Source organism: Novosphingobium sp., assembly GCF_036820275.1.
Classification (GTDB): domain Bacteria; phylum Pseudomonadota; class Alphaproteobacteria; order Sphingomonadales; family Sphingomonadaceae; genus Novosphingobium.
Genome location: NZ_DAISLT010000047.1, coordinates 4,852 through 47,111 on the forward strand (window position 1 = coordinate 4,852; position 42,260 = coordinate 47,111).

40 protein-coding genes are annotated in these 42,260 nt (G+C 66.3%); 27 read left to right on the forward strand and 13 right to left on the reverse strand.

Features of this window, described 5'->3' with window-relative positions:
• Positions 1-1,276: aromatic ring-hydroxylating oxygenase subunit alpha (locus V7066_RS24725; protein WP_334185622.1), on the reverse strand; the 1,276-nt coding region annotated here is incomplete at its 3' end.
• Between the two features lie 149 nt (positions 1,277-1,425).
• On the opposite strand from V7066_RS24725, the gene V7066_RS24730 reads away from it, so the two are divergent.
• Genes V7066_RS24730 through V7066_RS24755 form a run of 6 tightly spaced genes read left to right on the forward strand, consistent with a single transcriptional unit; the run spans position 1,426 to position 6,438 of the window.
• Entirely contained in the window at positions 1,426-2,205 is a 780-nt protein-coding gene (locus tag V7066_RS24730; protein ID WP_334185623.1) for an SDR family NAD(P)-dependent oxidoreductase, read from the forward strand.
• The gene (locus V7066_RS24735; protein ID WP_334185624.1) at positions 2,202-3,020 is read left to right on the forward strand and encodes an SDR family NAD(P)-dependent oxidoreductase; all 819 of its coding nucleotides are present in this window, start codon (positions 2,202-2,204) and stop codon (positions 3,018-3,020) included. Before V7066_RS24730 ends, V7066_RS24735 begins: the two co-directional genes overlap by 4 nt.
• 37 nt (positions 3,021-3,057) lie before the next feature.
• Entirely contained in the window at positions 3,058-3,849 is a 792-nt protein-coding gene (locus tag V7066_RS24740) for an SDR family oxidoreductase (protein WP_334185625.1), read from the forward strand.
• A gap of 39 nt (positions 3,850-3,888) precedes the next feature.
• The gene (locus tag V7066_RS24745) at positions 3,889-5,550 is read left to right on the forward strand and encodes an FAD-dependent oxidoreductase (protein ID WP_334185626.1); all 1,662 of its coding nucleotides are present in this window, start codon (positions 3,889-3,891) and stop codon (positions 5,548-5,550) included.
• Positions 5,547-6,068: a VOC family protein gene (locus V7066_RS24750; RefSeq protein WP_334185627.1), complete on the forward strand. Its 522-nt coding sequence runs from the start codon at positions 5,547-5,549 to the stop codon at positions 6,066-6,068. Before V7066_RS24745 ends, V7066_RS24750 begins: the two co-directional genes overlap by 4 nt.
• A gap of 13 nt (positions 6,069-6,081) precedes the next feature.
• The gene (locus tag V7066_RS24755) at positions 6,082-6,438 is read left to right on the forward strand and encodes a putative quinol monooxygenase (protein WP_334185628.1); all 357 of its coding nucleotides are present in this window, start codon (positions 6,082-6,084) and stop codon (positions 6,436-6,438) included.
• 9 nt (positions 6,439-6,447) lie between these two features.
• Here V7066_RS24755 and V7066_RS24760 read toward each other — a convergent pair whose 3' ends face one another.
• The 3 genes from V7066_RS24760 to V7066_RS24770 are packed head-to-tail and all read right to left on the reverse strand — an operon-like array spanning position 6,448 to position 8,719.
• A complete protein-coding gene (locus tag V7066_RS24760) occupies positions 6,448-6,867 on the reverse strand; it encodes a nuclear transport factor 2 family protein (protein WP_334185629.1) in 420 nt (139 codons plus the stop codon).
• Entirely contained in the window at positions 6,864-8,180 is a 1,317-nt protein-coding gene (locus tag V7066_RS24765) for an aromatic ring-hydroxylating oxygenase subunit alpha (RefSeq protein ID WP_334185630.1), read from the reverse strand. The genes V7066_RS24760 and V7066_RS24765 overlap by 4 nt, the downstream gene beginning before the upstream one ends.
• A complete protein-coding gene (locus V7066_RS24770; RefSeq protein WP_334185631.1) occupies positions 8,177-8,719 on the reverse strand; it encodes a nuclear transport factor 2 family protein in 543 nt (180 codons plus the stop codon). The genes V7066_RS24765 and V7066_RS24770 overlap by 4 nt, the downstream gene beginning before the upstream one ends.
• 213 nt (positions 8,720-8,932) lie before the next feature.
• On the opposite strand from V7066_RS24770, the gene V7066_RS24775 reads away from it, so the two are divergent.
• Both V7066_RS24775 and V7066_RS24780 read left to right on the forward strand, forming a co-directional pair.
• Positions 8,933-10,354 (forward strand): DUF4139 domain-containing protein, encoded by a 1,422-nt coding sequence (locus tag V7066_RS24775; protein WP_334185632.1) that lies wholly within the window; start codon positions 8,933-8,935, stop codon positions 10,352-10,354.
• Positions 10,354-11,883 (forward strand): DUF4139 domain-containing protein, encoded by a 1,530-nt coding sequence (locus V7066_RS24780; RefSeq protein ID WP_334185633.1) that lies wholly within the window; start codon positions 10,354-10,356, stop codon positions 11,881-11,883. Before V7066_RS24775 ends, V7066_RS24780 begins: the two co-directional genes overlap by 1 nt.
• A 13-nt stretch (positions 11,884-11,896) precedes the next feature.
• On the opposite strand, the gene V7066_RS24785 is transcribed toward V7066_RS24780, so the two are convergent.
• The gene (locus V7066_RS24785; protein WP_334185634.1) at positions 11,897-12,220 is read right to left on the reverse strand and encodes a cupin domain-containing protein; all 324 of its coding nucleotides are present in this window, start codon (positions 12,218-12,220) and stop codon (positions 11,897-11,899) included.
• Positions 12,221-12,386: 166 nt separating this feature from the next.
• On the opposite strand from V7066_RS24785, the gene V7066_RS24790 reads away from it, so the two are divergent.
• From V7066_RS24790 to V7066_RS24820, 7 genes are all read left to right on the forward strand, one after another.
• Positions 12,387-12,806 (forward strand): cupredoxin domain-containing protein, encoded by a 420-nt coding sequence (locus tag V7066_RS24790; protein WP_334185635.1) that lies wholly within the window; start codon positions 12,387-12,389, stop codon positions 12,804-12,806.
• A gap of 20 nt (positions 12,807-12,826) precedes the next feature.
• Positions 12,827-13,063, forward strand: a complete 237-nt coding sequence (locus V7066_RS24795; RefSeq protein WP_334185636.1) for an acyl carrier protein — start codon at positions 12,827-12,829, stop codon at positions 13,061-13,063.
• Entirely contained in the window at positions 13,060-14,292 is a 1,233-nt protein-coding gene (locus tag V7066_RS24800) for a beta-ketoacyl-[acyl-carrier-protein] synthase family protein (RefSeq protein WP_334185637.1), read from the forward strand. Before V7066_RS24795 ends, V7066_RS24800 begins: the two co-directional genes overlap by 4 nt.
• A complete protein-coding gene (locus tag V7066_RS24805; RefSeq protein ID WP_334185638.1) occupies positions 14,289-15,380 on the forward strand; it encodes a type III polyketide synthase in 1,092 nt (363 codons plus the stop codon). Before V7066_RS24800 ends, V7066_RS24805 begins: the two co-directional genes overlap by 4 nt.
• Before the next feature lie 5 nt (positions 15,381-15,385).
• Positions 15,386-16,096: a methyltransferase domain-containing protein gene (locus V7066_RS24810; RefSeq protein WP_334185639.1), complete on the forward strand. Its 711-nt coding sequence runs from the start codon at positions 15,386-15,388 to the stop codon at positions 16,094-16,096.
• Positions 16,090-17,181 carry an NAD(P)/FAD-dependent oxidoreductase gene (locus V7066_RS24815; protein ID WP_334185640.1) on the forward strand — a complete coding sequence of 364 codons (1,092 nt, stop codon included), beginning with the start codon at positions 16,090-16,092 and terminating at the stop codon, positions 17,179-17,181. Before V7066_RS24810 ends, V7066_RS24815 begins: the two co-directional genes overlap by 7 nt.
• A gap of 105 nt (positions 17,182-17,286) precedes the next feature.
• A complete protein-coding gene (locus V7066_RS24820; RefSeq protein WP_334185641.1) occupies positions 17,287-17,973 on the forward strand; it encodes an SDR family oxidoreductase in 687 nt (228 codons plus the stop codon).
• A 7-nt stretch (positions 17,974-17,980) separates the two neighbouring features.
• On the opposite strand, the gene V7066_RS24825 is transcribed toward V7066_RS24820, so the two are convergent.
• A complete protein-coding gene (locus tag V7066_RS24825) occupies positions 17,981-18,775 on the reverse strand; it encodes a sugar phosphate isomerase/epimerase family protein (RefSeq protein ID WP_334185642.1) in 795 nt (264 codons plus the stop codon).
• 15 nt (positions 18,776-18,790) lie between these two features.
• Entirely contained in the window at positions 18,791-19,969 is a 1,179-nt protein-coding gene (locus V7066_RS24830) for an aromatic ring-hydroxylating oxygenase subunit alpha (protein ID WP_334185643.1), read from the reverse strand.
• A 143-nt stretch (positions 19,970-20,112) separates the two neighbouring features.
• Between V7066_RS24830 and V7066_RS24835 the strand changes: the two genes are divergently transcribed.
• On the forward strand, positions 20,113-21,735 hold the full coding sequence (locus V7066_RS24835; protein ID WP_334185644.1) for an AMP-binding protein: 1,623 nt from the start codon (positions 20,113-20,115) through the stop codon (positions 21,733-21,735).
• A gap of 34 nt (positions 21,736-21,769) precedes the next feature.
• On the opposite strand, the gene V7066_RS24840 is transcribed toward V7066_RS24835, so the two are convergent.
• On the reverse strand, positions 21,770-22,573 hold the full coding sequence (locus V7066_RS24840) for an SDR family NAD(P)-dependent oxidoreductase (protein ID WP_334185645.1): 804 nt from the start codon (positions 22,571-22,573) through the stop codon (positions 21,770-21,772).
• A gap of 140 nt (positions 22,574-22,713) precedes the next feature.
• Between V7066_RS24840 and V7066_RS24845 the strand changes: the two genes are divergently transcribed.
• The 3 genes from V7066_RS24845 (at position 22,714) to V7066_RS24855 (ending at position 26,748) form a co-directional block, all read left to right on the forward strand.
• A complete protein-coding gene (locus V7066_RS24845; protein ID WP_334185646.1) occupies positions 22,714-23,472 on the forward strand; it encodes an SDR family NAD(P)-dependent oxidoreductase in 759 nt (252 codons plus the stop codon).
• A 202-nt stretch (positions 23,473-23,674) separates the two neighbouring features.
• A complete protein-coding gene (locus tag V7066_RS24850; protein WP_334185647.1) occupies positions 23,675-25,963 on the forward strand; it encodes a TonB-dependent receptor in 2,289 nt (762 codons plus the stop codon).
• Positions 25,964-25,983: 20 nt separating this feature from the next.
• Positions 25,984-26,748, forward strand: a complete 765-nt coding sequence (locus tag V7066_RS24855; protein ID WP_334185648.1) for an SDR family NAD(P)-dependent oxidoreductase — start codon at positions 25,984-25,986, stop codon at positions 26,746-26,748.
• Positions 26,749-26,794: 46 nt separating this feature from the next.
• Here V7066_RS24855 and V7066_RS24860 read toward each other — a convergent pair whose 3' ends face one another.
• Positions 26,795-27,805 (reverse strand): NADP-dependent oxidoreductase, encoded by a 1,011-nt coding sequence (locus V7066_RS24860; protein WP_334185649.1) that lies wholly within the window; start codon positions 27,803-27,805, stop codon positions 26,795-26,797.
• Positions 27,806-27,955: 150 nt separating this feature from the next.
• On the opposite strand from V7066_RS24860, the gene V7066_RS24865 reads away from it, so the two are divergent.
• Positions 27,956-30,454: a TonB-dependent receptor gene (locus V7066_RS24865; protein WP_334185650.1), complete on the forward strand. Its 2,499-nt coding sequence runs from the start codon at positions 27,956-27,958 to the stop codon at positions 30,452-30,454.
• Positions 30,455-30,593: 139 nt separating this feature from the next.
• Here V7066_RS24865 and V7066_RS24870 read toward each other — a convergent pair whose 3' ends face one another.
• From V7066_RS24870 to V7066_RS24880, 3 genes are read right to left on the reverse strand one after another with little or no spacing between them, the layout of a single operon-like run.
• Entirely contained in the window at positions 30,594-31,022 is a 429-nt protein-coding gene (locus V7066_RS24870) for a nuclear transport factor 2 family protein (RefSeq protein ID WP_334185651.1), read from the reverse strand.
• A 10-nt stretch (positions 31,023-31,032) separates the two neighbouring features.
• Positions 31,033-31,401, reverse strand: coding sequence for a Rieske (2Fe-2S) protein (locus tag V7066_RS24875; RefSeq protein ID WP_334185652.1), 369 nt, complete (start codon positions 31,399-31,401; stop codon positions 31,033-31,035).
• On the reverse strand, positions 31,388-32,395 hold the full coding sequence (locus V7066_RS24880) for an NADP-dependent oxidoreductase (RefSeq protein ID WP_334185653.1): 1,008 nt from the start codon (positions 32,393-32,395) through the stop codon (positions 31,388-31,390). The genes V7066_RS24875 and V7066_RS24880 overlap by 14 nt, the downstream gene beginning before the upstream one ends.
• Before the next feature lie 107 nt (positions 32,396-32,502).
• On the opposite strand from V7066_RS24880, the gene V7066_RS24885 reads away from it, so the two are divergent.
• Positions 32,503-32,913: a nuclear transport factor 2 family protein gene (locus V7066_RS24885; protein ID WP_334185654.1), complete on the forward strand. Its 411-nt coding sequence runs from the start codon at positions 32,503-32,505 to the stop codon at positions 32,911-32,913.
• 227 nt (positions 32,914-33,140) lie between these two features.
• On the forward strand, positions 33,141-33,449 hold the full coding sequence (locus V7066_RS24890; RefSeq protein ID WP_334185655.1) for a hypothetical protein: 309 nt from the start codon (positions 33,141-33,143) through the stop codon (positions 33,447-33,449).
• Positions 33,450-33,451: 2 nt separating this feature from the next.
• Here the strand turns inward: V7066_RS24890 and V7066_RS24895 are convergent, their stop codons facing one another.
• The gene (locus V7066_RS24895; RefSeq protein ID WP_334185656.1) at positions 33,452-34,177 is read right to left on the reverse strand and encodes a murein L,D-transpeptidase catalytic domain family protein; all 726 of its coding nucleotides are present in this window, start codon (positions 34,175-34,177) and stop codon (positions 33,452-33,454) included.
• Between the two features lie 107 nt (positions 34,178-34,284).
• On the opposite strand from V7066_RS24895, the gene V7066_RS24900 reads away from it, so the two are divergent.
• The 5 genes from V7066_RS24900 to V7066_RS24920 all read left to right on the forward strand — a co-directional run.
• The gene (locus tag V7066_RS24900; RefSeq protein WP_334185657.1) at positions 34,285-34,743 is read left to right on the forward strand and encodes an XRE family transcriptional regulator; all 459 of its coding nucleotides are present in this window, start codon (positions 34,285-34,287) and stop codon (positions 34,741-34,743) included.
• Between the two features lie 303 nt (positions 34,744-35,046).
• Entirely contained in the window at positions 35,047-37,839 is a 2,793-nt protein-coding gene (locus V7066_RS24905) for a TonB-dependent receptor (RefSeq protein ID WP_334185658.1), read from the forward strand.
• Positions 37,836-38,549: a DUF6250 domain-containing protein gene (locus V7066_RS24910; protein ID WP_334185659.1), complete on the forward strand. Its 714-nt coding sequence runs from the start codon at positions 37,836-37,838 to the stop codon at positions 38,547-38,549. Before V7066_RS24905 ends, V7066_RS24910 begins: the two co-directional genes overlap by 4 nt.
• Positions 38,550-38,563: 14 nt before the next feature.
• On the forward strand, positions 38,564-41,269 hold the full coding sequence (locus V7066_RS24915) for an exo-rhamnogalacturonan lyase family protein (RefSeq protein WP_334185660.1): 2,706 nt from the start codon (positions 38,564-38,566) through the stop codon (positions 41,267-41,269).
• A 204-nt stretch (positions 41,270-41,473) separates the two neighbouring features.
• Positions 41,474-42,260, forward strand: a 787-nt coding sequence (locus V7066_RS24920) for an MCP four helix bundle domain-containing protein (protein ID WP_334185661.1), incomplete at its 3' end; no start/stop codon positions are given.

Here is a 42,260-nt window from a genome sequence, read left to right on the forward strand (position 1 = left end):
GTTCGAACACGTCGCCCAGAATGCCCAGTTCCGGCGCCTCGGTCCATTTCTGGTCCAGCCGCAGCATCTTCAGCGGCGCCCCGCGCGGGATCGGCTGGCCCTTGGGAATGCGCGCCAGCACGCGCACTTCCATCACGCAAGTGTCCGGCGTCTTTCCGGGCAGCCAGTTGTAGACGATGTTCGGCATGTAGCCGCCCCAGGGCGCGAAGTTGGGGAAGACGTTGTAGACCAGCGCGTCCAGCAGTTCAGCATCGGTCGCTTCGGCATGGTCGTAGCCGGTGCTCTCGGTATAGGCCGCGCGCATCGCCGCACCCAATGCGGCACGGGCGGTGACGCCTTCGGGAACCCGGATCGCCATCGGATTGGCCGAAGCCTCGCCCTCGTAATTGTCGCCGGAGCGGCCGTTGTACTTGATGAACTCGTCGACGATCCACTGCTCTCCCTGACCCTGCTCGATATGCGGGCTCATCACGCCGAAGGGGACGAGGTTGACGTTCACGTTGTCGCCCCAGGTCCAGTAGGCGGCGTTGGAATCGCCGGTGAAGGGCAGCAGCTGCGGGTGGGTGACGATGGTGTGCCAGGCCTCCATGAAAGCCTCCATCACCACTTTCCAGTTGGCCGGCACTTCCTTAGCCACGCGCATGACGCTGGCGCATTCCTCGTGCCGCCAGCGCTTGAAGTGCTCGGGCAGCGGCGCCAGGAATTCCTCAAGGCTGGGACCGCCCTTCTCCTCGCGGATGAAGACGTAGCCTGCCCAGCGGTCCACTTCGGCCTCGGGCAGATCGAGGTTCTGTTCGGCCAGATGCGGGAAGTCCCACTGGCAGGGCATGGAATCGAAGCTGCCGTCCTTCTTCCAGGCAAAGCCGTGGAACGGGCAGACGAACTTGTCCGCATGGCCTTCCTCGGTCCGCAGCTTGCGCCCGCGATGGAGGCAGACGTTGTGCATGGCGCGGATCGAGCCATCGTCCTGACGACTGACGAGATAGGATCGCCCAGCGTTCTCATAGACGATGAAGTCGCCCGGATCGGGCAGGTCTTCCTCCCGCGCGACGAACTGCCAGACGTAGGGCCACATCCGCTCCCGCTCCAGCTTCGCGAATTCGGCGCTGGTGTAGCGGGTGGCGGGGATCGGGTCGGACCCGCGATAGGTGTAGCTCTCCTGCGTCAGGATCGCGGGGGGAGTGCGCGAATCCCGCGCCATGAGTTCGGCCCAGCTGATGCCCTCGCTGCGGTCTTCTCCCAGCGCAGAGCCCAATTCGGGGTCACGTTCGGCCATTGCTCCAAGGTCTCCCAACCTGTTTCGTTTTTCCCTGTTTGGGGCATGTCTGGACCGATGGGAAGGTGAAGTCACCTTGCTCAAATCATAGGTTGCCCCCCGGCGAAGATCGGCCATGTTCGAAGCAACGAATAAGACGGGAGAATGCCGTGAAGCGGCTTGAAGGCAAGGTGGCGCTGGTCACCGGAGGCACGTCCGGCATCGGCGCGGGTGCGGTGCGGCGGCTCTGCGCGGAAGGCGCGCACGTCGTGTTCACCGGCTCCAACCGCGGTGCCGCGGACGAAGTATGCGCCGCCACCGGTGCCGCATTCGTCAGCCACAACGTCCGCGACGGTGCCGCATGGGATGCGCTTTCCGCCCGGATCGCCGCCGACTACGGCCGGCTGGACTTCGCCTTCGCCAATGCCGGGACCGAGCACGGCGACGGCAGCGTGGAGGATATCACGCTGGACGGCTGGGAAAACGTCATCGGCGTCAACCAGACCGGCGCGATGCTCACCGTGCAGCACGCAATGCGGCTGATGGCCCGCAACCCGGACGGGGCGGCGGGGTCGATCCTCGTCAACTCCTCCATGAACGCGCACCGGGCGATGGGCAATTTCGTGGCCTATTCGGTGTCCAAGGCGGCCGTCGTCGCGCTGGTGAAATCGGCGGCCGTGCATGCGGGCAATCGCAAGTACCGCATTCGCGTCAATGCGATCCTGCCCGGCGTGGTGGAGACCGCGCTGATCCGCAACCTGATCGAGACTTCGGGCGATCCTGCGGCCACGCGCGCCGCCTACGAAGGCCTGTCGCCGTTCGGCCGCATGGCGCGCGTGGAGGAGATCGCCGGGCTGGTGGCGTGGTTCGCCTCGGACGAATCGCAGTTCGTCTCGGGCAGCGAATACGTGATCGACGGGGCAACCACGGCAGGGATGATGGGCGTATGAGCGACCTGGGTTCGCAGCGACTGAAGGGCCGCGTGGCGCTGGTTTCGGGCGGCCTGCGCGGCATCGGCCTGGCCTGCGTGGAGCGCTTTCTGGCCGAAGGCGCGGAAGTGGTGCTGACCGACCTCGAGGCGGAGGACAGCCCACTGGTGGGCGATACGCTGGGGCGACTGGGACAGGCGGCCAGCTATGTGCGCGCCAATGTCACCAATGAAGACGATTGGGCGGCTACGCTCGATGCCGTAACCAGGCGGCACGGCAAACTGCACATCCTCGTCAACAACGCCGGGATCGATCTGACCGGTCCGGTCGCCGAAACTTCGCTGGAAGGCTGGAGGCGGATCATGAGCATCAACGTGGACGGCGTGTTCCTGGGCGTGCGGACGTTCGTACCGCTGATGGCGGCGAGCGGGGCGGACGTGACGGGCGGCGCCTCGATCATCAATGTCAGTTCGATCATGGGCCTCGTCGGCATGAGCGAGGTTTCCGGTTACAACGCCAGCAAGGGCGCGGTGCGGCTGTTCACCAAGTCGATCGCGCTGGAATTCGCCGAGAAGAAGATGCCGATCCGCGCCAATTCGCTGCATCCGGGCTTCGTGATGACGCCGCTGCTGAAGGACGGCTTCCAGCGCTGGGTCGACAAGGGCGTCGCCGAAAAGCCGCAAGACTTGGTGGACCTGATGTCGAGCAGGACGCCGATCGGCCGCCTTGCCGATCCGTCCGAACTGGCGAGCGCGGTGTTCTTCCTTGCCTCAAGCGACAGTTCCTACATGACCGGTGCGGAACTGGTCGTGGACGGCGGCTGGACTGCCCAGTGACTTTCCCAGTGACCTTCAAGACCGGAGAAGCATAGCCATGACCGCCCCCTCGCCCGGCGCCCTTCCCGACACCATCGCCGTCGTCACCGGCGCCGCAGGCGGCATCGGGCGCGAGATCGTGAAGGCCATGAAGGCCGCCGGTGCCACCGTGATCGCCACCGACCTCAAGGACACAGCACAAGTCGAAGGCGCCGATCACTATCTGAAGCACGACGTCACCAGCGAGGCCGACTGGCGCGCGGTGGAGGCGCTGGTTCGGGAAAGCTACGGCAGGCTCGACGTGCTGGTGAACAACGCCGGTTTCTCGATCGTCACCAAGTTCGAGGATACGCCGCTTTCCGAATTCCACCGGGTCAACGCCATCAACCTCGATTCCGCCATCATCGGCACGCAAGTCCTGCTGGACTTGCTCAAGGCCGGGGGCAAGGCGCGCAAGGGCGGGGCTTCGGTGATCAACTTCTCCAGCGTCGGCGGTCTGCGCGGGGCGGCGTTCAACGCAGCCTATTGCGTCAGCAAGGCGGCGATCAAGATGCTGTCCAAGTGCCTCGGCGCCGAATTCGCGGCGCTGAAGTACAATATCCGGGTCAATTCGGTGCATCCCGGCGGGATCGAGACGCCGATGCTGGCCTCGATCATGGACCGCTACGTCGAACTCGGCGCCTCGCCCTCGCGAGAGGCTTCGCTGGCGGCGATGAACACCACGCACCCGATCGGCCGGCTCGGCCAGCCGGAGGAAATGGCAGGCGGCGTGGTGTTCCTTGCCAGCGAGGCATCCAGTTTCATGACCTGCGACGAACTCGTGATGGACGGAGGGTTCAGCCAGGTCTGATGTTTAGACGGCCCTGAAGAGGCCATCGGGAGAGAGACAATGACCAATACGGCATACGATCTCGTCGTGCTCGGTTCGGGCGCGGCGGGGCTGACGGCTGCGCTGACGGCGGCCGAGCATGGCGCGAAAGTTCTCGTGGTGGAAAAGGGCACGAAGCTGGGCGGCACTTCGGCCTGGTCCGGCGGGCAGATCTGGATTCCCTGCAACCCGCACCAGAAGGCTTTCGGCAAGGAAGACAGCCGCGACAAGGCGCTGACCTACCTCGCGTCCATGTCCAACGGGCTGATCGAGCCGCAGATGGCGGAGGCCTATATCGACGGCGGCGTCGAGATGGTGGCCTTCCTGGAAGACCGCACGCCGGTGAAGTTCATGGTCGTGCCCGATTTTCCCGACTACCACCCCGAACAGCCCGGCGCGGCATCGCGCGGGGGTCGCACGCTGGAATGCGCGGTCTATCCTTATGGCGAGCTGGGCGAATGGCGCGACCGGGTGGAAGTCTCCCCCTATTACTGGCCGCACGTCTACTTCACCGTAGGCGAAACCTCGCTGGCGCAGGCCGTGCCCGATCCGCTGGACCCGGCCGAAGCGAAGCGCCGCGCCGACAATGACGAGCGCGGACTGGGCCATGCCCTCGTCGGCCGCCTGCTGCGCGGCTGTCTGGACCGGGGCGTGGAATTCCTGCTGGGCACCGGCGGCAAGGACCTGCGGATCGAACAGGGCATCACCCAGGGCGTGGAACTGGACGACGGCACCGTGATCGACGCGCCCAACGTGGTGCTGGCGACCGGCGGCTTCGAACACAACGAAGCCTTCAAGACCGCCTTCCTGCGCGGCCCCCTGACCTCCCCCGTCTCGATCCGCACCAATACCGGCGACGGCCTGCGCATGGCGATGAAGGCCGGGGCCATGCTCTCCTCCATGCGGGAGGCGTGGTGGATGCCGGTGGTAGAAGCGCCGCTCAACGAGATGGGCCGGATGCTCTTCACCGGCGAGCGAACGCTGCCCGGCACGATCATGGTCAACCGCACGGGCAAGCGCTTCACCAACGAGGCTGCCAACTACAACGCCTTCGGCGCTGCATTCCATGTGCAGGACCTCAATTCCTGCTCCTGGGCCAATCTTCCGGCCTGGTGCCTGTTCAACCAGGCCTTCTACGACAAGTGGGGCTTCCTCGACACGCAGCTGATCGGCGTCGGCGACGGCGCGCATAAACGCGAACCCGCTGACTGGATCGCGCGCGGCGATACCCTCGCCGAACTCGCCGACAAGCTGGGCATCCCGGAAGGTGCGCTGGAAGCGACGGTCGAGCGCTGGAACGCCATGGTAGATGCAGGCAAGGACGAGGACTTCGGCCGGGGCGACAGCTACTACGACCTCTACTGGGGCGATCCCGACAACAAGGGCCGCAAGGAAGCCACCCTCGGCAAGATCGAGGGCGGGCCGTACTACGCCGCCGAGGTCAAGTCCGGCGCGCTGGGCACCAAGGGCGGCCCGAAGACCGACACGCTGGGCCGCGTGCTCGATGTGGACCTGAGGCCGATCGAGGGCCTCTATGCGGCGGGCAACGCCATGGGTTCGATGATGGGCATGACCTACGGCGGCGGCGGCGGCACGCTGGGGCCGGGCATGGTCTTCGGCTACCTCGCGGGCAGGCACGCAGCGCAGCGCAATGTCGGCGCGGAAAGCACGGTAGCGGCATGAGCGAGCCGCGTCCCGAAATTCTGCCCGGCATCCTCGGCGTCCATCACATCGGCGTCTCGGTGCCCGATCTGGCCAAGGCGCGGCACTTCTACCTAGATATCCTGGGCGCCGTGGAAGAAGTGGAGCCGCTGCAATGGGCAGACAATCCCTTCATCGACGAGATCGTCGGCCTGGAAGGCAGCGCGGCGGAGCAATTCTTCTGCCGCCTGGGCAACGTGCAGATCGAATGCTTCGAGTACTCTGCCCCGAAGCAGAAGCAGCCGCAGGACCCGCGCCGGGGCGTCAACGAATACGGCTACACGCATATCGCCCTGCAAGTGCAGGACCTCGCCGCCGTTCACGAACGCATCGTCGCCGCGGGCCTGCCCGTCCACGCCCCGCCCGAACTCGCTACGATCACCACCGACGCCGACGGCAGCAAGCACGGCTATGCGGGCACGTATTGCCGGGACTATTTCGGCAACGTCTTCGAAATTCTGGAAATCCACGAGACGCCGCTGATCCGGCCGATCACCTGAAAGGACCTCACCGATGCGCATCATCGTGGCGGGAACGCTCCGCTTTGCCGGAGACGATGCCCTTTGCTCCGAAATCATCCGGGGCGGGAGCGAACACATCGCCTCCAGCCGCGAGGAACAGGGCTGCACCGCCTATAACTGGGCGGTCGATCCGCTCGATCCCGGTGTGATCCATGTCTACGAGGAGTGGGACAGCGAACGCGATCTGCTCAGCCACTTCGCGCATTCCTCCTATGCGGCGATGCGCGATCATCTCGGCCGCTACGAACTGACCGGCTTTGCCGTGCAGGTCTATTCCGTCGCCGGGATCGAGCCGGTCTATGACGAGCAGGGTCAGGCGCGGGAGGAGATTTTCGGGGTGACGCTGTAGGTCGCCCCCTCACCCTTCCGGCGGAATGAGAAAGTCCATGGTGTAGTGCGCGGCCTTCCAGCCCGCCGCCGTCCGCACGACATCGAAGTAATAGCGCCCGTGGACCGTCACCCCGCCGCCCGCCTTGTACCGGGCCATCCCTGTCACATAAGCGCGGATCGAGGCCCGGTCCCCGGCATAGGCGGTAATCGCGAAGTTGCTCAGGTAATGCGCCTGCGCCGCCATCGCCGCGAACGTATCCTCGAAGAAGCGGCGGATCGCGGCATGGCCCTCCAGCTTCGAGAAGCCGATGCCCGAAAGGTCGAACACAGCATCCTCGACGAAAAGCGCGAGCAGCCCGTCGACGTCGTGGAGACCATCCAGCCCGTGGGCATAGGCCACGAGCAGGTCCTGGATCGCCAGCCGATCCTCGACGGGGCAGGAATTCACCCCTGCACCATGTCGTTCAGCAGTTCATGGAATCGTTGCACGCGCTTTTCCTGACCCGGCAGGATGCAGCCCTTGAACCCGCGCGAATTGAGGCCCTGCTGCTGGCTCGTCCCGATCGACAGGTCCTGGTCCGCCACGAAACCCACCGAAACACCGTCTCCATAGACCGAATGCCGGGCAACGGCATCGTGGCGCAGCGGCACCGTACCAAGCGGCGTCTCCACCTCGCGCATCCCCGCGATCGGCGGATAGAGGCACCAGTGCTGGAACACGCACTTCTCGGGATCGGTGGGGTGCGGCTCGGTGCGCAGGACCTGCAACTGCTCCGGGCTCATGGTGAGTGTGAGGTTGGGGAACAGCGTGCAGTGGAAATAGTCCACCAGCTGCTGGTCGCTCATCTCCGCGTAGTTGGCGAAGCCCCGCTCCGGCCCGAGGCGGCGCTTCGCCTCGATCACCGCTGCGCGAAGGTCCCCGGTATGGCCCGCATACTCGGCCGGATCGATGCCCCAGGCGCGCGCGATCTGGTCGAGCGGAGCGGGGACCTCGGTGGTGTGATAGTCGGCGCGGGTGGTGGCCTGGTGCCCTTTCATCCACATCGAGTTGTGGCCCGAGGGATACATCTCGAACAAGGTGTCCGGCAGTCCATCGTTGATGAAAGTCGCCAGTTCCGGATGGATCGTCGGCAGGTGGTAGCTCTCGTTGAAATTGTCGCGGATGATCTTCCAGTTGAACTCGCAATCCGCCGAGAGATTGAGCACGCGCACCCAGTTGTCGATGCCGTAACCGGCCAGACGCTCCGGGAACGGCGAGAGCCATTCGTGCAGCGGGGCGACGTCATCGTCCATGCACCAGAACACGAACGGTCCCCAGGTCTCGCAGCGCAGTTCGGACAGGTGGACTTTGCCGCAGGGACTGCCACCCTCGAAATCGTCCGGGTCCTGCACCTTGATGAGGGTGCCGCCCAAGTCGTAAGTCCAGTTGTGATAGCCGCAGGTGATGCGCGGCACGCTGGTGACATCGGCCAGGATCAGCCGGTTTCCGCGATGCGGGCAGGAATTGTAGAAGGCGCGGATGGAATCGTCCTCCTGCCGCACCATGATCACCGATTCCTTGGCGAAATTGTGCCGGATCACGTCGCCCGGCTCCTCCAGGTCGGCCAGCACCCCGCCGAGATGCCAGACCTTGGGCCAGAGGTTCTTCATCTCGCCTGCCATCCACTCCTTCGAGATGTAGCGGTCGGCCGTGATCGGATCGCCGCGCACCGGCGGGTCGAATTCCTGCGAGTAGCGGGAAACCTTGCTCTGGAGGTTCATGAACGTGCTCCTATCTGGCTGGGATCCGCACCAAGTCGACCGCCGCGCACGACGCCGGGATTGGCGGCAAAGAAATCGAGCGAGCCGGGATCGTCCTTGACCCAGTCGGTCACAAGCAGGCGCGAGGTGATGCGCCACTCGCCGTCCCGGCAGGCATATTCGTCGAGATAGCGCCCGGCGACGAACAGGTCCCGCACCCCGCCCGCCTCGTCGGTCACGCCGTGCCAGGCCTGGAAATAGGCTTCGCCCCGCGCGGTATCTCCGGAAATCTCGATGCGGTGCTGGCCGAGCAGGTGATGGCTCGCCGTCATCGTGCCGAGGAAGTCCTGACAGAAGGCGACGAATTCGTCTGCCGTGCCCTTCATCAGCCCGCAATCCACCACGGCATCGTCGTGGAACGCCTGACGCTGAAGCGCCGCGTCGAGCCTGTCCAGCCCACGCATGTAGCGATGGGCGGCCTCGGCAATGTCGCGCCGCGCGGCAAGATCGCGCAGTTCGGCCGCGATATCGAAATCTGTCGCCGCTTGCGGCTCGCCCATGTCCTGCCTCTCCGCCGCCGATCCTCGAACACCGGCGTGCTGTTATCGGCCTCTTTATGGAACGCCCCCGCCCGCGATCTCACCTGCGACTAAGGCTAGGACGGAAGATCCGGGCGCCAAAAGCGCCGCTTTCGTAGAATCTTACAGCAAGTGTACGTTGATCGACCGCGCTGCGACGGGCATGAAGGCAGGACTCTGGCAAAGGGGAATGCGATGCGGAAGATTCTCGTGGGCTGTCTGGCTCTTGCAGTTCCCTTTGGCGTGATGCCCATTGCCGCGAATGCGCAGGAAGCGCCGATCTCGCCCACCGCGCCGAGCGCACAGGGCGATCTCTCCGTCACGATCTACAACGGCGACGTCGCGCTGGTGCAGGATGTCCGGCAACTCGACCTAGGGAATGGCCGGGTGCGCCAGAACTTCCCGGACGTCAGCGCCCAGATCCGGCCGGAAACGGTGTCGCTCACCGTCCCCGATGCCGCCATCGTGGAGCAGAATTTCGACTTCGACCTGCTCAGCCCCTCCAGCCTGATGGAAAAGGCCGTGGGAGAAACGATCACGCTGATCCGCACCAATCCCGCCACCGGCGCGGAAACCCGCGAGCGTGCGAAAGTGCTGGCGGTGAACGGCGGCGTCGTGCTGGATATCGGCGGCCGCATCGAAGTGCTCCGCGACGACGGCCTGCCGGTCCGCGCGGTGTTCGACAAAGTGCCGGAATCGCTGCGTGCCCGCCCGACCCTCTCGGTCACTCTGGCCAGCACCCGCGCGGGCACGCGCCCGGCGACGCTTTCCTACCTCAGCAGCGGCCTCGGCTGGAGCGCGGACTATGTCGCCCTGTTCGACGACAAGAGCGACAAGCTGGACGTGCAGGGCTGGATCACGCTGACCAATACCAGCGGCACGACCTTCACCAATGCCCGGACCTTGCTCGTCGCCGGGGACGTGGGCAGCAACGACGACGGCAATTCCTATATGCCGCGCCCGCGTCGCGCCACGCGCATGCAGCCGGGCACCGAAACCGCGGGCCGCGAACAGCTTGGCGACTTCTATCTCTACCCGCTCGCCGAACGCACCACGATCGCCGACAAGCAGACCAAGCAGGTCAGCTTCCTCGATGCCAAGGGCGTGGCGGCCAGCGCCGGTTATCGCTTCGAGAACGGCTGGCTCGGCAGCGCGGACCAGAGCCGCAGTGCCCAGAGCGTGCTGCGCTTCGCCAATTCCGGCGCCGCCGGGCTGGGCGACGCGCTTCCGGCGGGCACCGTGCGCGTCTATATCCGCGACGCGCGCGGCCAGCCGCAGTTCACCGGCGAGAACCGGATCGAGCATACCCCGCAAGGTTCGGGAATCGCCCTGCCGACCGGCGATGCCTTCGACGTGAAAGTGCAGCCCACCGTGGTCGCCCGCACGAAGCTGAGCGACCAGCGCTGGCGCACCCAGATGCGCTACCGCCTGACCAATGCGCGCGGCCGCGCCGTCACCGTCGAACTGGTGCAGAGCGGTCTCGACTGGACCGATACCCGCGTGACCGAGGAAAACCGCAAGAGCGAGCGGCAAAGCGCCGGCTCTGCGGTCTGGCAGGTGCCGGTCCCGGCCAATGGAGAGGCGGTCGTCACCGCCACTTTCGACACGCGCTACTGATGCTTCGGCGGCTCTGCCTGGCGGCGCTCTTGGCGGCGCTCCTCCCCGGCCCCGTCGGTGCCGCCGGAGAAGAGCGCCTCGTCACCTCCCCGTCGCCGGACAAAGTGGCGCTCACCGTCTACCGCGCGCCTTATGGCCGGGGGCCGCTGAACCTGCGCTATCTCGGCGGCTTCGCGATGGTGACGGAAACCCGCAAGATCCGCCTGCCGCGCGGCCGTGCGGTGCTGCGCTTCGAAGGCGTGGCGGAGGGGATCATCCCCGTCAGCGCCGTGATCGAGGGCCTGCCCGGCGGCACGATCGAGAAGAACCGAGACGCCCGCCTGCTCTCGCCCGCCTCGCTTGTCGACGGCACGCTGGGACGGCAGGTCACGGTAACGCGGACCGACAAGGCCACCGGCCGCACGGTCAGCGAAGAGGCGACCGTGGTGGCCGGACCATCCCCGGGCGTCGTGCTCCAGACGCAGGCGGGGATCGAGACCCTGCGCTGCTCCGGCCTGCCCGAGAAAATCACCTACCACGGCGTACCTGCGGGGCTTTCCAGCAAGCCGGTGCTCAGTGTCGTCACCGAAAGCCCAGCGTCGCGCACCGTCACCGTGCGCCTGAGCTATATCGCCTCGGGCTTCGACTGGCGCGCGAGCTATGTCGCCACCCAATCCGCCGATGGCCGCTCGCTCGATCTCTTCGCCTGGCTGACGCTGGCGAACAACAATCCGCAGGCTTTCGCCGACGCCGAAGTGAATGCCGTGGCGGGGCGGCTCAACCGGATCGACACGCCTGCCCTGCGCACGGCGGTCTCGCAGCTTCGTCTCGTTTGCTATCCGCTGGGCACGACCACCTCGGATTTACGCGTGCAGGAAATGGCCCAAGCCGCCGGGGAAATCACGCTGACGGCCAACAGAAGTTTCCGTGCACCTCCGCCATTGGCCATAGCGCCCGCACCTGCAGCACCTCCACCCCCACCTCCCCCGCCGCCCGAAAACCTCGGTGATCTCAAGCTCTACCGCGTGCCGGAGCGCGTGACGGTAAGTCCGCGTGGCCAGAAGCAGGTCGCCCTGCTCGCCCGCAGCACAGTGCCGTTCGAGCGGCGCTATCGCCGCGCGGTCTATCCCGGCCAGCAACTCGACAATGCCCCCAGCGCTATCGTGCTCGTCCTGCGCAACAAGAGTGACGCCGGTCTGGGCCTCGCGCTTCCCGCCGGCAGCACCGCGCTCTATGCGGAGGGAACGGGTAAGAGCCGCCAGTTGCTGGGTCTCGGTTCCCTTACCGACCGTGCCGAGGGCGAAAACTTCCGCCTTGCGGCCGGAACCAGCACCCAGGTGCTCGTCTCGCAGCGGATGCTGTCGCAAAAAGAGGCCGCGCTGAGCGTGACCAACGCCAACCCCTTCGCCGTCGCCATCGACGTGCCGATCGGTTCCGCCGGTCAGGAAATCAACGCGGACGACCGGATGCTGGAGCGCGTGGACGGCGTGGCTACCTGGTCCGTGACATTGCCGCCGGGCGGCACCGCCGAACTGCGCTATCGATTCTGATCCCTCGGCAAGCTCAGGCCTCGCCGAGATGGATCGCCAGCCATACCGTCGGGTCGGCGGTATAAGTCACCCGGTGCGCCATGCCCGCCGGGATCAGCAGCGCCTCGCCGGTCCCGAGCCGGCGCAGGCCCACGCCGTCCAGATCCAGTTCCGCCTCGCCCGCCAGCACCAGGACCCACTCGTCCCAGTCCTGCACATAAGGCCGGTCCGGCGGCGTCGTGTGGCCATGCGACTCGATCCGCTCGATCCGCACGCCCGGACGAAGCAGCAGATCGTCGAAGCGCTCGCCGTCGAGCGGGCCGGAAAGGAGCGGCAGGAGGCTGAGTACGTCGGTCATGTCCGGCGAGAGGTCTAGCGCGCTCCCCCACGCCTGACAACGCGCGCAACGCGTTGCAGCCATTCCGGATGATCCGCCCTCCAGACCGCGCAATTCCATGTACGCCGTTGATGCGGCGTGATATCGTCGGTTCCTGCCGACCATTCGGCCATGGTGGAGGATCGTCATGAAGGCATTGCTTGCCCTGGCTTCGATCACGCTTCTGTCCGCCTGCGCCGCGACCCACCCGATAGAGACGCATCTGGCTTCGACCGCCACGGATTTCGCGGATGCGCAGACCGTCACCGTGACATTGTCCAACTTCCGCTTCACGCCGCAGGATATCGCGCTCGTCGCCGGAAAACCGGTCATTCTGGTGCTGGACGATACCGCCACCGGCGGCCACGACTTCACCGCGCCGGAATTCTTCGCCGCCGCCACGATCGCGCCGCAGGACGCCGCCCTCGTGGCCGGAGGACAGATCGCGCTTGCCGGCGGGCAACAGGTCTCGCTCCATCTCGTTCCGGCCGCGGGCAACTACAAGCTGGTCTGCACCCATTTCGGCCATGCCGCACTGGGTATGACCGGCAGCATCAAGGTTCACTGAAACAGGGGGAAATGCACGGCATGACGGTCTCCACGGATGCGATACTGGACGTGATAGCGGAGGAATCCGGCCTCGATACCGCCGCCCTGCGCCCGGATGCGACCTTCGAACAGCTCGACATCGGCTCGCTCGACGTGGCGAGCACGCTCTTCGCCATAGAAGACAAGTTCGGCGTGGCGATCGATCCCGATCAGCTGAACCCCGCCTCGACGATCGCCGAATTCGTGAACCTCGTGCGGCAACTGGCGCCTTCATGAGCCGAAAGGTCGTCCTGACCGGCTTCGGTTGCGTCAGCGGCCTGGGGATCGGCCTTGCGGAAACATGGCGGAAGATGGCGCAGGGCGAGGGCGCGATACGCCCGTTGTTGCGTGAGGCGCCGCCAGACCACCCCGCACGGCGCATCGACGGCCCCGCCGCCTGGGTCGACGCAGAGGCCTGCCGGGCTGCACTCGCCGCCGAGGACCTGCGCCCGATGGGGCAGCTCGATCCGCTCTCCCTCTATGCGCTGACGGCAGGCCTGGAAGCGGTCGAGGCGGCCGGGTTGCGCGGCCACGCGTCGCTGGAGCGCCGCACCGCGATCCTCGTCGGCTGCGGCAGCGGCGGCAATGCGACGATCGACCAGGCTTTCGAGCGGCTCTACGCCCGCGAACTGGCGAAAGTTCACCCTCAGACGATCCCTTCCTCGATGATTTCCGCCCCGGCCAGCCACCTCGCGCTGCTGCTCGGCTGCCACGGCCCGACGTTCGTGATCTCCAGCGCCTGCGCCTCCTCCGCCCATGCCCTGGGCGAGGCGATGCACATGATCCGTTCCGGACGGGTGGACGTGGCGCTGGCGGGCGGCAGTGAAGCCTGCCTGACGCTGGGGTCGTGGGTCGCCTGGAACTCGGTCGGCGTCATGGCCGAGGACACCTGCCGTCCCTTCTCGCAGGGGCGCAAGGGGATGGTGCTGGGCGAAGGCGCGGCGATGGTCGTGCTGGAAAGCGAGGAACACGCGAGGGCACGCGGAGCGAAAGTGCTCGGCGAACTGGCGGGATACGGCTGCAGCAGCGATGCCGCCGACATGACCGCTCCCGATCTGCACGGCATCACCGCCGCCATCCGCACGGCCCATGAGGATGCGGGCGTCGCGCCCGAGGAACCGGCGCTGATCTCCACCCACGGCACCGGCACCCGGATCAACGATCCGGTCGAGGCCGCCGCGCTGCAAGCGGTCTATGGCCCCGCCTTGCCCGGTCATACGGTGATCGCCACCAAGTCCGCCCACGGCCACCTGATCGGCGCGACTGCCGCCATGGAGTTCGTCATCGGCATGGAAGCCCTCGCGCGCGGCGTGGCACCGCCGGTGCTGAACCATCTCGGCGTCGATCCGGCGTGCGACTTGCCCCTTGCGCTCCGGCCCGAGCCGATCGACCACCGGGTGCTCGTCTCCAACAGCTTCGCTTTCGGGGGCCTCAACGCCGTGCTCGTCGGCAGGATCGCGCCATGACCGCAACCGCACACATCAACGCCATCGGCACGGCGGTGCCGCCGCATCAGGTCCACGACGCCTTCGTCGCCTTCGTCCGCGCCGGTCTGCAAGACCCCGCCCATGCGCGCCTGTTCGACCGCATGGTGGCGCGCTCCGGGATCGAGCGACGCTTCTCGTTCATCGAACCAGAAGTGCTGCCGGACGGCCGCATCACCGATCGCGACCGTTTCTATGGGCTGGGCGACTGGCCTTCGACCGCCGAGCGCATGGCCCGCTACGAGCGCGATGCTCCGGCGCTGGCGCTGCAAGCGGTCCGCGCGCTCAGCCCCGACATCGCCGCCGAGGGCGTGACTCACCTCGTCCTTGCCTCCTGCACCGGCTTCGTCGCGCCGGGGCTGGACCAGATTCTGGTGGCCGAGGCGGGTCTCGATCCCGGCGTCGAGCGGACCGTCGTAGGCTTCATGGGCTGCTATGCGGCGGTCAATGCCCTGCGCCTCGCCCACCACATGGTCCGCTCCGAACCGGCCGCGCGGGTGCTGGTGGTCAATCTCGAACTCTGCACGATCCACTTCCAGCGCACGCAGGACCTGGAGAAGCTGCTGTCGATGCTGCTGTTCGGAGACGGCGCCGCCGCTGCGCTCGTCACTGCCGAACCAAGGGGCATCGCGCTCTCCGATTTCCGCGCCGCCGCCATTCCCGGCTCGGGCGAGGCGATCACGTGGCGGATCGGCGACCAGGGCTTCGACATGCATCTCGACGGTCAGGTGCCGAGCCTCATCGCCCATGCCCTGCGGGCCGAGAGCAGCCGTAACGACGACCGGGGGATCTTTCGCGGCCTGTCTCCGGCGGACTACGATCTCTGGGCGGTCCATGCCGGAGGGCGCACGATCCTCGACGCGGTGGACCGCGCGCTGGAGCTGTCCACCGACGCGCTGCATCCCTCGCGAGAGGTACTGCGCCGCTTCGGCAACATGTCCTCGGCCACGCTGATGTTCGTGCTGGCAGCGATGATGGAGGAGCATGCGGGGGTAAAGGGCCGGAACGGCATGGCCATGGCTTTCGGCCCCGGCCTCGCGGCGGAAACCTTCCGCTTCAGGCTGGTCTAGGCGCCATGCCCGACTTTCGCCGCCGCTCCCACGAACCGGAATGGATGGACGACGACGCGGTGACCGCGCAGGAATTCGCCGCCTGCATCGAGGATCTCGCGAAAGTGAACACCCTCACGCTGGCGAGACCGCCCACGCTGGCCTTTCTGGACCGGGCTTTCGCCGCGACCCCGCCGGAGCGAAGGCTCACGGTTGTCGATGTCGGCTTCGGCGCGGGCGACATGCTGCGTGCGCTCGCCCACCGGGCGCGGAAACGGGGCCGCGCGGTGCGGCTCATCGGCTTCGACATCAATCCGCGCAGCGCCCCCGTCGCCCGCCGCCTGACACCGCCGGAACTGGAGATCGACTATCGCACCGGCGACGCCTTCGCGATGGCGCCGGACGAGCCGGTAGATCTCGTGGTGAGTTCGCTGGTCACGCATCACATGTCCGATGCCGGGATCGTGGAATTCCTGCAATGGATGGAGCGCAAGGCCGCGCTCGGCTGGTTCGTCAACGACCTGCACCGCCACCGCTTCGCCTACCACGGCTTTACACTGCTCTCGGCGGCGATGCGCTGGCACCCTTTCGTGCGCCACGACGGCCCACTCTCCATCGCCCGTGCCTTTCGCCGCGACGACTGGGACGTCCTGCTCGCCCGCGCCGACCTGCTCGATATCGCCCAGGTCCACTGGCGCTTCCCGTTCCGCTACTGCGTGGAGCGGACGAAGTGGTAGCCCCGGTGGCGATACTGGGCGGCGGCCTTGCCGGGGCTTCCGCCGCACTCCGGCTGGCCCGCGCCGGGATCGCCGCAACCCTGTTCGAACGGCAGGCCGCCGCCCACCACAAGGTCTGCGGCGAATTCCTCTCGGTAGAGGCCCAGCGCGATCTTCGCGACATGGCCTTCGAGCCGCTGCGCCTGGGGGCCGTGCCGATCGACCGGGTGCGGATCGTCAGCGGGCGAAAGAGCGCGGAATCCGCCCTTCCCTTCACCGCGCTGGGGATCAGCCGGGACGTGCTGGACGAGGCCCTGCTCGATGCCGCCGCCGCTGCCGGAGCCACGATCCGGCGCGGCGTGCGGGTCACGGCCATCGAGGATCACGGCATCCGGACCGGCGAAGGCGGCTTCCCGGCCGAAACCCTGTTCCTCGCCACCGGCAAGCACGACTTGCGCGGCGTCGCCCGGCCGGATGCACGGGAACGGGGGGCGCATCTCGGCTTCAAGATGCATTGGCGCATTTCGGCCAGGCAGGACGAGGAACTTGGTTCCGCCGTCGAACTCGTGCTGTTCGACGGCGGCTATCTGGGAATCCAGCGCGTGGCGGCGCGGGTCATGAACTTTTGCGTGCTGGTCCGGCGAGACCGTTTCTGCGGCTCCTGGACCGGCCTGCTGGAAGACCTCGCGCGCGACGATCATGTCGCGCGGCGGCTGGACGGCGCGCACGAACTGCTGGCCCGCCCCGCCTCCATTGCCGGTCTCCCCTATGGCTATGTCCATCGCCCTAGGGACGACCGCAAGGGCCTGTTCCGCCTCGGCGACCAGGCCGCGCTCACCGCGCCGCTCACCGGAGACGGCATGGCCATAGCCTTGCGTAGCGCAGCGCTGGCGGTCGATTGCTTTCGCTCCGGCCTTGCTCCGGCCGACTATACCCGCCTGCTCCACCGCGAGATCGGCGGGCAAGTGCGCAAGGCCATGCTGCTTCACCGCTGCGTCGGCCTCCCGGTCCTGCCCATGGCACTCGGCCTGCTCGGAACATGGCCGTCACTGCTGGGACGTCTGGCGGCGGCGACACGGCTGCCGCGAACCGAAGAGGCAGCCTGACCGAATGAGCAGGTCAGGCGATACCACGCCTCTGCTAGGCTTGCTGGCCAAGGGCTTGCGCGATCTGTAGACCCATAACCCGCAAAGCATGAAAAAGGAACAGCGATGGCGAACGTGGCAATCACCGGAGCGGGGCGCGGCATCGCGCTCGAACTCGTCAAGCTGCATCTGGCCAAGGGAGACCGCGTCTTCGCCCTCCTGCGCAGCCCAGACGGCGCCGAGGCGCTGAAGCGTCTTGCCGACGGCTCGGGCGGGCTGGTGACGCTCCACGCCATGGACGTCGCCGACGATGCCTCGGTCAAGGCGGGCGCTGCGGACACCGGCACGGCGGCGATCGACGTGCTCTACAATGTCGCGGGCGTTTCCGGCAACACGGGCTCTGAACTGGAAAGCGCCGACTTCGCGGACTGGCTCGATGTGTTCAACATCAACGTCAACGGCCCGATGCGCGTGTTCCAGGCCTTCCTACCGCGCCTGAAGCCCGGCGCGAAAGTCGTCAGCTTCGGCAGCCAGGTGGGCGCCTCGACATGGCCCTACGCGGGCTACGAAGTCTATTCGGCCTCGAAGGCGGCCCTGCACCGGCTCATGCTTTCCGTCGCGCTCGGCACGAAGGACCGTGGTATCATCGCGATCAGCGTGCATCCGGGCTGGGTCCAGACCGACATGGGCGGGGCGCAGGCCGATCTCACGCCGCAGGAAAGCGCCGAGGGCATCGCCGCGCTGACGAGCAGGCTGACGCCGGAAATGTCAGGCGGGTTCTACAAGTGGAACGGCGAACCCCACGCCTGGTAGCGAAAGGTCACGCCAGCGTGTCCAGCCAGCCGCGCGTGGCATCGAGCACCGCCTTGGCGCGCAGCACCGGGTGGCTGAACGCCTCGCGCAGCGCGGCGGAGCGCAGCTCGATGGACAGCGGCACCTCCGGCGGCAGGGCTTCCAGCAGTGCCGCAAGCGGCAGCGCGCCTGCCCCGCACTGCTCGCGCAAGTCCACGGCATCGGCAATCACCGCAGCAAAATCGGCCGGGTCGGGCCGCAAGGCCCGGGCGTCACAGAACTGGGCGTAGGGCAGCAAGGCGGGATCGATTGCCGACACTTCGGCCACCGTAGTGCCGGACCGGTCGACATGGATCGGATCGATCAGCAATGCCGCCAGCGGATGGTCAACCTGCCCGATCACGGCCAGCGCCTGCTTCAGGTTCCGCACTTCGGTGAAAATGCCGAACTCCAGCGCCACGCGCATCCCCGAACCTTCGGCATGGCGGCAGAGCGCGGAAAGCCTGTCGGCCGTGACGCCGTGATCGGGGTGGGAGGAAACGCACAGCACATTCGCCGCGCCCAGTTCCGCGCCCACGTCGATCACCTTGCGATGATCGTCCAGCGCGGAATCGGGCTTGATCCAGACCACCTCAACATCCAGCACCGGTATTCCGGTGCGGGCCAGCGCCGCGCGGGTATCGCGGGTGTGCTGAGCGGTCCATTCCGCCGGATCGATCCAGAGGCCGACCGCGTCGAACCCCGTCGCCGCACCGGTCTCCACCACGTCCACCGCGCCGAATTCGGGCAACACGCCCGAGGCGAGCGAGAGCTTGCGCGCCATCCCCTTACAATCCCCTTACATCTGCGGTTCGGGCAGCGAGGCATCGTCCTGCAGATACCAGTTCAGCCATTCGTGGAAGTACTGGTTGCCCCTTTCGTTGCGACCGAAAGTCAGCTCGTCATGCGCCCCGGATTCGAGGCCTTTCTGGATCTCCAGCCCGATGACGTAATCCTCCTGATAGGTCACGTCGCGGAAGAAGTTCATCGCCGCTTCCGCCTTCTCGCGGTCAGCCTCGTCCCGCACCGGATCGCGGCGCAGGTAGTTCAGCACGGTGCGGTTGCGATCCGGTGTCGGCCCCGGGAAAAGCTGCGCGACCTGGGTGATTTCCGGCGCGATGAAGATCGAGACGTTGGGGAAGAAGATGCGCACGAAATCGTAGCCGTAGTTCTCCTTGAGCCCCCATTCCTCGCGCGGCACTTCCTTCAGTTGATCGGCGATCGAGTGCTGCGGAAAGCCGATGCGGATGTTCGGACCGAAACCCTCGTAATGGGTGCAGTTGGACGGCGTGCGCGGAAAGATCGTCTCCGGGTGGAGCGACTGGAAGTGATAGCCTTCCAGATAGCCGTCGAAGGCGATCTTCCAGTTCGCCCCCTCGATCGTGCGGTTGCCGAGGTAGGTCCAGTCCGCGAAGTCCAGCGCGTCGAAATCCTCCAGGAAGCCGCGGAAATGGTTGTCGAGGTCCATTGGCGCATTGGGCGTCAGGCAGACGAAGATCATGCCGCTGCGCTCTTCGCAGGGAAGCTGGCGCAGGCCCATCTCGGCCTTGTCCACCTGCCCGAAGGTGCTCGCCTCCGAAATGCCGAGCAGGCGGCCGTCCGTCGCATAGGTCCAGGCGTGATACTTGCAGGTGAAGCGCGCGCAATTGCCATGTCCCTCCGCCGCGACAGGCGCGCCGCGGTGAGAACATACGTTGAGGAAAGCGCGGACCTGCCCCTGCTTGTCGCGGGTGATCAGCACCGGCAGCCCGACGGCTTCCATCGCCTTGTAATCGCCGGGATTGGGCATTTCCGCGGTGAAGGCCAGCATCAGCGGCACGCGCTTGAACACCAGCTCCATCTCGGCGTTGAACTGGTCCTTGTCGGTATAGCTCGCGGTGGGGACCTTGAACGTCCGGTCCGTCTGGAAAGTCTTCTTGTTCTCGACGTAATCGAGCATGATCTCGGCGACGTCGCCAATCTGCTTTACGCGGTCCACTCGGTCCTCTCCCGCATCGTTATCGCCAACGATCCTGTGCTCCTGCGCGAGTGGCGGCAACCTGCGCAAGGTGATAGGTCAGCGCAAAAGGCTTGGCACTTTGGCCAGTTGGCCGCGATCTTCGGCAAGGGCAGTCATCGGCGATGATGGAGAGGAAAGACAGCCCCTGGGCATGGCTTGAAACGCCCCCGCCGCATCTCGCCGCCTATGCCGGAACCGGCGCGTGGGACGAACGCACGATCGCGCGGCAGGCAGAGGCTCTGGCCGAGGCCGATCCCGATTTCGTGGCGCTGATCGACGGCGATGTTTCCGTCACCCGCGCCCAGGCGCTGGTCGATGCGGAAGCGCTGTCGGCGGCGCTGTACGCGCGGGGACTGCGGCCGGGCGACGTGCTGGCGTTTCAGGTGCCGAACTGGCGTGAAGCGATGGTCATCAACCTGGCCGCCGCGATGTCCGGCCTTGTCGTCAATCCGATCGTGCCGATCTACCGCGACCACGAAGTCACCCAAATGCTCGCCGATTGCCGCGCCGCCGCGCTGTTCGTCCCCGCCGCGTTCCGCAAATTCGACTATGCCGCGATGGCCGCACGCATAGCCGCCGACCTGCCGAGCCTGCGCCACGTCTTCACCGTGCGCGGAAACGGCGCCGACGACTATGCCGCGCTGGTCGCGGAAGGGCGCGGCACCCACTTCGCCCGGCCCATGGTCGACCCGCTGGGCGTGAAGATGGTGCTCTACACCTCCGGCACGACGGGCAGGCCCAAGGGCGTGCTGCACAGCCATGTCTCCATCGCGCGCATCCTGCGGGAAAGCGCTGCGCACTGGGGCCTTGCCCCCGGAGAGGCAACGCTGATGCCCTCCCCGGTCACCCATGTCTCCGGCTATGCCAACGGGCTGGAGGCGCCGTTCATCTGCGGCACGCGCACGGTGTTGATGGAAAGCTGGAACGCCGACGAAGCGCTGGCGCTGATCGACCGGCACGCGCTGGTCGGCACGGTGGCAGCGACGCCGTTTCTGGTCGAACTGGCGGCGGCGGCCCGCGCGGCGGGCAATCCGCTGCCCTCGTTCCGCTTCTTCGCCTGCGGCGGCGCGGCGGTTCCGGCCGACCTCATTCCCGCCGCCAACGCCGCCTTCGCCCGGTGCCGCGCCTTCCGCGTGTTCGGGGCATCCGAAGTGCCGCTCGTCACTTTCGGTTGGCCGCGGGATGAGACGCTTGCCGCCGCCACCGACGGCGAGGTGGTCGATTACGAGGTGCGGATCGTCGACGGCGAGGACCGCGATCTGCCGGACGGCCAGGAAGGCGAAATCCTCGCACGCGGCCCCGGCATGTTGCTGGGCTACGCCGACGCCGCCCAGACGCGCGAAGCGATCACGGCGGACGGATTCTTCCGCACCGGCGACCTTGGCGTGCGCTCCGCCGAAGGGGCGATAACGGTGACCGGCCGCAAGAAGGACCTGATCATCCGGGGCGGCGAGAACATCTCCGCCAAGGAGATCGAGGACGTGCTCCACGGCCACCCCCTCGTGCGCGAGGCAGCGGTGGTCGCCATGCCCCATGCGCGGCTGGGCGAAGGTGTCTGCGCCTATGTCATTGCGATCGGGCCGGTTTCGGGCGAAGACCTTTGCGCGCACGTCGCCGCAAGCGGGCTGGCGCGCCAGAAGATCCCGGAACGCTTCGAATTCCGCGACGAGTTTCCGCGCACCGCCTCCGGGAAGGTGCGCAAGGACCTGCTGCGGGAGGACGTGAAAGGGCTGCTCGTTCCGTGAGGGACGGGAGAGCGCTTCGACGGCGTAACGCCGCTTACTTCCCCATCGCCGCCATGACCGCCGCGTCGATTTCGCTCTTCATCGGATTGCGCCGCAAGGTCAGCCCGCCATTCACCTGCAGGTTCTCGCCGGTCATGAAGCATTCGTCGCTGGCCAGCCAGGCGGCAGCGGCAGCGATGTCGTCCGACGTGCCGATGCGGCCCAGCGGGTAGCCGGCCATGAACGCGTCGAACAGCCCCGGCACCTGCCTGGCATCCGCCGTCATCGGCGTATCGGTCAATCCCGGCGAGATCGAATTGGCGCGTACCCCCTCGCGCCCGAACTCGTTGGCGATACAGCGGATCACGTGATCGGTGCCCGCCTTCGTGCCCATGTAGGCAGCGTGATCGTCCAGCATGATCGTCGCCGTGGCGGAGCTGATCTGGATGATCGAGCCGCCCTGTCCGCCCCGGCTGCGCGCCATGCGGCGCAGCATCGACTGGAAGAAGTGGAACGGCCCGACATACTGCAACATCGTCATCGCCATCACGTCCGCGTGCGTGGTATCCAGGAACGGCTTCAACAGCCCCCAACCGGTGGCGTTGAGGGCAATATCGATGCCGCCCAGCTTTGCGGCAGCCGCTTCGGCCAAGGCCTCGACGCTGCCCTCGTCGGTCAGGTCGCAAGTCGCCCATTCGCAGCCGTTCTGCGCGGCGAAGTCGGCCAGAACCGCCTCCTTGCGGCCCGAAACCAGCACGCGCGCGCCTTCCGCCAGAAAGCGGCGGGCGATGTGCTGGCCCATATTGTCCACGCTGCTCGCGCCCAGAATCACGGCGCGCTTGCCCTGCAGTCGTCCCATCGTCCTCTCCCGTGTTATCCCTATCGCCTACCACGCTGCGGACACGCTCGTTCCTGACCAAAATAGGAGTGGCCCCCGGCCCTTCGAGCGGCGACAACCCCCACGGAAAACAACGCGCGAAGGCAGAGGAACAGGCAGCCATGGATCTTGGACTGAAGGGCAGGAAAGTCATTCTCACCGGCGGCAGCCGCGGCATCGGCCGCGCCGCGCTGGAAGTCTTCGCCGCAGAAGGCTGCGACATCGCGTTCTTCTCGCGCAATGCCGAGCAAGTGGCCGAAACCGTGGAGTCGCTGGCGCGCCACGGCGGCATCGTGATCGGCGAGGCGCTCGACATGCTGGACCACGGCGCTTACGTCGAATGGCTGAAATCCGCCGCCGACAGGCTGGGCGGCTGCGACGTCTTCGTCCCCGGCGCCAGCGCCTCCGGGTCCGGCGCGACCGGCGACTGGGAAGCCTGCTTCGCCGCCGACATCAAGGGCACGGTGCTAGGCTGCGAGACCTTGCAGCCCTACCTCGAAAAATCCGGGTCCGGCGCGATCGTCATCATGGCCTCCACGGCGGGCACCGAGACTTTCATCGTGCCCCAGGCCTTCAACGCCATGAAGGCCGCGCTGATCGCCTATTCGGGCCAGCTCAGCCAGATGGTCGGCCCCATGGGCATCCGCGTGAACTGCGTGTCGCCCGGTCCGATCAAGTTCCCCGGCGGCAACTGGGAAGCGATCGGCCAGGCCATGCCCGAACTCTACCAGGCCACCGAAGCCGCCTTTGCGCTCGGCCGCTGGGGCGGGCCGGAGGAAGTGGCACGCACCATCGTGTTCCTCGCCAGCGCGGCCTCCTCCTACACGACCGGCACCAATGTCGTCGTCGACGGAGGCTATACCAAGCGCGTGCAGTTCTGATCTTCGACCGTACCTCCTGACGGTCCTGGCGGCGGTTCCTCTGGCGAGGACCGCCGCTTTTTTTATGCGGTCGCCGCGACCAACCGCCCCCCCTACCGAGGCCTGTACCTGTGCAAATTGTCAGTTCGGGTATCGCTCGAATTCGTAGCATAGTGACGCAGTAAAGTCGGCTACACGAATAGTCGGGGAGAGGGAGGAAACCATGGCATCCGCACGTCGTCGCGGAGCGTTGCTTGTCGCACTTTCGACAAGCGCGCTCACTTGCATCATTTCTCCGGCCAATGCCCAGAGCGAGGCGCCCGTACCGGCCCCCGCCCCGCAACAGGCCACGATCGATACCACGGAAATCATCGTCACTGCCCGCAGACGTTCGGAAACGCTGCAATCCACGCCCGTCGCCATTACTGCCGTCAACACGGCGATGCTGGAAAACAAGGCCGCCGTGAACATCGGCGACTTGCAGGGCACGGCACCGGGCCTGCTCATCACCCAGCAGAATTCGGGCGCACAGGCAGCCAACATCTCGATCCGCGGCCTGACCTATGCCGATATCGAGAAGTCCCAGACGCCGACCGTGGGCGTCGTGGTCGACGGCGTGACCATCGGCACCAATACCGGCCAGCTCCAGGACGCCTTCGACATCGCCCAGATCGAAGTGCTGCGCGGCCCGCAAGGCACGCTGTTCGGCGCCAATACCATCGGCGGCGTCATCAACATCACCCGCACCAAGCCGACCATGGAACCCGGCGTGAAGGCCGAGTTCACCTATGGCCGCTGGAACACCTGGGCGGGCAAGGCCATCATCAACTACGGCGACGGCGAGACCTGGGGCATCAAGGGCTGGTACTTCCACAACGAGTCCGACGGCTTCTACCACAACGCCATCCGCAATACCCGCGCGGGCGGCAGCAAGGGCGACAGCTACGGCGCCAGCCTGCTGTTCGAGCCGACGGGATCGGGCTTCGACGCCCAGCTCAGCGTCGAGAACGTGGTCCAGAGCTTCGAGCCGGTGGTCAGCAATCTGACGAACAGCACCGAGATGTTCTGCGGCCTGATCCCGGCCAACGAGTGCAACCGCAACAACACCACCGACCTCTACACGGTGTTCACGCTTCCGGCGCGGAGCAAGTACCGCGCCCCCAACGCCACCTTGCAGATGAACTACGATGCGGGCCCGGTGAAGCTCAGTTCCATCACCGGCTGGCGGCACAGCACGGAAAAGCAGACCCAGGACTTCGACGGATCGTCGACCGACCTCTACTACGTCGATCGCCGCCAGAAATACACGCAGTGGAGCCAGGAACTGCGCGCCGCCGGAAATCTCTTCACCGGCTTCGACTATGTCGTAGGCGCCTACTACTTCCACTCGAAGTACGACCTCACCCAGTGGACGCGCTTCTTCGGCTTCGATCCGTCGGTACCGCCGATGGAGTTCGACCAGAACCCGCAGACCAATGTGGGCAAGACCACCAGTTACGCCTTCTTCGGAGACTTCAACTGGGCCTTCGCCGACAAGTGGCGCCTTTCGTTCGGCGGCCGCTGGTCGCATGACAACAAGAAGCTGACCAACAGCTTCGCGCAGGCCGGGCTGATCGGCTCGGGCGATGCGAACTTCACCAAGTTCACCCCCAAGGTCGGCATCGACTATCGCCCGAACAGCGACGTGATGCTCTACGCCAGCTGGTCGCGCGGCTACCGCTCCGGCGGTTTCAGCCCCCGCGCCGCCACGGCCGATACCGCCAGCACGCCGTTCCAGCCCGAAACCGTGGATGCCTACGAAATCGGTGCCAAGCTGGCGGCCTTCAACCGCAAGCTGGAGATCAACCTCGCCGGCTACATCTCCGACTACAAGGACATGCAGCAGAACCTGACCGTGCCCGGCGGCCCGCTCGGCAACCAGACGATCACCGGCAACGTGCCGGGCGGCGCGATCATCAAGGGCATCGAGATGGACGCCACGCTGCGCGTGACCCCGCAGCTGACGATCACCGCCTCGTCCGCCTACATGAAGTCGCACTTCCGCAACTTCGTGACCGACGGCGCCTATGGCACCCTGATCGTGCCCTTCGACTATTCGGCGAACCGGCTGATCTATGCCCCCAGGTTCACCGGCTCGGTCAATGCGGACTACACCGTGCCGACCAGCTTCGGCAAAGTCGTGGCAACCGCCGGATGGCGCCACATCAGCCCTTACGACGAGCAGATCTCGCAGGCCTCGCTGACGCCGGTGACGGACGGTTCCGGCACCGTCACCGGGGTCGTGGTGAACGGCAACGATCCGCGCGTGCGCACCACCACGCAGGATCTCGTCGATGCCAGCCTGACGGTGAACTTCGATATCGGCGACAAGGAGGCTTACGTGCGCCTGTTCGGTCGCAATCTCCTCAACGAGAAGACGACCACGCATGCCTTCACCGTCGCCGGGCTGTTCTCGTTCGGCATGGCGCTCGAACCGCGTACTTACGGCGCCACGGTCGGCGTGAAGTTCTAAACGAAGAAGGGTTGAGAAGCATGGGTCGTCTGGAAGGCAAGATCACGCTGGTTACCGGCGCCGGGAACGAACGCGGGCTGGGCGCTGCCACCGCACGGCGCTTTGCGGAGGAAGGCGCCTTCGTCTACCTGACGGACCTCGATGCGGGCGGCGCCGAAAGCGTCGCCGCCGCGATCCGCGAGGCAGGCGGCCAGGCCGAGGCGCTGGCGCAGGACGTCACCAGCGAGGCAGGCTGGGAAGACCTGTTCCAGGCGATCGAGAAGGGCCATGGCCGGATCGACGTGCTGGTGAACAATGCCGGTATCGCCGTGCTCAAGCCGCTGACCGTGCTTTCGCTTGCCGACTGGGAAAAGCAGAACAAGGTCAATCTCGACAGCGTGTTCCTCGGCACGCGCCGGGCAGTGGAGCTGATGCGCAAGACCGGCGGCGGCGGGTCGATCGTCAACCTGTCTTCGATCGGCGGGCTGGTCGGCGTGCCGATGTGCGGGGCTTATGGCGCGGCCAAGGGCGGGGTGCGGATCTTCTCCAAGGTCGTGGCGATGGAATGCGCGGCGGAGGGCATCCGCTGCAATTCCGTCCATCCCGGCATGATCGAAACCGCCATGCAGGACGTCGCCCGCAGCGACAATCCGGAAGGCTTCAAGGAGATCGTCGCCTCGATCCCGATGAAGCGCATGGGGCATCCGCTCGACATCGCCAACATGATCCTGTTCCTCGCCAGCGACGAGGCGAACTACATCACCGGCGGAGAATTCGTGGTGGACGGCGGCGTGACCGCGATGTGAGCGGCAATCGTCGTCCCGGGGCGCCGAACCCGGGACGACGGCCCCTTCAAGCCACCCGCACCACCACTTTGCCGATATTCTTCCCCGTCAGCATCCGCTCGTAAGCATCAAGCACGTTCTCGATCCCCTGCGTCTCGTCGAACCGCATCGCGAGCTTCCCCGCATCGAGCCACCCGCGCAGGACCGGCAGGAATTCCGCGCCGCGTTCGAGGAAGTCGGGAATGAAGAACCCCTCCACCCTGAGCCGCCGCATCAGGATCTGATCGAAGCGCGCAGGCCCCGGCATCGGAGCATCGCTGTCATAGCCCGCCACCATGCCGCAGATCGCAACGCGGCCATAGTGCGCCATGTTCGGCAGCACCGCGTCGAGGATCGGCCCGCCGACATTGTCGAAGAACGCCCCGATCCCGCCCTCGCAAGCGGCCAACCGCGCCTCGACATCCTCGCTGCGATAGTCGATCGCCATGTCCACGCCGAGATTTTCGCGCAAGTAGCGGCACTTCTCCGCCCCGCCCGCGATGCCGACGACCCTCGCGCCAAGATTGCGCCCGACCTGACAGGCCAGGCTCCCCGTCGCCCCCGCCGCTGCGGAGACCGCCAGCCACTCCCCCGGCCGTACCGCTGCGACTTCCTTCACGCCGACATAGGCCGTCCAGGCATTCATCCCCAGCGCGCCGAAATGCTGGCGCGGATCGGACAGGCTATCATCCACCGCCTCCAGCCCGGCGAGCGCGGGCAGGACCACCGCCTGCTCGGCCCACTGCCCGAAACCGCGCACCAGAGTGCCGACCGGAAAGGCCGGATCGCGCGTCTCGCTGACCCGGCCGAGCACCAGCCCGACCATCTTCGCGCCGAGCGGCAGCGGCGGCTGGTAGCCGTCGGTGCGCGGGCTCATCCACATGCGGGTGCCGGCATCCATCGAAAGCCACTCGGTCGCGATGCGGACTTCGCCCTCGCCGAGCGGTGCCGGAACTTCCTCGCAAAGGCTGAGAAAACGGGCGAAATCGGTATTGCCTTCGGGATGGCGATCGAGCCGCCAGAAACGGTTGCCGGTCAAATGAGGTCTCCCAGTGAGAACCCAAGGTCACCCGCCCGCACCCCCTCGCCACCTGACCAAACAGCTAGGGCTATCCGTTTGCACAGGCCTTCGCCCGCCCCCGAAGTTCTACCAAGGCAGGAACAAAGAAAACATGCGGGAGGCCCTGAAATGCGATTCTCGAAATCCGCCCTGCTCACGTCGACCATGCTGACGATGACGCTCCTGTCCCTCCCCGCAGCCGCGCAGGAAGCGGCGGCGCCGCTCCCCCAGGAACAGCCTCCGCAAGACGAGGCAGCGACCGGCGGCATCAAGGAAATCATCGTCACCGCCCGCAAGCGGCAGGAAACCGCGCAGGACGTGCCCGTCGCCGTCACCGCCATTTCCGCCGAGCAGATCGCCTCGCGCGACATCACCAGCGTCGAGAAGATCGCCGCGATCGCACCGCAGTTCAACGTCGGCCGCGCCTCCAACGGTTCCGGGGCCCAGCTCACCTTGCGCGGCATCGGCTCGTCCTCCACCTCGATCGGCATCGAGCAGTCGGTCGCGGTCGTCGTGGACGGCGCCTATTATGGCCAGGGGCGGGTGATCCAGGAAGGCTTCTTCGACCTCGCCCGCGTCGAAGTGCTGAAAGGTCCGCAGGCGCTGTTCTTCGGCAAGAACGCGACTGCCGGGGTTATCTCGATCACCACGGCCGATCCCACGGCAACCCCGGAATTCCAGATCAAGGGCGGCTACGAGTTCCGCAGCCAGCAATACCGCGTCGAGGGCTATGCCTCGATGCCGCTGACCGACACCCTCGGCATCCGCCTCGCGGCGCGCTATTCCAAGATGGACGGCGGCTACTACCGCAATATCGCGCAGGACATCGTCTATACCGAAGTGGATTCCGCAAGCGTGCTGGCAGGCGGCAACGGCGACCCCACCTCGCACATCGCCAAGCCCGCCGCGCACAAGGCGCCCGGCGAAGAGGAATTCCTCGCCCGCGGCACCCTGAAATGGGAGCCGACCAGCCGCCTCACGGTCAGCCTGAAGGGCAGCGTGGACTTCAACACCGTCAACAATTCCTCGTGGAACTACGTCGCCTTCGCCTGCGGCGACGGCAGCACCTCGCAGCTCAACGGCTATGCCTGCGGCAAGCACTTCATCACCCACCAGAACAACATGCCGGCGGATGTCGCGGCCACGTTCCCCTTCGCGAAGAAGGACGGTTCGCTCTACAACCGCTACCGCTCGGCAGGCGGAACGCTCAACGTGACTTACGATGCCGATCAGCTTCAGTTGTCGTCGGTCACCAATTACCAGTGGAACAACAACCGCTGGGCCTGTGCCTGCGATTTCCAGTCCAGCAACAGTGCCGATGGCCGCCCCGGAAGCAACTGGGCGACCGAAAACTCCTCGTGGAAGGCCTTCAGTCAGGAATTCCGCGCCCTGACCCAGTTCGACGGCCCGTTCAACATGATGCTGGGCATGCTCTACCAGAAGACCCGGCGCGACTTCGAACAGTATGTCCTCGTCGGCGGCGTCTCCAATTCCGCCGCGCCCGCCGGGCTGGAACATGTCGCCACCGCCAAGACCAGCTTCACCAAGGGCGAGACGATGGCCGTCTTCGGGCAGATCACCTACAAGATCCTGCCGACGCTCGAGCTGGCGGGCGGCGCGCGCTATTCCGACGAGACCAAGAACAGTTTCTTCACCCAGTTCTACAACAATCCACTGGTCACCAGCATCTTCCGCGACCAGTTCGATCCCGATGGACTGGGCGTGGTGACCGCGCGCCAGCACTTCACCAACTGGTCTCCCGAAGCAACCCTGACCTGGAAACCCACCGAAGACCTGATGGTCTACGGCGCCTACAAGACGGCCTACAAGTCCGGCGGGTTCTCGAACGGGGGCATCAACTCGAAGCTCTCGGCCGATCCGAACGCCGACCTGACGTTCGATCCCGAGAAGGCGGAAGGGTTCGAACTGGGCTTCAAGTCCACGCTGCTGAACCGCCAGCTTCGCTTCAACGTCACCGCTTTCAACTACAAGTACAAGAACCTGCAGGTCGACTTCTTCAACTCCCCGATCTTCGCCTTCCAGACCCTGACCGCCGATGCGCGGACCAAGGGCGTGGAGGCCGAATTCCAGTTCGCGCCCAACGGCATACCGGGCTTCGACCTGCACGGCTCGGTCAATTACAACAAGGCACGCTACACCGACTTCCCGCTCGCGCCCTGCTATGCGGGGCAGACTCCGGCGGCCGGCTGCAACCTGGCAGGCGGCAGCCGCCAGGACCTCAGCGGCCAGACGCTGTCGGTCGCGCCGCTCTGGACCGGCAACCTCGGCGTCAATTACGAGATGTCGGTCGGTTCGGCGATGAAGCTCGGCCTCAACGTAGATGCCAAGTATTCAGGCAGTTATCTCGCCTCCGCCTTCGGCAATCCACTGTCGCGGCAGGGCAAGTACGTGACGCTGGACGCCGGTCTGCGCTTCGGCGCCGAGGACGACAACTGGCAGCTCGCCGTGATCGGCAAGAACCTGACCAACCGCTTCTACGTCACCGGCGTGGTGGACGGCCCTTCGACCGGCAGCGGCACCGGCACACCCGGCGGCATCCGCGCCGACCAGCTCGGTTTCGGCACCCTGCCCCGCACGGTCATGGTCGAAGTCACCAAGAAGTTCTGATGGCCTTCCTCCCCCGACGGGGGAGGGGGACCACCCGCAGGGTGGTGGAGGGGCAGGTGCAGCAGAACGCAACCTTGCGTAAGCCGACTGTGCCCCTCCACCACCTTCGGTGGTCCCCCTCCCCGGTTCGGGGAGGAATTCAGCAGCCCTTCGGCGCGTGCTGGCGGTGGATGTTGCGGAAGGAGCGGCTCTTGAACAGCCAGCGGCCGTCCACTTTCACGCATCCGTCCTCGTAGACGCCCCGGTCGCGCATGGTCACGCCGTCCTGGTCGTAGACTTCCGAGGTATAGCTGCGCATCGTCGCACTCTCGCCCGAGACTTCGATCGAGCCGGGCCAAGCCTCGAACATGATCCCCGGATAGGCCTTCATCGCCTCGATCCACATGGCGACGATCGCCGGACGGCCCCGGGTGGTGCCGAGTTCGGGATAGTCCGGCAGCGACCACTCGGCATCCTCGGCCCAGGTTGCGCCCCAGGTCTCCGCGTCGCGGCGCGTCACCGCATCGGCATAAGTCTCCAGCAGTTCGCGGATGGCGAGGCGGTCCTCGGAAGGTCCGGTATAGGGCATCGTTCTCTCCTCAGGCTTCGACCGGGCGCTCGTCCGGCCCCGGCGGCACATCCGGCACGGCGACTTCGATCATGCCGTCTGCAATGCGCAGATCGAAGCGGCGCAAGTCGGCATAGGCGCCGCCGATGCAGCGCCCGGTCGCCGCCTCGAAGCGGGCGCCGTGGAGCGGGCACATGATCGCCCCGCGCCGCACCTTGCCGCCGGAGAGCAGCGCCGCCTGATGCGTGCAGCGGTCGTTGACCGCGTTGAAGCTCTCGTCGCTGCGCACGACCAGCACGCTCCAGCCCGCGATCCGCGCGGCCAGCTTGCCTTCCTCGGGGAAATCCGCCTCGGCCACCAGAGGGTGCCACACATCGCTCATCGTTTCAGATCCGGACAAGGGTCTTTCCTATGGTGCGGCCTGACATCAGGTCGATGAAAGCCTCGGGGAGTTTCTCGAAGCCGTCGCGCACGTTGGCGAGCGGCTTCAGCTTGCCTTCCGCGACCCAGCCGTCGAGCTCGGCCTGCGCCTGGGCGAGCACGTCAGGGTAGTCGTAAGTGATGAAGCCCTGCATGCGGATGCGGTTGACCACCAGTTGCCACAACGTGCGCACGCCGTGGGGATGATCGGCATCGTTGTACTGCCCGACCATGCCGCAGACCGCGACGCGGCCGTGCAGACGCATCAGCGGCAGGATCGCTTCCAGCACTTCGCCGCCGACATTGTCGAAATAGACGTCAACGCCTTCGGGCGCGACTTTGGCGATCTCGGCGGCGATGTCAGGCGTCGCGCGATAGTCGATGGCGGCATCGAAGCCGAGGTCGCGGATCACCGCGGCCTTCTCCGCCGATCCGACGAGGCCGATCACCTTGCAGCCCTTGGCCCTGGCGATCTGCCCGACCGTCGATCCGGTCGCTCCGGCAGCGGCGCTGACCACCACGGTCTCGCCCGGCTTCGCCTCGCCCACCGCGAAAAGCCCGACCCACGCCGTCAGCCCCACCGGGCCGAGCGCGCCCATGTAATGATGCAGCGGCGTATCGGGCCGGCACTGGACTTTCTCCAGTCCCCAGGCCTCGGCCGAAAGCACATAGTGTTCAGACCATGTCGCAAACGCCCGAACCAGCGTGCCGACCGGATAGTCCGCGTGATGGGAAGCCACCACTTCACCCAGCGACATGCCGTTGATCGGCGCCCCCAGCGCGACCGGCTCGATATAGCTCGGCCGATCGTCCAGGAATCCCCGGATGGCCGGATCGACCGAGCCCACTCGCATCGCCACCAGGAATTCCCCGGCACCGGGCTGCGGCATCTCGGTTTCCCGAAGCGCGAAGTCTTCCGGCACCGGCACCCCTTTGGGTCGCCGTGCCAGAACGATCTGTCTGACCTTTCCCATGCCCGCAGCTTAACCGCGCGCGGGCGGCGCGGACTGCTAGTCGAAACGCTAGGTTCGGGAATTTCCGGGGTTTGCCACAGTTCGCGCCGGATGTGAGGAGCAGCGCCATGACGATGAGTGCCGACCAGATGATCGATTTCGTCGACCGCCTCTATGCCGCGACCGGCGTGGGCGACTGGGACACGGCTTCCGCCATGCTCACCGAGGATTTCGTCGCCCACGAGGCGGACGGACTGCCGATGGCGGGGGAATATCGCGGCCGGAACGGCCTGCGCGATCTCTACGCCAAAGTCATGGGCCTTTGCGATGTCGTCGCTCTGGACCGGATCGAAACAACGGCGGGCAAGGACTATGCCGTGACCATCCTCTCGCTGCGCTTTGCGGACCCTGCCCTTCCTCCCGCCGAAATCTGCGAACGCTTCCGCTTCCGCGACGGCAAGTGCTGCGAAATCAAGCCGTTCTACTACGATCCGGCGTCCTTCATCGCCGCCAGCAAGGCGAAAACGGCCGCTATCTGAAGAAGCCCACGGGTCGCACCGCGCAAAAAACAATCGGTTGTTAAACGGCGGCAGGGAACCGCCGGAGTTCCCATGATTTCAGATAATAAGAACGCGGTGTGCAGGAGGAAATCGCGGAAATCCGCGACCTACCTCCAAAGAAATGCACAGAAACCTCCGACAGACCGTTCTTTATCCGCGCCGAAATGCTATGCTCGCAGGCGCAGCACTCAGCATGGGACTCACGAATGCCGAAGGACGCCACGGTTTACTCGCTAGATTCCACGAATCCACGGACCGCTCCGTCCAAGCCGACTTTGAACGACCAGCTCGCCGCGATCCTGGGCGATCTGCGCGAGCGGATCGGCGAGGCGGACGAGATCAACCTGGACTTCAAGGGCAAGCTCCACGTTCACCTTGATGTGAAGCATGGCGAAGACCTGCCGCTGGTCGAGGCGAAGCTGTCCGCGATGGACGGCATGTTCTCGCAGATCAGCCGGGGTTCGACGCCGAACCACCCCTTCTCGCACCGGGTCAGCGCCCTGGTGACGATCTAAAATCAGGCCAGCTTGGCCGCGTAGATCAGGCGTCCTTCGCCGAGATGGTCGAACGCGCGGCTGAGCAGGCTGTCGCCCACGGCAAGGCAGCCCTGGCTCCGTCCCAGCTTGCCGTGCGCGCCGATCATGTTCGGCTCGGCATACCAGGCCCCGTGGATCACGATGGCCCGCTCCAGCGCATTGCTGTTGGTGGGATCGAGCCCCACCAGCCGCTGCGAACGGCCATGTCCGCCATAGTAGTAATCCGAGGTCAGATAGGCGCCCTCGCTGCTGGCGTTCGATCCCATCCGGTTCGAGAAACGCTGCAACCAGCCGGTATGCGCCGGGTCGGACCCGCTGCCATGCGCGACATGGAGCGACGTGATCTTGCGATTCTCCAGATCGACCAGATGGAAGCGCGGCTGCGAGGAGGAGGCCGAGAAATCGACGATCCCGATGCGGTCGCCCTTCACGCGCCGGTCATGCCGGTCGAGCGCCTTCATCGCGGCGTCGAACAGTTCCGGGCGAACGCCCTCGGGTTCGAATCGCGGGGGCAACGGCATGAGTTGCGGCTCGGCGGCAGGCCTGACCGGCGGGAATGCCCCGATGGCCGGGCCGCTGCGCGGCTGAACGAGCGAAGGCGCACGCGATCGGTCCGGAAATGCGGATGAAACGGCGCGAGCGGCAGAAGATGACGACGCTGCGAACGCACTGGCTGCAACGATCAGATTGCGACGGCTGAATTTCATATTGTCGCTGCCATATAGCGATTTCATCGACAAAGTCTTGGCCAGATTCGCCTCGTTCGCCACAAGCTCTTGTCCCCGCCTCGAAAGACATGGAAGGATCATACATCATGACCTCGGCCCGATCCGCTGCACTTTCGAGTGAGGACTACCGCCAGGCGGTGGCGACGATCATCCGTAACCTTCAGAAGCACGAGGATTTGTCGGATAGCCAAATGGCCGAGCGGCTGGGCTGCTCGGTCGGCACGATCCGCAATGCGAAGGGCCGGGCGACGAGTCTCGACCCGCTGATTCTCGCGCGAATCGAACGCACGTTCGGTCCCGGCGCCATCGATCCCTTCCTCGCTCTGGGCCAAGTCCGCGCGGTTCCCCTGCCCAGCGCTCGCATGCCGATGGACCCCGTGCTCGCCATCGTTGAGGCGCTGCACTCCATCGTCGAGGTCCAGGCGGTGGACAGCGAGGGCGGCGCGCGAATTACCGGCAAGGAACTGCGCCGGATCATCGAGGAACTGCGCCACGGCCGCACCGCGCTCGACGCCCTGATCGCCCGGGCCGAAGCCATTCGCTAAGGCTCGGTCGTCATCGCGGCCGGAAAACGCGTTGCGCAAATACTCAGGGTAGTTGCGCTTTACGCATTCCCATATGAGCAACTCTTGAGCACCGCGCGGCCACGTTCTGCCGTGACCCGACACGATTGCCGACCCGATCGCCGTTTCCTTGAGGCTCGGCAATAGCCGCCTATTTGCAATGCTCAACAGGAAACGCGGTCTGCTCGAACCTACTCCGCGCCCTAGAAAAACTTTTTTGTCAACCAAATCACTGGAGATTAGCCCTCACGTCGATTTCTAGTCCGACAAAAGGGGCATATTGTCGTGTATCGTTTCAGCGGCGCCTTGGCGCTTCTCCTTACCAGCACCTCGGTTTTCGCGCAGGAAGCCCAGCAGCAGCCGCGAACCGAAACGCCGGGAACGGGCGCCGAAGACACCGAGCGCGCGGACATCATCGTTACCGGCATTCGCAAGAGCCTGGCCGACTCGCTGGCCGTGAAGCGCGATTCCGCCCAGGTCGTGGATGCGATCTCGGCCGAGGATGTCGGCAAGTTCCCGGACAAGAACATCGGCGAAGCGCTCCAGCGCATCACCGGCGTCCAGATCACCCGCAGCGGCGGCGAGGGACAGGCGATCACCATTCGCGGCGCCGACGCCTCGCTCAACCGTGTCGAGATCAACGGCCAGACGGCGCTCTCCACCTCGATCGCCGCGGCGGCGGGCAACGGCAGCAACCGCGCGGTGGACTTCCGCGACTTGCCCGCCGAATTCGTCTCGCGCCTCGAAGTGCTCAAGTCCGCCACGCCGGACATGACCGAAGGCGGTCTCGGCGGCACCGTGCGCGTCATCACCCGCCGCCCCTTCGACGCCAAGGAGGGTTACCTCGCCGGGTCCGCACAGGGCATCTACAACGAGCTGGCCGACAAGGTGGACCCGAAGTTCGCGGTGATCGGCTCCAAGCTCTTCGCCCACGACACCATCGGCGTGCTGCTTTCCGGCACTTACGAAGAGCGCACGATCCGCTACGATCAGGCCCGGACCACCGGCTGGCGCCAGGTCGAGACCACCCAGCCCGCCACCCCCGCCGCGCAGAACTGCCTCTCGGGCCGCAACCAGGCGCGCTGCGTCGATCTCGACGGCAGCGGCTTCGGCGACTTCTATCCCGACATCCCGCGCTACATCACCGCAACCGAGCCAACCAAGCGCTACGCCGTCAACGGCATCCTCGAATGGCGCCCGAATGACGACTTCCGCGCCTATGTCGAAGGCACCTATACCCGCAGCGACACGACCTCGGACGACCAGTACCTCCAGCTGAGCACCACCCAGTCGGCCGCGAACGGCGGAATCGATCCCACCGGCGTCGTCATTCGCGACGAGACCGCGCAGACGGTGACCTTCGTCAACGGCTCCAACGCCGGGTCGGGTCCGAGCGTGAACTACCGCAGCGTGATCGGCAGCCTCAACCGCCGCACCTTCAACGGCATTCTCGGTGCCGAGTGGACCACCGGCAAGTTCAAGTTCTCCGCGCGCGGCACTTATGCCGCCTCGCGCGTGCTCAACGACGAGGTGGACGTGACCGCCTCGGTCTCCGGCAAGGACGCGCTGCCGTGGATCACGATCGACTACAACAACCCGCAGAACGCGCCCAACATCATCCTGCCGATCGACACCACGACCACGCAGGGCATCAACACCCTCTCGGTCGAGGCCCGTCCGCGTCTCAACAAGCAGCGCGAGACCGGCGGCAAGTTCGATGCCGAATACCGGCCCGATGAACGCGGCTTCCTGACGTCGCTGAAGAGCGGCATCGAGCTGAACCAGCTGGTCTCCAGCAGCCGCTTCCAGAACGCGGTCTATACGCTGAACGGCATCACCGGGCAGACCACGCTGACCCGCTCGGGCGTGACCGGCACCCAGGTACTCGGCACCACGACCCCGGCGGCCCAGCTCGCCAATATCCGCGACCTGCTGAACACATATGGCGGCATGGGCGACGGCAACTTCTTCAAGACCGGCGACCTCGGCTTCTCGGGCATCGACCGCTGGTGGAACCTCGGCGACAACCTCGCCAATGCCGTGGGCGTTCCCGATCCCTACACCAGCATCTCGCCGCTCGACACCTACCGGGTCAAGGAAAGCACCGTGGCGGGGTATTTCCAGGGTTCGTTCAACGCCGACCTCGGCTTCGACCTGTCGGGTGTGATCGGCGCGCGCCTCGTCCATACGCGCACGGTTTCCAGCGGCAGCCAGAGCACCGACGGCGTCATCACCCCCGCCCGCTACACCGGCGAATATACCGTGCTGCTGCCCTCGCTGAACCTGCGTGCCGAAGTGATCCCGCGCAAGCTGGTGGTGCGCGCCACGGCGTCCGACGTACTCGCCCGCCCGGCCCCTTCGCAGATGGCGCCGAACGTCCGGCTCGATTCCGTCGCGCTCACCGGCTCGCGCGGCAATCCGGGCCTCAAGCCCTATCGCGCCTGGCAGTACGATCTCGGTTTCGAATACTACCTTTCGCGCACGAACTACGTCTCGGTCACGGCGTTCCGCAAGGACATCAAGTCGTTCATCGACACGCAGAGCCAGGAAGAGGAGATCGACGGTCAGGTCTACACGATCCGGTTGCCGGTCAACGGCACCCAGCACGTCACCATTCAGGGCTTCGAGGCGGGCGCGCAGCTCGGGCTGGACTTCCTGCCCGGCCTGCTGAGCAATCTGGGCGTGACCGCCAACTACACCTTCAACAGCGATAGCGGCTATGAGGGCAAGGACTATTTCACCGGCGCCTCGCTGCCGTTCCCGGGCGTTTCGCGCAACAGCTACAACGCATCGGTGTTCTATGACGACGGCCGCTTCGCCATTCGCGGGTCGTACAACTGGCGCAGCCGCTACCTGATCAACGCGGTCGATCGCGGCAACAACCCCTCGTTCGGCGAATCCTTCGGCCAGTTCGACGCCTCGGCGAGCTACGTCATCACCCCGCAGGTCTCGGTGTTCCTGGAAGGCGTGAACCTCACCGACTCCACCCGCATCGAGAACGCCAACAGCGTCTATCGCCGCAACGTGATCGAGACTTACGGCCGCCGCATCTACTTCGGCGTGCGGGCCAAGCTGTGACGCTTCCGGGACTTTCCCGGCGCACGATGGTCACCGGGCTGGCGGGAGCCTGTCTCCTGCCCGCCCCGGCCGTCGCACGCGGCGGCGAGCGGAATCTGTTCTCGGACGATTTCCGCCACGGTCTCGGCCGATGGCGCATCGAGGCGGAGACCCCGGCGCAGATTTCCGCGATAGGGGGCGTGCTCGATATCGAGGCGCCCGCCGGGCTGACCTTGTGGTTCCTGCCGCGCCTCGAAGGCCGTATCGCCATCGACTATGAAGCGCAGGCCGTCTCGGCGGGCGGCGCGCATGACCGGGTGAGCGACCTCAACTGCTTCTGGATGGCGCAGGACCCGACCGCACCTGAGGGCAGCGCCCTCGCCCGCCCGCGTTCGGGCAAGTTCGAGGACTACGACGACCTCGAAACCTACTACGTCGGCCTCGGCGGCAACGGCAATTCCACCTCGCGCTTTCGCCGCTATGTCGGCAAGCCCGGCGTGCGGCCCCTGCTGCCGGAAAACGACCGGCGCGGTGCGGAGGACATGCTCGTCGCCAACCGGTGGCAGCGCATCCGCCTGACCGCAGACGGCAACCGGATCGGGTTCTTCCGCGACGGCAGGCAGCTGTTCGCCTTCGACGATCCCCAGCCGCTCACCGGCGGCCACTTCGCGCTGCGTACCACCGCCAGCCATCTGCGGCTGCGCCGTTTCACCGTCTCCCGTCTCGCTTGATTTCAGGAATGTCCATGCCCTGCTCTCGTCGTGCGCTGCTGCGCGCCGGTCTCCTTGGCGGTGCCGCGCTCTCCCTTCCCGTCCGTGTGCTGGCCGCCGCCTCTTCCGGGACGAATGCCGAACTGCACTGGCTCGACGGCACCGCGCCCGGCTGGGACGCCGGCCAGACGTTCGGCCTGCCCTGGCCGCGCGGCACCCTGCACCGTGCCGATCGCCTCGCCGCCGCGACCGATGGCGGTGCGGCGCTGCCGGTGCAGAGCTGGCCGCTGGCCTACTGGCCCGACGGTTCGATCAAGTGGAGCGGCCATAGCCTCCCCGCCGGACGCCATGCGCCGGAACGCGTCAGGATCGCCGCAGGGCGCGCCGCCAGCCCGGTCGAGAAGGTCTCGGTCGAGCAGCAGGCCGACGCCGTGCTCGTCACCGTCGGCCCGACGCGCTGGCGCATCCCGCGCTCCGGCAGCGCGGTGATCGCCTCCGCCGAGCGCGATGGCCAAGTGCTGCTGCGCGATGTCGCGCTGGTCGCCCGCGCCCAGGATGCCGCTTCGGGCGAGGAAGCCGATACCCTCTCCCAGCACCATTTCAGCAGCCGCATCGACAGCGTGACCGTCGAGCAGACCGGCCCGGTCCGCGCCGTGATCAAGATCGACGGCCTCCACGCCGGAGCGGCACGCGCATGGCTGCCCTTCAGCCTGAGGCTCTATTTCACCAGCGGCAGCGCGGCGGTGCGGATCGTCCACAGCGTGATCTGGGACGGCGATGCCGAGCACGATTTCCTCTCGGGCCTCGGTGTCACCGCTCAGGTGCCGATGCGCGGGGCCTTGCATGACCGCCATGTCCGCCTCGCCACCGAAAAGGGCCTCTTCGCCGAAGCCGTCCGCCCGCTGACCGGCCTGCGCCGCGATCCCGGCGAAGCCTTCCGGCAGGCCCAGATCGACGGCCGCGCCACGCCCGATGTGGCGACCCTGCCCGAGAAATTCGCGCCGCTGCTGGACAGCATTCCCGCCTGGGGCGATTTCCGGCTGTTCCAAGGCTCTTCCGAGGGCTTCGTGCTGACCAAGCGAACGCGCAAGGGCCGCGCGCCGATCCAGTCGCTCGAAGGCCACCGGGCGCGGGGCCTTGCCTATGTCGGCTCGCCGCAGGGCGGTGCGGCGATCGGCATGGCTGACTTCTGGAAGCGCCACCCGGTCCAGCTCGACATTGCCGAAGCCTCCGGAGACGAAGCCCGGCTAACCGCCTGGCTCTGGGCGCCCGACGCCCCGGCGATGGACATGCGCTCCTACCGCGACGTGCTCGGCATGACCGACTATCCCGCGCAGAACCGCGGCCTCGACGTAACCTATGAGGATTATGAGCCGGGCTGGGATTCCGCCAAGGGCATCGCGCGGACCAACGAACTCTGGCTCTGGGCACTGCCCGCCACGCCCGACGCGGCGACGCTGGAAAGCTACGCCGCCCACGTCGCCCGCCCGCCGCGCCTTCAGGCAAGTCCCGCGCAGATCCGCGCCGCCGGGGTATTCGGAGACTGGGCGCTGCCCACTGCGGGCGGCCCGGCGGCACAGGCGGTGGAGCGTCAGAACGACCTGCTGCTCGGCCATTACCGTGACGAGATCGAACGGCGGCACTGGTACGGTTTCTGGAACCACGGCGATGTGATGCACACCTACGATGCCGACCGGCATCAATGGCGCTACGACATCGGCGGCTATGCCTGGGACAACAGCGAACTCTCGACCGACCTCTGGCTCTGGTACAGCTACTTGCGCACCGGCCGCGCCGACCTGTTCCGCATGGCCGAGGCGATGACGCGCCATACCGGCGAGGTCGACGTCTACCACGCCGGGCCATGGGCCGGGCTCGGCACCCGCCACGGCGTCCAGCACTGGAGCGACAGTTCGAAGCAGCCGCGCGTTTCCAACGCCGCCTATCGCCGCATCTTCTACTACCTCACCGGCGACGAGCGCGTGGGCGACCTGATGCGCACGCTCGTCCATTCCGACCGCGCGCTCCAGAAAGTCGACATCGGCCGCAAGGTGGCAGACCGCGCGCCGGAATCGCTGCCGCCCGGCGGCATTGCAGCGGTCACCAAGCCGCAGGGCCTGCCCGAGGGCGTGATCCAGCTCTCGTTCGGCACCAGCTGGGGCAGCCTCGTCGCCGCCTGGTTCACCGAGTGGGAGCGCACCGGCGACCGCCGCTGGCGCGACCGCATCGTCGCGGGGATGGACAGCATCGCCGCCCTGCCGCGCCAATGGTGGGCGGGCGGTGCGAACTTCGACCTTGCCAGCGGCCGCTTCGTCTCGGGCGGCGACCAGATCAGCGTCAGCCACCTGAATGCGGTGTTCGGGATCGTCGAGATCATGGCCGAAGTGCTGCCGCTCGTCGATACACCGCGCTACCGCGCCGCCTGGATCGACTACTGCGCCTGGTACAACGCCCCCGCCGCCGACTGGCAGCGCCGCTTCGGCGAACGCCCGCGCGGCCACAGCCTGCGCCAGGCCCATTCCCGCCTGACCGCCTATGCCGCCCATGCCCTGGGCGACCGTGCACTCGCCAAGCGGGCCTGGGACGAGTTCCACGGCGGCGACCTGGCATCGGATCTCGCACAGACGACCACACCGGAGGGAATCGTGGAAGTCCCCGGCGTCTCGACCAACAGCACCGCGCAGTGGGGGCTGGCAGCGATCCAGAACCTGGCGCTGGTCCCGGCCGATTTGCAGAGCTGAGCAAGCGGCCTGAACATGCGACGGGAATGTTTCGCCATTTGAGGAAACAAGCATCGCCGAACCGCCTTTGGCTCACGACAGATTGGCGGATTTGCGCGGTTTCCAGCGGGCAGTCGGGACCGGAACGGGACCATTGTGTCTATAACTACACAATGGCGCGCCTTCGCAGGCTCCCCTTCCGGACTCCCGACAAATGGAATGAACATGCTCGATTTTCTCAATAACTGGCGGCTTCCCAAGAAGCTGTTTGCGGCTTTCGGCCTGCTGATTACCCTGCTGAGCGTGGTGGGTATCAACGGCCTCGTCTCGACCCGCACGATGAACGCCATTGCCCGCAGCCATGTCGACCATGGCCTCGCCAGCATGTCGGCGCTCGCAGACGTCATCAGCAATGCCCAGGCGCTGCGCTCGCTGGTCTATGCCAATTACATCGCCAAGAACGAGACCGAGAGCCGCGAGCTCAAGGAGCGTTACGCTACCGCCAAGGCAGATCTCGGCAAGGCCGTCGGGGAATACGATGCCGTGGCCGATGCCAGCCTCGCCGGCGATCTCGCACAGCTGAAAAGCGGCATCGATTCGCTCAATTCCGTAAACGACCGGACTCTGGAACTGCGTGCCTCGGGCGATCTCGATGGCGCCCTGGCGCTGATGAACGGTGAAGGCCGCAACGCATCGCGCAATGTCACCACCGGGACCGACCAGCTCGTCGACAAAGTCCGCGCGCTTTCGACCCAGCGGGCGGAAGACGGCGAATCGACCGCGACCCTGGCAACCTGGCTTTCGGCCGGTCTGGCCCTGCTCGGCATCGCCGGTATCCTGCTGATCTGGCGCGTGCTCAACCGCACCGTCGCCGCACCGATGAGCCGCATCACCGAGGTCACCACGACGCTGGCCGAAGGCGGCAAGGTGGACGTGCCCTACCGCGAGCGCGGCGATGAAATCGGCGAGATCGCCGAAGCCGTCGAGCAGTTCCGCGTGGCCGCCGCCGCCC

Excerpts from the sequence above, each read along its gene's own strand:
- V7066_RS24825 (WP_334185642.1), bottom strand. The coding sequence starts at position 18,775 with ATGGCGCGCAAGCTCTCGCTCGCCTCGGGCGTGTTGCCCGAATTCGGC.
- V7066_RS24890 (WP_334185655.1), top strand. The coding sequence starts at position 33,141 with ATGCCGAAGGACGCCACGGTTTACTCGCTAGATTCCACGAATCCACGG.
- V7066_RS24900 (WP_334185657.1), top strand. The coding sequence starts at position 34,285 with ATGACCTCGGCCCGATCCGCTGCACTTTCGAGTGAGGACTACCGCCAG.
- V7066_RS24885 (WP_334185654.1), top strand. The coding sequence starts at position 32,503 with ATGACGATGAGTGCCGACCAGATGATCGATTTCGTCGACCGCCTCTAT.
- V7066_RS24745 (WP_334185626.1), top strand. The coding sequence starts at position 3,889 with ATGACCAATACGGCATACGATCTCGTCGTGCTCGGTTCGGGCGCGGCG.
- V7066_RS24915 (WP_334185660.1), top strand. The coding sequence starts at position 38,564 with ATGCCCTGCTCTCGTCGTGCGCTGCTGCGCGCCGGTCTCCTTGGCGGT.
- V7066_RS24895 (WP_334185656.1), bottom strand. The coding sequence starts at position 34,177 with ATGAAATTCAGCCGTCGCAATCTGATCGTTGCAGCCAGTGCGTTCGCA.
- V7066_RS24845 (WP_334185646.1), top strand. The coding sequence starts at position 22,714 with ATGGATCTTGGACTGAAGGGCAGGAAAGTCATTCTCACCGGCGGCAGC.
- V7066_RS24835 (WP_334185644.1), top strand. The coding sequence starts at position 20,113 with ATGATGGAGAGGAAAGACAGCCCCTGGGCATGGCTTGAAACGCCCCCG.
- V7066_RS24755 (WP_334185628.1), top strand. The coding sequence starts at position 6,082 with ATGCGCATCATCGTGGCGGGAACGCTCCGCTTTGCCGGAGACGATGCC.
- V7066_RS24750 (WP_334185627.1), top strand. The coding sequence starts at position 5,547 with ATGAGCGAGCCGCGTCCCGAAATTCTGCCCGGCATCCTCGGCGTCCAT.
- V7066_RS24865 (WP_334185650.1), top strand. The coding sequence starts at position 27,956 with ATGCGATTCTCGAAATCCGCCCTGCTCACGTCGACCATGCTGACGATG.
- V7066_RS24870 (WP_334185651.1), bottom strand. The coding sequence starts at position 31,022 with ATGCCCTATACCGGACCTTCCGAGGACCGCCTCGCCATCCGCGAACTG.
- V7066_RS24800 (WP_334185637.1), top strand. The coding sequence starts at position 13,060 with ATGAGCCGAAAGGTCGTCCTGACCGGCTTCGGTTGCGTCAGCGGCCTG.
- V7066_RS24855 (WP_334185648.1), top strand. The coding sequence starts at position 25,984 with ATGGGTCGTCTGGAAGGCAAGATCACGCTGGTTACCGGCGCCGGGAAC.
- V7066_RS24785 (WP_334185634.1), bottom strand. The coding sequence starts at position 12,220 with ATGACCGACGTACTCAGCCTCCTGCCGCTCCTTTCCGGCCCGCTCGAC.
- V7066_RS24880 (WP_334185653.1), bottom strand. The coding sequence starts at position 32,395 with ATGGGAAAGGTCAGACAGATCGTTCTGGCACGGCGACCCAAAGGGGTG.
- V7066_RS24780 (WP_334185633.1), top strand. The coding sequence starts at position 10,354 with ATGCTTCGGCGGCTCTGCCTGGCGGCGCTCTTGGCGGCGCTCCTCCCC.
- V7066_RS24805 (WP_334185638.1), top strand. The coding sequence starts at position 14,289 with ATGACCGCAACCGCACACATCAACGCCATCGGCACGGCGGTGCCGCCG.
- V7066_RS24740 (WP_334185625.1), top strand. The coding sequence starts at position 3,058 with ATGACCGCCCCCTCGCCCGGCGCCCTTCCCGACACCATCGCCGTCGTC.
- V7066_RS24775 (WP_334185632.1), top strand. The coding sequence starts at position 8,933 with ATGCGGAAGATTCTCGTGGGCTGTCTGGCTCTTGCAGTTCCCTTTGGC.
- V7066_RS24770 (WP_334185631.1), bottom strand. The coding sequence starts at position 8,719 with ATGGGCGAGCCGCAAGCGGCGACAGATTTCGATATCGCGGCCGAACTG.
- V7066_RS24790 (WP_334185635.1), top strand. The coding sequence starts at position 12,387 with ATGAAGGCATTGCTTGCCCTGGCTTCGATCACGCTTCTGTCCGCCTGC.
- V7066_RS24765 (WP_334185630.1), bottom strand. The coding sequence starts at position 8,180 with ATGAACCTCCAGAGCAAGGTTTCCCGCTACTCGCAGGAATTCGACCCG.
- V7066_RS24735 (WP_334185624.1), top strand. The coding sequence starts at position 2,202 with ATGAGCGACCTGGGTTCGCAGCGACTGAAGGGCCGCGTGGCGCTGGTT.
- V7066_RS24810 (WP_334185639.1), top strand. The coding sequence starts at position 15,386 with ATGCCCGACTTTCGCCGCCGCTCCCACGAACCGGAATGGATGGACGAC.
- V7066_RS24840 (WP_334185645.1), bottom strand. The coding sequence starts at position 22,573 with ATGGGACGACTGCAGGGCAAGCGCGCCGTGATTCTGGGCGCGAGCAGC.
- V7066_RS24820 (WP_334185641.1), top strand. The coding sequence starts at position 17,287 with ATGGCGAACGTGGCAATCACCGGAGCGGGGCGCGGCATCGCGCTCGAA.
- V7066_RS24850 (WP_334185647.1), top strand. The coding sequence starts at position 23,675 with ATGGCATCCGCACGTCGTCGCGGAGCGTTGCTTGTCGCACTTTCGACA.
- V7066_RS24795 (WP_334185636.1), top strand. The coding sequence starts at position 12,827 with ATGACGGTCTCCACGGATGCGATACTGGACGTGATAGCGGAGGAATCC.